The sequence below is a fragment of the Sphingopyxis sp. LC363 genome (assembly GCF_000756385.1).
GTDB lineage: Bacteria > Pseudomonadota > Alphaproteobacteria > Sphingomonadales > Sphingomonadaceae > Sphingopyxis.
This window is the reverse complement of the sequence record NZ_JNFC01000012.1, coordinates 1-57,671: the sequence shown is the minus strand read 5'-3', so window position 1 is coordinate 57,671 and position 57,671 is coordinate 1. Positions and strand designations below refer to the sequence as shown.

The 57,671-nt window shown below is 66.6% G+C and carries 49 protein-coding genes, 1 tRNA gene and 2 riboswitches (1 of these 52 running past the window's edge); of the genes, 8 read left to right on the top strand and 42 right to left on the bottom strand.

The features are described 5' to 3' along the window. Positions 1–4,086, bottom strand: partial view of an autotransporter domain-containing protein gene (locus tag FG95_RS05725; RefSeq protein ID WP_037554602.1) — the 5' portion only. 1,896 nt of this gene lie to the left of the window's left edge; the window shows 4,086 of its 5,982 coding nt (coding positions 1–4,086); the start codon lies at positions 4,084–4,086; the stop codon falls past the left edge of the window. A gap of 360 nt (positions 4,087–4,446) precedes the next feature. Between FG95_RS05725 and FG95_RS05720 the strand changes: the two genes are divergently transcribed. Beyond that, positions 4,447–6,702: a sensor histidine kinase gene (locus tag FG95_RS05720; protein WP_152567583.1), complete on the top strand. Its 2,256-nt coding sequence runs from the start codon at positions 4,447–4,449 to the stop codon at positions 6,700–6,702. Here FG95_RS05720 and FG95_RS05715 read toward each other — a convergent pair. From FG95_RS05715 to FG95_RS05705, 3 genes are all read right to left on the bottom strand, one after another. After that, the gene (locus FG95_RS05715) at positions 6,688–7,305 is read right to left on the bottom strand and encodes a response regulator transcription factor (RefSeq protein WP_037554600.1); all 618 of its coding nucleotides are present in this window, start codon (positions 7,303–7,305) and stop codon (positions 6,688–6,690) included. The genes FG95_RS05720 and FG95_RS05715 overlap by 15 nt on opposite strands. Before the next feature lie 174 nt (positions 7,306–7,479). After that, entirely contained in the window at positions 7,480–8,730 is a 1,251-nt protein-coding gene (locus FG95_RS05710) for a cation:proton antiporter (RefSeq protein ID WP_037554784.1), read from the bottom strand. 268 nt (positions 8,731–8,998) lie between these two features. Then, positions 8,999–9,074: transfer RNA gene (locus FG95_RS05705), tRNA-Trp, on the bottom strand. Positions 9,075–9,166: 92 nt separating this feature from the next. On the opposite strand from FG95_RS05705, the gene FG95_RS05700 reads away from it, so the two are divergent. Both FG95_RS05700 and FG95_RS05695 read left to right on the top strand, forming a co-directional pair. Beyond that, positions 9,167–10,111, top strand: a complete 945-nt coding sequence (locus FG95_RS05700) for a DMT family transporter (RefSeq protein WP_052182128.1) — start codon at positions 9,167–9,169, stop codon at positions 10,109–10,111. Continuing rightward, a complete protein-coding gene (locus FG95_RS05695) occupies positions 10,108–10,731 on the top strand; it encodes a glutathione S-transferase family protein (protein WP_037554599.1) in 624 nt (207 codons plus the stop codon). Before FG95_RS05700 ends, FG95_RS05695 begins: the two co-directional genes overlap by 4 nt. 252 nt (positions 10,732–10,983) lie before the next feature. Here the strand turns inward: FG95_RS05695 and FG95_RS05690 are convergent, their stop codons facing one another. The 31 genes from FG95_RS05690 to FG95_RS05540 form a co-directional block, all read right to left on the bottom strand. Further along, positions 10,984–11,226 carry a hypothetical protein gene (locus tag FG95_RS05690; RefSeq protein WP_052182127.1) on the bottom strand — a complete coding sequence of 81 codons (243 nt, stop codon included), beginning with the start codon at positions 11,224–11,226 and terminating at the stop codon, positions 10,984–10,986. 71 nt (positions 11,227–11,297) lie between these two features. Beyond that, the gene (locus FG95_RS05685) at positions 11,298–12,857 is read right to left on the bottom strand and encodes a fatty acid--CoA ligase (protein WP_037554598.1); all 1,560 of its coding nucleotides are present in this window, start codon (positions 12,855–12,857) and stop codon (positions 11,298–11,300) included. A gap of 103 nt (positions 12,858–12,960) precedes the next feature. After that, entirely contained in the window at positions 12,961–13,641 is a 681-nt protein-coding gene (locus FG95_RS05680) for a DUF938 domain-containing protein (protein WP_443027700.1), read from the bottom strand. After that, complete coding sequence (locus FG95_RS05675) at positions 13,593–14,039, bottom strand: ABA4-like family protein (protein ID WP_037554597.1); 447 nt, start codon at positions 14,037–14,039, stop codon at positions 13,593–13,595. Before FG95_RS05675 ends, FG95_RS05680 begins: the two co-directional genes overlap by 49 nt. A 142-nt stretch (positions 14,040–14,181) precedes the next feature. Further along, complete coding sequence (gene gcvPB / locus FG95_RS05670; RefSeq protein WP_037554596.1) at positions 14,182–15,729, bottom strand: aminomethyl-transferring glycine dehydrogenase subunit GcvPB; 1,548 nt, start codon at positions 15,727–15,729, stop codon at positions 14,182–14,184. Further along, on the bottom strand, positions 15,726–17,084 hold the full coding sequence (gene gcvPA / locus FG95_RS05665; RefSeq protein WP_037554595.1) for an aminomethyl-transferring glycine dehydrogenase subunit GcvPA: 1,359 nt from the start codon (positions 17,082–17,084) through the stop codon (positions 15,726–15,728). Before gcvPA ends, gcvPB begins: the two co-directional genes overlap by 4 nt. A 12-nt stretch (positions 17,085–17,096) precedes the next feature. Continuing rightward, positions 17,097–17,903: a glycosyltransferase family 2 protein gene (locus FG95_RS05660; RefSeq protein ID WP_037554594.1), complete on the bottom strand. Its 807-nt coding sequence runs from the start codon at positions 17,901–17,903 to the stop codon at positions 17,097–17,099. A gap of 39 nt (positions 17,904–17,942) precedes the next feature. Then, positions 17,943–18,314 (bottom strand): glycine cleavage system protein GcvH, encoded by a 372-nt coding sequence (gcvH, locus tag FG95_RS05655; protein ID WP_037554592.1) that lies wholly within the window; start codon positions 18,312–18,314, stop codon positions 17,943–17,945. 3 nt (positions 18,315–18,317) lie between these two features. Beyond that, positions 18,318–19,442, bottom strand: coding sequence for a glycine cleavage system aminomethyltransferase GcvT (gene gcvT / locus FG95_RS05650; RefSeq protein WP_081933032.1), 1,125 nt, complete (start codon positions 19,440–19,442; stop codon positions 18,318–18,320). A 52-nt stretch (positions 19,443–19,494) separates the two neighbouring features. After that, positions 19,495–19,603, bottom strand: a riboswitch (glycine riboswitch). Beyond that, a riboswitch (glycine riboswitch) is annotated at positions 19,604–19,694 on the bottom strand. A gap of 58 nt (positions 19,695–19,752) precedes the next feature. Then, a complete protein-coding gene (locus tag FG95_RS05645) occupies positions 19,753–20,406 on the bottom strand; it encodes an NAD-dependent dehydratase (protein ID WP_327195723.1) in 654 nt (217 codons plus the stop codon). Between the two features lie 126 nt (positions 20,407–20,532). Next, on the bottom strand, positions 20,533–21,708 hold the full coding sequence (locus FG95_RS05640; protein WP_037554591.1) for a deoxyguanosinetriphosphate triphosphohydrolase: 1,176 nt from the start codon (positions 21,706–21,708) through the stop codon (positions 20,533–20,535). Positions 21,709–21,862: 154 nt separating this feature from the next. Continuing rightward, positions 21,863–23,602, bottom strand: a complete 1,740-nt coding sequence (locus FG95_RS05635) for a tetratricopeptide repeat protein (protein ID WP_037554590.1) — start codon at positions 23,600–23,602, stop codon at positions 21,863–21,865. A 60-nt stretch (positions 23,603–23,662) separates the two neighbouring features. Next, complete coding sequence (gene ftsZ / locus FG95_RS05630; RefSeq protein ID WP_037554778.1) at positions 23,663–25,114, bottom strand: cell division protein FtsZ; 1,452 nt, start codon at positions 25,112–25,114, stop codon at positions 23,663–23,665. A 153-nt stretch (positions 25,115–25,267) separates the two neighbouring features. Next, a complete protein-coding gene (ftsA, locus tag FG95_RS05625; protein WP_037554589.1) occupies positions 25,268–26,524 on the bottom strand; it encodes a cell division protein FtsA in 1,257 nt (418 codons plus the stop codon). Positions 26,525–26,527: 3 nt separating this feature from the next. Next, entirely contained in the window at positions 26,528–27,466 is a 939-nt protein-coding gene (locus FG95_RS05620; RefSeq protein WP_037554588.1) for a cell division protein FtsQ/DivIB, read from the bottom strand. Continuing rightward, on the bottom strand, positions 27,463–28,389 hold the full coding sequence (locus FG95_RS05615) for a D-alanine--D-alanine ligase (RefSeq protein ID WP_037554587.1): 927 nt from the start codon (positions 28,387–28,389) through the stop codon (positions 27,463–27,465). Before FG95_RS05615 ends, FG95_RS05620 begins: the two co-directional genes overlap by 4 nt. Then, positions 28,386–29,285, bottom strand: coding sequence for a UDP-N-acetylmuramate dehydrogenase (gene murB, locus FG95_RS05610; protein WP_037554586.1), 900 nt, complete (start codon positions 29,283–29,285; stop codon positions 28,386–28,388). Before murB ends, FG95_RS05615 begins: the two co-directional genes overlap by 4 nt. Next, the gene (murC, locus tag FG95_RS05605; protein WP_037554585.1) at positions 29,282–30,712 is read right to left on the bottom strand and encodes a UDP-N-acetylmuramate--L-alanine ligase; all 1,431 of its coding nucleotides are present in this window, start codon (positions 30,710–30,712) and stop codon (positions 29,282–29,284) included. Before murC ends, murB begins: the two co-directional genes overlap by 4 nt. Then, positions 30,712–31,896, bottom strand: a complete 1,185-nt coding sequence (murG, locus tag FG95_RS05600; RefSeq protein ID WP_037554584.1) for an undecaprenyldiphospho-muramoylpentapeptide beta-N-acetylglucosaminyltransferase — start codon at positions 31,894–31,896, stop codon at positions 30,712–30,714. The genes murC and murG overlap by 1 nt, the downstream gene beginning before the upstream one ends. Before the next feature lie 10 nt (positions 31,897–31,906). After that, the gene (locus FG95_RS05595) at positions 31,907–33,139 is read right to left on the bottom strand and encodes an FtsW/RodA/SpoVE family cell cycle protein (RefSeq protein ID WP_200880155.1); all 1,233 of its coding nucleotides are present in this window, start codon (positions 33,137–33,139) and stop codon (positions 31,907–31,909) included. Further along, a complete protein-coding gene (murD, locus tag FG95_RS05590) occupies positions 33,136–34,452 on the bottom strand; it encodes a UDP-N-acetylmuramoyl-L-alanine--D-glutamate ligase (protein ID WP_037554582.1) in 1,317 nt (438 codons plus the stop codon). The genes FG95_RS05595 and murD overlap by 4 nt, the downstream gene beginning before the upstream one ends. Further along, complete coding sequence (mraY, locus tag FG95_RS05585) at positions 34,449–35,519, bottom strand: phospho-N-acetylmuramoyl-pentapeptide-transferase (protein WP_037554581.1); 1,071 nt, start codon at positions 35,517–35,519, stop codon at positions 34,449–34,451. Before mraY ends, murD begins: the two co-directional genes overlap by 4 nt. After that, a complete protein-coding gene (locus FG95_RS05580; protein ID WP_037554580.1) occupies positions 35,519–36,895 on the bottom strand; it encodes a UDP-N-acetylmuramoyl-tripeptide--D-alanyl-D-alanine ligase in 1,377 nt (458 codons plus the stop codon). Before FG95_RS05580 ends, mraY begins: the two co-directional genes overlap by 1 nt. Continuing rightward, positions 36,892–38,331 carry a UDP-N-acetylmuramoyl-L-alanyl-D-glutamate--2,6-diaminopimelate ligase gene (locus FG95_RS05575; protein ID WP_037554579.1) on the bottom strand — a complete coding sequence of 480 codons (1,440 nt, stop codon included), beginning with the start codon at positions 38,329–38,331 and terminating at the stop codon, positions 36,892–36,894. The genes FG95_RS05580 and FG95_RS05575 overlap by 4 nt, the downstream gene beginning before the upstream one ends. Beyond that, positions 38,331–40,019, bottom strand: a complete 1,689-nt coding sequence (locus FG95_RS05570; RefSeq protein ID WP_037554578.1) for a peptidoglycan D,D-transpeptidase FtsI family protein — start codon at positions 40,017–40,019, stop codon at positions 38,331–38,333. The genes FG95_RS05575 and FG95_RS05570 overlap by 1 nt, the downstream gene beginning before the upstream one ends. Then, the gene (locus FG95_RS05565) at positions 40,016–40,639 is read right to left on the bottom strand and encodes a hypothetical protein (RefSeq protein ID WP_037554577.1); all 624 of its coding nucleotides are present in this window, start codon (positions 40,637–40,639) and stop codon (positions 40,016–40,018) included. The genes FG95_RS05570 and FG95_RS05565 overlap by 4 nt, the downstream gene beginning before the upstream one ends. Next, complete coding sequence (gene rsmH, locus FG95_RS05560; RefSeq protein ID WP_037554576.1) at positions 40,633–41,637, bottom strand: 16S rRNA (cytosine(1402)-N(4))-methyltransferase RsmH; 1,005 nt, start codon at positions 41,635–41,637, stop codon at positions 40,633–40,635. The genes FG95_RS05565 and rsmH overlap by 7 nt, the downstream gene beginning before the upstream one ends. Then, positions 41,634–42,134 (bottom strand): division/cell wall cluster transcriptional repressor MraZ, encoded by a 501-nt coding sequence (locus FG95_RS05555; protein WP_037554575.1) that lies wholly within the window; start codon positions 42,132–42,134, stop codon positions 41,634–41,636. Before FG95_RS05555 ends, rsmH begins: the two co-directional genes overlap by 4 nt. Positions 42,135–42,411: 277 nt before the next feature. Beyond that, positions 42,412–43,575 carry a GldG family protein gene (locus FG95_RS05550; RefSeq protein WP_235211471.1) on the bottom strand — a complete coding sequence of 388 codons (1,164 nt, stop codon included), beginning with the start codon at positions 43,573–43,575 and terminating at the stop codon, positions 42,412–42,414. Then, positions 43,572–43,973: a hypothetical protein gene (locus FG95_RS05545; protein WP_037554574.1), complete on the bottom strand. Its 402-nt coding sequence runs from the start codon at positions 43,971–43,973 to the stop codon at positions 43,572–43,574. The genes FG95_RS05550 and FG95_RS05545 overlap by 4 nt, the downstream gene beginning before the upstream one ends. After that, positions 43,970–44,947, bottom strand: coding sequence for a cysteine synthase A (locus tag FG95_RS05540; protein ID WP_037554774.1), 978 nt, complete (start codon positions 44,945–44,947; stop codon positions 43,970–43,972). Before FG95_RS05540 ends, FG95_RS05545 begins: the two co-directional genes overlap by 4 nt. A 192-nt stretch (positions 44,948–45,139) precedes the next feature. Between FG95_RS05540 and FG95_RS05535 the strand changes: the two genes are divergently transcribed. Beyond that, entirely contained in the window at positions 45,140–47,269 is a 2,130-nt protein-coding gene (locus FG95_RS05535; RefSeq protein WP_037554573.1) for a TonB-dependent receptor, read from the top strand. A gap of 78 nt (positions 47,270–47,347) precedes the next feature. On the opposite strand, the gene FG95_RS05530 is transcribed toward FG95_RS05535, so the two are convergent. The 5 genes from FG95_RS05530 to FG95_RS05510 all read right to left on the bottom strand — a co-directional run bounded on the left by FG95_RS05530 (position 47,348) and on the right by FG95_RS05510 (position 50,976). Then, on the bottom strand, positions 47,348–47,887 hold the full coding sequence (locus FG95_RS05530) for a hypothetical protein (RefSeq protein ID WP_037554572.1): 540 nt from the start codon (positions 47,885–47,887) through the stop codon (positions 47,348–47,350). A gap of 32 nt (positions 47,888–47,919) precedes the next feature. After that, positions 47,920–48,660 (bottom strand): 3-oxoacyl-[acyl-carrier-protein] reductase, encoded by a 741-nt coding sequence (gene fabG, locus FG95_RS05525; RefSeq protein WP_037554571.1) that lies wholly within the window; start codon positions 48,658–48,660, stop codon positions 47,920–47,922. Positions 48,661–48,678: 18 nt separating this feature from the next. Next, positions 48,679–49,095, bottom strand: a complete 417-nt coding sequence (locus FG95_RS05520; protein WP_037554570.1) for a GxxExxY protein — start codon at positions 49,093–49,095, stop codon at positions 48,679–48,681. 70 nt (positions 49,096–49,165) lie between these two features. Further along, positions 49,166–50,104: an ACP S-malonyltransferase gene (fabD, locus tag FG95_RS05515; RefSeq protein ID WP_037554568.1), complete on the bottom strand. Its 939-nt coding sequence runs from the start codon at positions 50,102–50,104 to the stop codon at positions 49,166–49,168. 44 nt (positions 50,105–50,148) lie between these two features. After that, positions 50,149–50,976: an LD-carboxypeptidase gene (locus FG95_RS05510; RefSeq protein ID WP_037554567.1), complete on the bottom strand. Its 828-nt coding sequence runs from the start codon at positions 50,974–50,976 to the stop codon at positions 50,149–50,151. A 214-nt stretch (positions 50,977–51,190) separates the two neighbouring features. Here FG95_RS05510 and FG95_RS05505 point away from each other — a divergent pair, with 214 nt between their 5' ends. The 4 genes from FG95_RS05505 (at position 51,191) to rplI (ending at position 54,220) form a co-directional block, all read left to right on the top strand. Further along, on the top strand, positions 51,191–52,570 hold the full coding sequence (locus FG95_RS05505; RefSeq protein ID WP_037554565.1) for a Mur ligase family protein: 1,380 nt from the start codon (positions 51,191–51,193) through the stop codon (positions 52,568–52,570). Positions 52,571–52,971: 401 nt separating this feature from the next. After that, positions 52,972–53,337 (top strand): 30S ribosomal protein S6, encoded by a 366-nt coding sequence (rpsF, locus tag FG95_RS05500; RefSeq protein ID WP_037554563.1) that lies wholly within the window; start codon positions 52,972–52,974, stop codon positions 53,335–53,337. Positions 53,338–53,349: 12 nt separating this feature from the next. After that, positions 53,350–53,574, top strand: a complete 225-nt coding sequence (gene rpsR / locus FG95_RS05495; protein ID WP_037554562.1) for a 30S ribosomal protein S18 — start codon at positions 53,350–53,352, stop codon at positions 53,572–53,574. A 13-nt stretch (positions 53,575–53,587) separates the two neighbouring features. Continuing rightward, entirely contained in the window at positions 53,588–54,220 is a 633-nt protein-coding gene (gene rplI / locus FG95_RS05490) for a 50S ribosomal protein L9 (protein ID WP_037554560.1), read from the top strand. Positions 54,221–54,519: 299 nt separating this feature from the next. Here rplI and FG95_RS05485 read toward each other — a convergent pair whose 3' ends face one another. Both FG95_RS05485 and xrtA read right to left on the bottom strand, forming a co-directional pair. Next, complete coding sequence (locus FG95_RS05485; RefSeq protein WP_037554557.1) at positions 54,520–56,415, bottom strand: XrtA/PEP-CTERM system amidotransferase; 1,896 nt, start codon at positions 56,413–56,415, stop codon at positions 54,520–54,522. 11 nt (positions 56,416–56,426) lie between these two features. Beyond that, positions 56,427–57,671: exosortase A (gene xrtA / locus FG95_RS05480; protein WP_037554554.1), on the bottom strand; the 1,245-nt coding region annotated here is incomplete at its 5' end.

Genomic DNA, 57,671 nt, shown 5'->3' with positions numbered 1-57,671 from the left:
GAAGACGAAGCGGCCGTCGTTGACGATATTGCCCGCGAAGCTGCCCTCGGTCCCGCCAGCGCCAAGTTCGAAGAAGCCGTCGCCTTCGGTCCGGACGTCGCCCTGCAGCACGCCGGTCAGCACCAGCCCGCCGTTCGAGATGATCGTGCCGCCGGTGTGCGCGATATTCGCGGTATCGACGGTGAACACGGCGTCGCCGATCAGCTGCAGCTGCCCTGCCCCGTCGATCGTCAGATCGTCGAGCGCCGAGACGGTTTCATCCTCACCGAAGTTGAGCACGAGGAGGCCGTCGGTCCGCACCGCCGAGGTGAGGATCGGCGACGAGGTGCCTTCTTCGCCCAGATCGACTTCGTTGACCTGGAGCGACGCACCCGCGTCGACCGTCACATTGCCGAATTCGCCGACGAAGCCCGACGTCGACCAATAGCCCGCCGCGACGTCGAGCGCCTCGAAGCCGTTGGCGGCGGTGAGCTGCTGCGCTTCGGTCAGTTCGAGCACGTCGCCGTCGAGCGTCAGCGTGTCGATACCGTCGCCCGCATCGACGAGGCCCGAAATCGCGCTGCCGGTCTTCAGCGTCACCGTGTCGTCGAACGCGCTGAGCTGCGCCGCGACGCCGTTGCCGCCGGTGATCGTGCCGCTGTTGACCAGGTCCAGCTGGCCAAGCGAAGCCAGGGCGACGCCGGTTTCGCTGACGATCGAACCGCTGTTCGTCGCATCCGCGCTGTCGACGTCGATCTGGACGCCGCCATTGATCGTGCCGCTGTTGAGCAGCACGCCTTCCTTGCCCGCGCTGTTCTGGCGGCCGATGATGACGCCCGCGATGCCGCCCGAGATGGTGCCGGCATTGTCGACCGACGCGCCGCTGACCGCGAGCACGCCATAGCGTTCGCCCGTGATCGTGCCGCCGGCCTCGTTGACGACCGTGCCGAGCATCGTGCTGCCGCTCGTGTCCTGCCCGACGAAGGCCTGGATCGTGACGCCGTCGGCAAAATCGCTGCCCGTACCTTCGATCGTCCCGCTGTTGGTCACGCTGCCGCCGCCGAACAGCCGGATCGCATCGTTGCTCTCGCCGCGGATCGTCCCGCTGTTGGTGACGCTCGTGTTCGCCGCGCGCATCTCAAGCTGGGCGGTGTCATCATTATAATAGAGCTGGGTGACGATGCCCTGCCCGGCGCTCGAAATGATGCCGCTATTCTCGATCACGGCGTTCGCCGAGGTGATCGGCACCCCCGCTTCGGCCGGGCGGTCGGCACCTTCATAAGCACCCTCGCCGCGGATGGTGCCGGCGTTGACGAGCGTCAGCGACCCGGCGCCATCGGCCAGCACGCCATAAGCGCCGCCAGTGATTTCGCCATCGGCAGCGTTGGTGATCGTCACGTCGCCGAGCGTGCCGTGGAAGACGCCCGCGGCCGCGACACTGCTGATCGTGCCGCTGTTGTCGAGCGTCGCGGTCGAAAGGTCGCTGCCGAAGCCGACGCCATAGCCGTTGAGCCCGTCGGCGCGGGTGCCGCTGATCGTGCCGCTGTTGACCACGCTTGCGGTCAGGCCGCTGCGGTCCTCACCCGGATCGGTGTTGATCGCGGTGCCCTGAATGAACATGCCGCCGTCGCCGCCGGTGATGTCGCCGGCATTTTCGACCGCGCCGCCGCCCGACAGGATGATGCCGAAGCGCGTGCCTTCGATCTCGCCACCCTCGGCGTTGACGACCGAAGCGCTGAAATCCTCGTTCGCCTGATCGGTGAAGGCGTACATCGAGACGCCATCGGAGAAAGCCGTGCCTTCGCCGCGGATCGTTCCGCTGTTGGTGACGGTGCCGCCGCCGATCAGGCGCACGCCGTCATTCGTTTCGCCGAGGATGCTGCCGCTGTTGGTGATTTCGGTACCCACGGCGAGGCCGACGAGCGCATTGATTTCCTCGTCGAACAGCGACGCGGTGGTGATGCCCGCGCCGGCGCCCGAGATGATGCCGCTGTTGGTTACGCTCGAGCTCGCGGTGCCGATGGTGATGCCGGCGTCGGGCGGTGCAGCGAAGCCGTCATAGGCGCCATTGCCGCGGATCGTGCCGGCGTTGTCGACGGTCAGCGTGCCGCTGGCGCCGCTGTAGATGCCCGAGGTTGCGCCGGTGATCACGCCGCCTTCCTCGTTGGTGATCGTCAGATCGGCGAGCGAGCCGTGGCTGACGCCCTCGGCGAATTCGCTGCTGATCGTGCCGCTGTTGACCAACGTCGCGGTCGACATGTCGCTGCCGAAACCGACGCCATAGCCTTCGGTGCCGGTGCCGCCGAAATCGCCGAGCCCGGTGATCGTGCCGCGATTGACGACGTTCGCGGTCAGTCCGCTGCGTTCCTCGTTCGGGTCGGTGTTGAGCGCGGTGCCCTGAATATAGACGCCGCCCGAGGCGCCGATGATCTCGCCATCGTTCACGACCTCGCCGCCGCCCGACAGGATGACGCCGAAGCGAACGCCGATGATCCGCCCCTCGGTCTCATTCGTGACCAGCGCGCTATAATCCTCGTTCGCCTGGTCGGTGTAGGCGAACATCGACACGCCGTCGGCGAAGGCGTCGATCTGGCCGCCGATTTCACCGCTGTTGGTGACGCTGCCGCCGCCGATCAGGCGCACGCCATCGTCGTTATAACCATAGATGGTGCCGCTGTTGACCACGGTGGTGCCGGTCGCGAGACCCTGGAGCTGGCCGGTCGCGGCGTTGAAATAATTGGCGGTCGTGATGCCGAAGCGGTTGCCGGTGATGCTGCCGCTGTTGACGACCGAGCTGGGCCCGCCCGAAATGGTGACGCCCGCGTCGGGCGGTGCGTCGAAACCGGGGTTGATGCCGTCGCCGTGGATGGTGCCCGCATTGGTGAGTTCGAGCCCGCCAAGCTCGGCGTGGACGCCCGACGCCGCGCCGGTGATCGTGCCATCCTCCGCATTGTCGATCGTGGTGACGCCGTCCGCGTTCGTATAGATGCCGTCGCTCCCGCCACCGGCGATCGTACCGCTGTTGGTGATCGAGGCGCCCGGGGTGCCGACGCTGATCGCCGTGTTGGCGTTGCTGCGAACCAGCCCTTCATTGTCGAGCGTCAACGTGCCGCCCGCCGAATTGATCGCTATGAAGCCGTTCGATATGATCTCGCCGCCCGCTTCGTTGTTGACGACGAGGTCGCCCGACAGGTTGGCGAAGATCGCAGTGGTGACGGCGTTGATCGTGCCGCTGTTGTTGATGACCGCCGTATCGAGCGAGCCGCCCGCGAGCACGCCGAGGAAACCCGAAACCGTTCCGCTGTTATTGACGGTCGCGGTTCGGCCGACCTGATCGGGCGAGGCGGTCAGAATGATACCGAAGGGGCTGATCCCCGGCGTTGCCGGGTTGGGTGTTCCGGTGCTGCGGATGACACCCGCATTGTCGATCGTGCCGCCGCCTTGCAGCACCGCGCCGAATGTCGTTCCTTCGATCAGGCCGGTTTCGCTGTTGGCGATGGTCCCGACCCCGGTCACGCCTTCGGCAATGCGATCGGCGAATTCGGAGATCGCAACCCCGACGCCCTGCGCGCCGTTGCCGACGTTGCCGCTGAAGCCCTGGATCGTGCCGCTGTTGGTGACGCTGCCGCCGCCGGTCAGGCCGACGCCGGTGCCCGCGTCACCGCGGATCAGCCCCGTGTTAACGACGGTCGTGTCGGCCGCACGCGCTTCGGGCGGCAGTTCGTTGTCATTTTCGTCCTCGCTGAAGAAATAGGACGTGACGATGCCGTTGGAGCCGCCGGCGATCGTGCCGCTGTTGGTGACGCTCGACCCCGGCTGCGCGATGACGATGCCGCCGCTCGGCCGGCTGTCGATGCTGCCGAGGCTGGTGCCGTCGCCGCGAACGTCGCCGGCATTGTCGACGGTGACGGGGCCATTGTCTGCATAGATGCCGATGTCGAGGCCTTCGACATCCTCGTCCTCGGCGACGACGATCTCCAGCGTTTCGGGCTGGTCGTTGTGGATGCCGAAGGATTGCTGCGCCGCGGCGGGCGCCGCGATCTGACCTATCGACAGGCCGACGATCGCGCTGGTGGCAAGCAGGCGGGATTTCGAAATACGCGACATGACTGAGACTCCCCTCGACATTCAAGCATGGCGAGGGGTTCGCCGGAGGACGTCGCGTCCTCCGGCTGGTCCACCCCACCCCCCAAAAAATATGCGCCCCCAGCTGATGGGATGACTCGCATCGCTCAGCTTTGTGCGCGTTGACTAGGTCGAGGCTCCCCCGAGCGTCTACCCAATGTTTTTTTGGGTAAATTTGCGACGGACCGTTGACGTCATACTTGCACATCCGGCGGCGTAGTCGTTACGGTGACCTCGTCACCGGGGGGTGGGTCGCTGATATTCGGGGAAGCGCGCGGCTTCGCGCGCCTGCTCTCCCGTGAACATGATGGAACCGCCGGCCCCGTAATCGAACGGGTGCCCATGATGCGAAGCCTGCTTGCCGTCCTGTTTTTCACCCTGCTCGGGCTGGTGCAGCCGGCGTGGGGGGCGACGGACACATTGCCTGTGCTCGAACTGCACGCCCATGAGGATGCGCCGAATCTGGCGCCTTTCATACGCTTCGCCAAGCGCCCCGGCGACATCCGGGCGCCGCAATTGGACGCCATCCTGCGGGGCCCGCTTCAGCAGGTGGAGGGTTCGACCATCCACTTCGGGCCGCCGGGCACACGCACAGTCGTTCTACTACAGGTCCGCAACGCCAGCGACGAGCAAGGAAGCTGGATTCTGACCACAGGCCGCGGGTCGCTCAAACATTTCCGGCTCTATGAAGCAAATGGGGAGCGCCTCGCCTTGGTCGTCGATGGCACGGACCCGCAGGCCGCCCGGCAAAATCTCGGCACATATCAGGCCTTCAGCTCCGAACTGGTCCTCGGCCCGCGCCAGACCACGCTGGTGGCCATCGAGTTCATTTCGGAAAACTCGACCTATATGCCGCTCAAGATCAACAGCTACGGCACCTTCTTCAAGGAACGGCGGGCGAATATCTCGATGGTCTCGGGCGTCGTGGTCGGCGCGCTGACGCTGCTGCTGCTCAACTTCCTCTTCTTCTCGATCACGGGTTTCAGGGAATTTCTGTGGCTGGCGGTCGCCGAGGCCTTTTTCGCACTGAACACGGTCCATTCGGAAGGCTATATCACGATCTTCTTCCTCTACGACAAACCGCTGACCGGGCTGGCGGTAGAGGATTTCATCAAATGCGGCTTTGCCGCGTCGATGGCGCAATTCTGCCGGAGCTTCGTCGACACCCCTACCCATTTTCCGCGGCGCGACATGGTGCTGAAGGCGCTGATCTGGTTCGCGCTCGCGATCATGCTCTTTCAGCCGGGCCTCGCCTATTACCCGCCCGAGCTGCGCTTCCTGCTGCACATCGCGACCTGGCTGGTCGCGGTGGCGGTCGCATTGTTCCTGCCCTTCGTCGGCTATGCCGCAATGAAACAGCTCGGCGTCCAGCTCTGGCCGCTCTTTGTAGGCTGGGCGAGCCTCGCGCTCTTCATCGTCTATGCGGCGATCGCGTCGATGGGCATTTTCGCATGGCTGCCGATCAACTGGCACCTCGCCGGACCGGTCGGGCTGTTCGAATCGGTGATGGTGACGATCGCGCTGGGGCTCAACCTCAAGAAGATCCAGCGCGACAAGCTCGTCGCCGACTGGAAATATGCGCAGTCGCTGACGGAGCGGCTGGAGATCAGCGAGCGCGCCACGCGGCTTGCCGAGGAAAAGGCCTTCGCACTCGAAACGGTCAACAGCCAGAATGCGCTGCTCCACGCGTCGGGGCACGACAGCCGGCAGGTGATTCTGGCGCTCAACAGCGCGGTCGAGGTTCTCAAGCGCCAGAAGCGCGCCGATGCCGACGACGAGCTGGTCGAGATGCTCGAAAGTTCGGCCGACTATCTCAATGAAATCGTATCAACGACCATCTCGGGCGCCAATATCGCCGCAAGCGATACGGGTTTCCTCGCACTCAGCAGCTTTCGCGCCGAGGCGCTCGTCGAGCCACTGTCGATGATGTTCAAGACACCCTTCGCGGGCAAGAGGCTGACGCTCGAAGTCCGCATTCCCGACAAGGCCACGATCATTTCCGACCGCCCCTTGCTGATGCGCGCACTCGCGAACCTGCTGAGCAACAGTTACAAATATACCCACAGCGGAGGGGCGAGCCTCTCGCTCGAAATCGAGGAAGGCTGCGCCATCATCACGGTCCGCGACAGCGGGGGCGGAATGCCCGCCGAACTCGTCGCGGCGTTGAATGACGGCACCATGAACCGCATTCGCGCCGATGAAAGCGACGAAGGCAGCGGGTCGGGCTTCGGATCGGCGCAGCGCATCATCAGCACGCTGCGCGGATCGCTGAAAATTGTCGCATCGAGTGCCGCCGGAACCGAAATTCGGATCGCGCTGCCCGCAGCCTTTTCGTCGATCACTCCGGTGTCCGCCGAAGCCCTACAGGCGGAGCTCGACGGCTGGACGCTGCTCGATTTCGACGACCGCACGGCGTTCGAGGCGGGACTCGATGCCGCCGCGAGCGGCCCGACGATCGCGCTCACCTATGACGACACGACGGTGACGCGCGGGCGGCTCAGCCAGCTCGTCACGATGATGGCGGTCAAGCCCGCATGCCGCGAAATGGCGCTCCACCCGCTTTTGGGCGCTGTTTCAGCAAGATCAGAGCAGGTTTAGCTCGTTCGCCCGCTCGACGATCTTGCGGTTGTGCGAGACGTCAAGCTTGCGCCGCAGTTCGGCGATATGGAACGACACGGTCGGCGGCGCGATCGCCAGACGATAGGCGATTTCCTTGTTCGTCTCGCCTTGCGCCAGATAGTGAAGAATCGCCATTTGCCGCGACGACAGCGCGACGGGCGGCTGCTGGAACTTGCCGAGCGCCTCGCCGATATGCGGCGAGACATAGATTTCGCCGGCGAGCGCCGCGTCGCACGCGGCGACGATATGGTCGAGCGAGTCCGACTTGCTGACGATCGCGCGCGCGCCGAGCTTCAGCGCCGAATGAATCTCGTTCACATGCGTCTCGCCGGTCAGGATGATCACCGTCATGTCGCGCGAACCCACGATTTCGGCGAGCACATTGATCCCGCGCACGTCGGGCAGGTTGAGGTCGAGGATCACCAGGTCGACGGGCTGCGACTGGACGAAGGCGTTGACCGTCGCGCCGCGATCGAGCGCGCCCACGACCATATAGCGGTCGAGCGACCCGAACAGGAACCGCAACCCGCTCTGGGTGATGCGATGATCGTCGACGATCAATATATTGTGCTTCGACACCATGCCTGCGCCCCGCCTGCCCCCCAGCCTGCCCGATGCGGATTGATCAGCAGATTTTCCCGTCGCCGCAACCCGAATAATATTGGGGGACGCCGGTCGCGACGTCGAGCGGGATGTCACGGCCGCCACGTTTTGGCTGAGCGATCGGGCTGAAAAGCTTCGCTTTCGCCTGCGGCGTCACTGGGCGCGGCGTTTCGCGACCTGATCGACGATCGGCCCCGCCGTAAAGCCATGGACGATCGTCGACAGCAGGATGGTCAAAAGGATCGTAGCCCAAAGCTGTCCTTCGTTGACCAGTTCGAGATGGCTCCCCGCATAGGCGAGATAATAGATCGAGCCGACGCCCCGTATCCCGTAAAATGCCACGAAAAGGCGTTCGCGGGCCGCAAGTCCCGTGCGCGCCAGGCCGACCCAGCCTGCGATCGGCCGGACCAGGAATATCAGCCCCAGCGCAATGCCGGCATGCGCCCAGTCGAGTATGCCGAAAAGCCGTGGAAAGGTCGCACCGACCAGAAGAAGCAACAGCGCGGTGAGCGCCAGTTCGATCGCCTCGTTGAAACTGTGGAGACGACCATGGAATTCATGCTCGGCCTCAACCCGGCGGAGGACAATACCGGCGACGAAGCAGGCGATGAAGCCATAGCCTTCGGCGAGTTCGGTTGCGCCATAGCAAAAGAGGACGCCGGCAATCGAAAGCACCCCCGACGCCGTGTCGGCGAGGACGTTGCCGCGCGGAATCACGAAAAGGACGCGCGCGAGGAGCCAACCGACGGCGGCGCCCCCGAGCACACCCGCGGCAATCCGGTAGAAGACGTCGACAAGCAGCCATTCGCCGAGCATTGCCGCGGAGAATCCACTGCTCCCGAGGAGCAGGCCGAGATAGACGAAGGGGAAAGCCAATCCGTCGTTGAGCCCCGCCTCGGTCGTCAAGGTGAAGCGTACCGGCTGTTCGTCGCCCTCGGTCGGCGGGCCGACCTGTACTTCGCCCGCAAGCACGGGGTCGGTGGGCGCCAGCACAGCACCGAGCAGAATGGCTCCGGCGAGAGTCATGCCCGCGAAGGCCCATCCCATGAGTGCCACCGCGGCGATGGTCAGCGGCATCGCTGCCGCGAGCAGCCTGATCGTCGGTCGCCAGCGGCGGTAATGCGCCAGATCGTCGATGCGGATGCCGGTACCGAACAGCGCGACGATCACCGCCAGCTCGCTCGCGACCTCCCAAAGTTTCGGCGCTTCACGCGGATCGAGAGCACGCCAGACGTCCGGCATCGCCCAATGGATTGCGATACCGAAGAGGATCAGCAGTGCAGAAGCCGCAGGCTCGCGTCCCGAGAGAAAGCGCGGAAGCCAGAAAGCCACGATGACGCCCGCACCGACGAGCATCATGGCGAGATGATAGGCGCTCAATCCAAAGAAGGCCTGTTCGTTCATGCGCTCCATCTCCCCGAGCAATCGGTATCCGCATCGGCGTCGAGCAGATCGGCCGTTATAACGGGACACAGGTTCGGGGCTTCAACCTGAAGGACGCAGGCAATTATCGCATCAAGACGCCTGTTTCGCCAAGTGGGTTGGGGTCGTCGATACGGTGCTGTCGGGCGTCGTGACGCGTCCGATGCAATGCGCTCGAGCCCATTTCGCCGCAGAGCAAATGCCACCCGGTTAATCGGCGAGGCCGAAATCTTGCTCGAAGACGCCGGCCTGGCAGGGGCAGCAGGACTCGAACCCGCGACCCTCGGTTTTGGAGACCGATGCTCTACCAACTGAGCTATACCCCTAGGCCGGAGTGCGCCACTAGCCGGATTGGAGGGGCGGGGCAAGGGGGATGACGGGTTGCGCGCACGCGCCGGGCTGATATGCGCGATTTCATATGAGCGACGCCCCGTTTCCCGCCCGGCCCGACGGGCCTCCGCAGCATTATCTGGGCGGGATCGCGTTGCGGCTGCTCGCGATGGTCAGCCTGTCGCTGATGTTCGTGCTCGTCAAAAAGATCGACGCCGCGGGCATCCATGTCGTCGAGAGCCTCTTCTGGCGACAGGCGCTCGTGCTGCCCTTCCTGCTGGCATGGGTGATGGCGACCACCGGCCTGTCGTCGCTGAAGACGCGGAGGATCGGCGCGCATGCGCGGCGAATGCTGATGGGCCTCGCCGGCATGGCGTGCAATTTCGGCGCAATGATCCTGCTGCCGATGGCCGAAGCGACGACGATCAGCCTGTCGGTGCCCATCTTTGCCGTTCTCTTCGCTGCGCTTCTGCTCGGCGAGGCGACGGGGTGGCAGCGGTGGAGTGCAGTGATCGTCGGCTTCGTCGGCGTGCTCGTCGTGCTCGACCCGCTTTCAAGCTTCGCGGACGGTTTCGGCGGCATGCACGGCGTCGGCACATTGGTCGCCCTTACCGGCGCGATCATGACCGCGCTGATAACCATTGCGGTGCGCGATCTCGGCCGCACCGAAAATGCCGCGACGATCGTTTTCTGGTTCAGCCTCTTGTCGATGATCCCGCTCGGCATCGCCCTTCCCTTCGTCATCACGCCGCACGACGGCCACGAATGGCTGTTGCTGATCGGGCTCGGCTTCCTCGGCGCGGTCGTCCAGATGTCGCTGACCGGCGCGCTGCGCCTCGCGCCGGTGTCGGTCGTGATCCCGATGGATTATTCGAGCCTGCTCTGGGCGATCGCCGCCGGCTGGTGGTTTTTCGGTACCCTGCCCGCCGACACCACCTGGGTCGGCGCGCCGCTGATCATCGCGTCGGGCCTGTTCATCGCCTGGCGCGAACATCGCCGCCATATCGACCGGCCGAAGGAGGTTGCAGCATGACGCGCCCTATCCTGTATCACTGCCCCGACGCCCGCTCGTTGCGCTGCCTGTGGGCGGTCGAGGAGGCGGAGATCGACGTCGATCTCAAGCTGCTTAAATTCCCGCCGCGCGCGTTTGAGCCCGATTATCGCGCCGTGAACCCGCTGATGACGATTCCCGGCTGGGTCGAGGACGGGCGGCTGATGACCGAGTCCGCCGCGATCTGCGAACGGATCGCCGAAGGGACGCCGCTCGAAGTCCGGCGGAGCGAAGCCGATTATTGGGATTATCGCAACTGGCTGCACCGCAGCGACGCGACGCTGACCTTCCCGCTCGCGATCATGATCCGCTACACGCGCGTCGAACCCGAGGAGCGGCGGCTCGCGCAGGCGGTCGCGGACTATAAGGCGTTTTTCGGGGGCCGGGCCAGGAGCATCGAGGCGGCGCTGGCCGATGGGCGCGAATGGCTGGTCGCGAGGCGCTTCACCATCGCCGACATCGTGATCGGCTATGCGGCGTTCCTTGCGACGACCCTCGATGCCGACGATGTGCTGGGCGAGGCGACGAAGGCATGGCTCGGTCGCTGCATGGCGCGCGAAGGGTTCCAGCGCGCCCGCACACGTCAGAAGGCCGCAGCGTGACGAAAAAGGGCTCCACCATCCGGTGAAGCCCTCCGTGCCCCCGTGCATGGCAAAGCCAACGAGGAAAACGCATCGGCCCTTCGGGGTGTAGGTCGCGTGAAGGGCCGTATGTGGGCCCAATTTATGGGACGGCGGGAAGGTTGGCTTTCATATTTTCACGCAGGCCATTGCCCTGCCCCAAACTAGCGCTTGTCGGGATGCGCCCGACGCCATCGCAGTCCGACCATCAGGACAATGGCCAGAATATCGTGCTCAGCACATCGAAAGCGCTGTCGGGCATCCGCCATGCGCCACGCGATCGGCCGCTTCTTTCGCAACTGCCGCCGCCAGAACGAACAGAAACGGCGTCCACGTCGCGAGCGAACGCCGGGTTACGATGCGAGCGAGAAACAGGACGACCATGCCGCCATGCACATGCAGCAGACTGTCCGAGGCGCCCGTGCTCATGCCGAGCGCGGCACTCAGCGGACGGTAAAAGTCGATCACCCATTCCATCGTTGCGCGCTAAGCACTGAGGAAATGAACCTGCCGGACGTCCACCGGCACCACGACGAGCGGCTTGGCGCTCAGTTCACCATCCGCTCATAGCCTTCCCAATAGGGCGCGCGCAGGTCTTTTCGCAAAATCTTGCCGCTGGCGTTGCGCGGCAACGCATCGATCAGGTCGATGCTGCGCGGGCATTTGAAGGGGGCGATGCGCTCGCGCGCCCAGGCGATGATATCGGCTTCCTCGACGCTGGCACCGGGCTTGGCCACAACGACCGCCTTCACCGTCTCGCCCCATTTCGCGTCGGGGATGCCGATCACCGCAACTTCCTGCACCGCGGGATGGCCGAAAATCGCGCTTTCGACCTCGGCCGGATAGACATTCTCGCCGCCGGTGATGATCATGTCCTTCATCCGGTCGTGGATGAACAGATAGCCGTCGGCGTCGAGGTAACCCGCGTCGCCGGTGCGGATCCAGCCGTCGTCGGTCATCGTCTTCGCGGTCGCGTCGGGCAGGTTCCAGTATCCGAGCATATTGTTCGACGATCGTGTCACGACTTCGCCGACCTCGCCTGTCGAAACCGGCTGGCCGTCCGGTCCGAGGATGACAATCTCGACCCCGGGAAGCGCCTTGCCCGCCGAGCGCATCCGCGCATTGCCGGCCGGATCATGATCCTCGGGCGGCAGCATCGAGATGGTGCCCGTCGTCTCGGTCATCCCGTAAGCCTGAATGAATTGCGCGCCGAAAACCTGGATGCACTGGCGCAGCAGTTCGAGCGGGATCGGCGCGGCGCCATAGAGGATATATTTGAGGCGGCTGTAATCGACGCTGGCGCAGCGCGGGTGCATCAGCAGCATCTGAAGCGCCGCGGGCACCATGAAGAAGCGCGTGACGCCATGCTGTTCGACCGCGTCGAACACGCCGTCGGGATTGAATTCGGCGAGGATGACGCCGGGAAGCCCCGCCGCGAGCGCCATGATGCCGAGCCCGGTGCCGCCGATATGCGCGCATGGCATCGCGACCAGCACCGCCTCGTCATCCTCCCATTTGGTGTAGGGCATGTCGAGGGTGCTCGAATGTTTGCGCAGCGCGAAGAGGTTGCGGTTCGACAGCACCGCGCCCTTGGGATTGCCGGTGGTGCCCGAAGTATAGAGCTGGAGCACCGCATCGTTGGCGCCCGACGGTTCGAAGGGCGTGCGCGCCGCGCCCTCGATCATCACCCATGCGTCGGCGGCACTCATGATCGCCGGATCGTTCGCGAGCTTGCCCGCGAGTTGGTCGGCCAATCCCTCGAACCCCGGCCCGGCGAGGACGATCTTCGCCTGCGTGTCATTGACGATGAACGCCCATTCGGCCGGCGACAGGCGCCAGCCGATCGGCGCCATCACGATGCCCGCGCGCGCCGCGCCATAAAAAAGGGTGAAGTAAAGATCGCTGTTCTTGCCGATCCACGCGATGCGGTCGCCCTTTTTCAGCCCCGCCGCGATCAGCGCCGAGGCGGCGCGCGCCGTCAGGTCGTCGAGTTCGGCGTAGGAATAGACGCGGTCCTCTTCGCGCATCGCCACCCGCTCGGGACGCTCGGCGGCCCAATGGGTCAGGAATTCGTCGAACGTAAACAGCTCCGAAACGTCGCGGCCCATCGCCTCTCTCTCCTCGAATCGCGTCGTTTGCGCGCAATTGATGAGAAAGCTAACGGTTCTGCCGGCGAGGTAAAGCGCCGATCGGCCGACCCTGTCAGGTCCGTCAGGTGCGGCGGAAGAGCAGCATCAGATTGTTGGCGGGCATCGCGCGGCGCTCGATGAAGGCGAGCCCCGCGTCGCGGGCGGCCGCCTTGACCGCATCGATATCGCGCAGCCCCCATGCCGGATCGCGCGTGCGCAGATTGGCGTCGAAGTCGAGATTGCTCGCCGCGGTCGGCACATCCGCTTCGATGTAGGGACCGTAGAGGATCAGCGGCGCGCCGGGCGCGAGCAATCGCGCGGCTCCAGCGAGCAGGCCGAGCGTCGCTTCCCACGGGCTGATATGGACCATGTTGATGCAGAGGATCGCATCGGCACGGTCGACCGGCCAGCCCGATGCCGAAGCGTCGAGCGCCAGCGGCGGCGCGACATTGGAAAGCCCGGCCTCGGCGCGCCATGCCGCGATCGACACCAGACCGGCGGGGGCGGGATCGCTCGGCTGCCAATGCAGATGCGGGAAAGCCGCGGCGAAATGGATCACATGCTCGCCCGATCCGCTCGCGCCCTCGATCACACTCCCCGCCGGTGGCAACCAGTCGGCGAGCACCGCGGCGATGGCCTCGCGGTTACGGAGCGTCGCGGGGGCGTGGCGCTTGTCGGCTTCACCACCGTCGCCGGGCATCCAGGGCTGCGGCATCACCGTTTCGCCTGCGCCCGCGCGCGACGCTCGCGCACGATCAGCCATGCGAAGAGCCCGACCGGACCGGCCATCAGCGTCAGAAACAGGAAGGGGAATTGCACGACGCGGCTGAAGCCCTTCTGGTCGGCGTCGCGCGCAATCCACATGCCGGTGAACAGGTCGAACGCCAGATAATGGATCCACCCCATAGTCGCCCCGCCCGGGCTGTCGAATAATTTCATCACGCCCTTCAGCGTCGTGAAATCGCCGCCGCCCGGCCCACCCGCATCGATCCCGCCGGTAAGGAAGCCGACGATCAAGACGGTGTAGACCAGACAGAGCAGGAACACGCCGACATAGAGGATCGCCGCGAGAATCTTGGGCCCGCGCGGGAGGAAGGCCAGCGCGATCCAGCCGGCGAAAGCCCAATAATTTGCTAGCAGAAACAAGCTCTCCCAGCTCATATGCACCCTCTTCTCCGTCATCCCGGCGCAGGCCGGGATCTCGCCGTTGGGAACCAACTCCCTGATGAGATCCGGCCTACGCCGCGATGACGGTTAAAGCTAGATTAGCTCAATCCGCGCCGGCCGCTTGAATGGCCTCTATTCATCCTTCCCACGCCAGCATCGGCCTCCGCGCCGCGAGCGTCTCATCGAGCCGCGCGCGGGGCGCGAAATGCGGCGCCGATTTGAGCGCGGGATCGCCATTCTTCGCGCGCATCGCGATGCTGCGCAGCGCGCCGATGAACTGGTCGAGCACCGCCTTCGACTCGGTCTCGGTCGGTTCGACGAGCATCGCGCCATGGACGACGAGCGGGAAATAGACCGTCATCGGGTGATAGCCCTCGTCGATCAGCCCCTTGGCGATATCGAGCGTCGAGAAGCCCTCGGCGAGGCCCTTGTCGCTGAACAGCGCCTCATGCATGCACGGGCCCGAGCCAGCGAAGGGCGCGTCGAGGACGTCCTCGAGGCTGCGCAGCACATAGTTCGCGTTGAGCACCGCATCCTCGGCGACCTGTTTCAGCCCGTCGGCCCCGTGGCTGAGGATATAGGTCAGCGCGCGCGTGAACATGCCCATCTGGCCATGGAAGGCGGTCATGCGGCCGAAGGTATCGGGGTGCTCCTCGCCCGCGCTCTCCTCTTCGACCAGCTTGAACGAGCCGTCGGCGTAGCGCGCGGAATAGGGGATCGGGCCGTACGGCGACAGCGCCTCCGACAGCACGACCGGCCCCGAACCCGGACCGCCGCCGCCGTGCGGGGTCGAGAAGGTCTTGTGCAGGTTGATGTGCATCGCGTCGATGCCGAGGTCGCCCGGACGCACGCGGCCGACGATCGCGTTGAAGTTCGCGCCGTCGCAATAGACATAGCCGCCCGCCGCGTGCACCGCGTCCGAAATCGCCTTCATGTCGCGCTCGAACAGGCCGCAGGTATTGGGATTGGTGATCATCACCCCCGCGACGTCGGGGCCAAGGCGCGCCTTGAGCGCCGCGAGGTCGACGCGGCCCTCGGGAGTCGCGGGAATATCCTCGACCGTGAAGCCCGCGAACGCCGCGGTGGCGGGGTTGGTGCCGTGTGCGCTTTCGGGGACGAGCAGCACGCGCCGATCCTCGCCGCGCGCCTCGATCGCCGCCTTGATACAGAGGATGCCGCAAAGCTCGCCATGCGCGCCCGCCTTGGGCGACATGGCGACGCCATACATGCCGGTGAGCTTGATCAGCCACACGGCAAGTTCGTTGATCACGGCCAACGCGCCCTGCACCGTTTCCTGCGGCTGAAGCGGGTGGACGTCGGCAAAGCCCGGCATCCGCGCGACCTTTTCATTGAGGCGCGGGTTATGCTTCATCGTGCAGCTACCGAGCGGGAAGAGGCCGAGATCGATCGCGTAATTCTGCCGCGACAGGCGCGTATAGTGGCGCACCGTTTCGGACTCGCTCAGCCCCGGCAGGCCGATGGGAGCGCTGCGCATCAGCGAACCGAGGTCGGCGGCGGGCGCCGGCTCGTCGAAATCGACGCCGGTGGTATCGGTCGAGCCGATTTCGAAAATCAGCGGTTCCTCGAGCATCAAGGCACGGTTTCCGGTGAAGGTCACATTGTCGTCGGCGCCGCCCGCGGCGTTCATTTCGGGGCGCCAGCCGGCGCGGTTGAGCGCGGTCATGCGAGCACCTCCTTCAGCGCCGCGGCAAAGGCGGCGATATCATCCTCGGTCACGGTTTCGGTCACCGCGACCACCAGCCCGTTCGCGAGGCCATCATTTTCGGGATAAAGACGGCCGAGCGACACGCCGCCCAGCACGCCCTTTTCGGCGAGCTTGTGCACTGTCGCGCGCGCGTCGGCGGGCAGCCGCAACGTGAATTCGTTGAAGAAACTGTCGTTCATCACCGACACGCCCGGCACCTTCGCCAGCTCCGCGGCGGCCGCCTGCGCGCGGCCATGGTTGATCGCGGCAAGCTGGCGGAGGCCGGCTTCACCGAGCAGGGTCATGTGAATGCTGAAGGCCAGCGCGCAAAGCCCTGCGTTGGTGCAGATATTGCTCGTCGCTTTCTCGCGACGGATATGCTGCTCGCGGGTCGACAGGGTGAGCACGAAACCGCGCTTTCCATTCGCATCGACCGTCTCGCCGCAGAGGCGGCCGGGCATCTGGCGGACATATTTCGATTTGCAGGCGAACAGGCCGACATAAGGCCCACCGAATTGCAGCCCGACGCCGATCGCCTGCCCTTCGCCCACGACGATGTCGGCGCCCATTTCGCCCGGCGACTTGATAAGGCCCAGCGCGACGGGTTCGGTGACAACCGCGATCAGCAGCGCACCCGCCGCCTGGCAAGCTTCGGCGAGCTTCGTCATGTCGTCGATGCGGCCGAGGATGTCGGGATATTGGACGACGACGCAACTCACCTCCTTGTCGACGCTATCCGCGAGCGCGGCCCAGTCGGTTCCTGCTTCGAGGCTGGGGTCGCCGTCGACCAGCACATCGCCGGTATATTTCGCCATCGTGCGCGCGACGCTGCGGTAATGCGGGTGGAGGCCGTTCGAAAGCAGCGCCTTGCTGCGCTTCGTGATGCGGCGCGCCATGACGATCGCTTCCCAGCAGGCGGTCGAACCGTCGTACATCGACGCATTGGCAACATCGGTGCCGAGCAGCCGCGCGACCTGCGACTGGAATTCGAACAGCATCTGCAGCGTGCCCTGTGCGATTTCGGGCTGATAGGGCGTGTAGGCGGTGAGAAACTCGCCGCGCTGGATCAGATGATCGACGCTGGCGGGAACATGGTGGCGATAGGCGCCCGCGCCGAGAAAGAAAGGCCCGTCGCCCGCGGCGCGATTCTGTCGCGCGAGCGCCGCCATATGACGTTCGACCGCGAGTTCGCTCGCGTGCATCGGCAGGCCTTCGATCGGACCATCGAGCCGCGCCTCGGCGGGCACATCGGCGAATAGGTCGTCGATCGACGACGCGCCGACCGCCGCAAGCATCGCCGCGCGGTCATCGGGAGTGAGAGGGAGATAACGCATGAAATACTCCGGTCAGGTATCGGAAGAAGAAGCAAAAAGCGGCGCGAGATCGGCGAGCGATCCGCGAAAGGCGGCGGGGCCGCTGTGTGTCGTGCGCACCCAAGGGGCGAGCCAGATACGAAAGCCCGCATCGCGCGCGCGGTGGCAGAAGGCATAGTCTTCCGACAGCATCAGGCCGCTGCCGCCATCGATCTCTGGCAGGAAGAGCGCGTGGACGCTCTCACGCACCCCCGTCCCCTGCCGGTCCCGCGCATCGGTGCGGAAAGCGAGTTCAGGGTGCCGCGCGCAAAGCGTTTCGACGACATCGCGGCGGATCAGCATCAGCCCGGTGCCGAGCTGCGACAGCTCGACGAGGTCGGTCAGCGCGAAGCGCTGATCGGCTTGCAGGAAGCTCAATGCGAAATCACCGGCATATCGGGCAAGATCGGCCGCATTGTCCTTTCCCAATCCGCGCTCCGCAGCGCGCGCGACCTGCGGCCAGTTGACCGTGCGGCGCGGCACCGCGGCCCCGAGAATGGCGCAGTCGGGCCGTCCCGCCATCGCCTCGATCATCGAAAAAATATCGGCGGCGGCAAAGTCGATATCGGCATCGACGAACAGCAGATGACTGCAATCGCTCTGCACGAACAGGTCGGCGAGCAGGCTGCGCGCGCGGTGGATTTGCGCTTCGTGGAGGATGAATTCGAACCGCACCGGCACACCCTCTGCCTGCGCCGCCAACGCGAGACCCAGCGCCGCGCGGACATAGGTGCCCTGCGCGCCGTCATAGATCGGCGTCGCCACCATCAGGCGGCAATTGGCTGGCGCGGCGTCGGTCATCGCATCCCTCCCCCTCCCGCCCGCGGGAGGGGCGATCGGTTACAGGGCGTCGCAGAAGGCCTTATAGGCCTTCGCGTCCATCAGGCCATCGAGCTGGCCCTTGTCGGACAGCGTCATGCGAAAGAACCAGCCTTCGCCTTCGGGGTCCGAATTGACGAGCGCGGGGTCTTCCTCGAGCTGGCCATTGCCTTCGGTCACGGTGCCGTCGACGGGAGCATAGACGTCGCTGGCGGCCTTCACCGATTCGACCACCGCGGCGTCGCCGCCCGCGGTCAGTTCGGCGCCGGTGTCGGGAACCTCGACGAAGACGATGTCGCCGAGCTGGCCCTGCGCAAAGTCGGTGATGCCGACCGTCGCGACGTCGCCGTCGACGTCGATCCATTCATGTTCTTCGGTGTAATAACGCGGCATCGATCAGGCTCCCTGTTTGCGCACATAGCGGTGCGGAATGAATGGCATGGCGGTGACGGTGCAATGGACCAGCTTGCCGCGCACTTCGGCGGCGATCGCGGCGCCCGGCTCGGACAGGCCCGTCGGAACAAAGCCCATCGCGATCGGCGCGCCGACGCTGGGCGCAAAACCGCCCGAGGTCACGACGCCGATTTCATCCTCGCCGTCGAACAGCTTGGCGCCCTCACGCACCGGCAGCTTTCCATCGACGGTCAGGCCGACGCGCTTGCGGGGCGGGCCGTCCTCGAGATGGCCGAGGATGCGCGCGGCGCCGGGGAAATTCTCCTCCTCGCGGCGGCGCTTGCTGACCGCGAAGCCGAGATCGGCTTCGGCGGGGTCGATCTCCGGGCTTAGGTCATGCCCGTAAAGCGGCAGGCCCGCTTCGAGCCGCAGCGAATCGCGTGCGCCGAGGCCGATCGGCTTGACCTCTTCCATCGCGCAGAGCGCGTCGGCAAAGGCTTCAAGTGCCTCGTTGGGCAACGAAATCTCGAAGCCATCCTCGCCGGTGTAGCCCGAGCGGCTGAGGCCGATCGCATGGCCCTGCCAGGTCGCGCGGGTCGCCTGCATGAAAACGAGATTGGCCGCTTCGGGCATCAGCCGTACGAGCGCATCGACCGCTTTGGGTCCCTGCAGCGCGAGCAGGCCATAATCCTCATTGTGATTGAGAGTGATATGATCGGGCAGATTTTCGCGGAGATGGCCGATATCCTCCCATTTCACCGCGCCGTTGACGACGATGCCATATTGATCGCCCTCGTTGGTGATCATCAGGTCGTCGAGAATGCCGCCGTCTTCATCGAGCAGCAGCGAGTAGCGCATCCGGCCGGGTTTCAGCGCCGAAATATCGCCGGGGACGAGCGTTTCGAGCGCTTCGGCGACGCCGTCGCCCGAGAGTGAGAGCTGCCCCATGTGGCTGACGTCGAACAGGCCGGCATTTTCGCGCGTCCAGAGATGTTCGGCCATGATGCCTTCATACTGGATCGGCATCCAGTATCCGGCGAATTCGACCATGCGGCCGCCCTTCGCGCGGTGCCAGGCGTCGAGCGGCAGGGTGGCCGTTTCGATCGGAATTTCTTCATCTTCGCGCATATCGCACTCCCGTCGTTGACACGGCAAGGCGCGGCCGGGTGCCGCCCTGTGCCATGCCCCCTCTGTCACGGGAACCTGAGAGTTTTCCTCCATGATTTCATGGAGTTACCCCTTCGGTGGTTCCGGCAGAATCGGCCGGAACGCTTTCCAGAGTGTCCGTTCCAGCCCGCGCGGTCCGCTTGACCTGAGAGTTTCCGGGGCGGTTGCTCCTTCGGTGGCGGGGTTGCCCCCGCGCTCTCCCGCGCGGCCGGTCGAATCCCTTGTCAGGACCGACAGACGCCGCGAGCCTTGGCGCTGCGCCCCGGCGGAGTCAATCGGCGAGCGCGCGGATCGCGTCGTTTTCGTGGATATACACGCCCGAACCCTTTTGTCCGGCCAGCGCGACGATCGCGGCGGCGACGCTGTCGCCCGAAATCGAGCGGTAGCGGCGAAAGCCGCCGTGGAGCAGCGCATCGGTCAGCGGCGCGGCGATCGTCGCGAGCCCTTCGGCGAGGCGCTGGGGTCCCGGCCGGTCGCCGCGGAGCAGGCCGGGGCGGATGAGGTCTAGGCGGTCGAAGCCGAGCGCGCTGAGGTCGTCCTCGGTCTCGCCCTTGGTGCGAAGGTAGAAATTGCCGCTCTTCGCCGCGGCGCCGACCGAGCTGACCGCGATCATATGCGGCGTGCCGCCCGTCCTCGCCCCGCGCGCAGCGGCAAGCACGAGGTCGTGATCGACCGCGCGGAACGCCGCCTGCGACCCCGCTTGGCGGATCGTGGTGCCGAGGCAGGAGATGAGCAGGGCGGGCCGTTCGGCGGCGATGATGTCGCCCCAGCGTTCGGATGGCGCGACCAGCGCCTTGTGATGCGGTGCGAGCCCCTCGACCGCGCGGCGCGCGAGGACGGTTACGGGTGCGGGTCCGAAATGGGCGATCACCGCGCGGCCGACCATGCCGGTCGCGCCGACGAGGAGGATTGACGACATATTCATGAAACCTGATCCGTATCCCCGAGCGAAGACGAGGGGCTATGCCGAGCGAAGTCGAGGCAGCGCGGGTGCGCAGTTCTCGCTCCGTTCGAACGGGCCCCTCGTCTTCGCTCGGGGAAACGAGGAGTTTCAGGCATGCGCCAGCGCCGGGGGCACGGCGTCGCGGCCGAAGATGTCGGCGTAGCGGTCGATGGCGAAACGGTCGGTCATGCCCGCGATATAATCACCGATATGCCGGTTTGTCGCGCAGGTTTCGCCGGGGAGCCGCGCCGCCCAGTCGGCGCCCATCAGCGCGGGATCGGCGGCATAGGCGGCGAAGAGGTCGGCGACGACCCGGTTTGCGGCCTCGGCGGCGGCGAGCTGTTCGGGGTGGTGATAGAGGTTCGCGTACATGAAGCGTTTAAGCTCGCGTTCCGCGGCGGCGAGTTCGGGCGAGAAGCCGCCGAGCGTGCGCCCCGCAGCGCGGACCTCATCGGCGCTCGCGACGCCGGCATCGGACACGTTGGCGGCGGTTGCGGCGATCACGTCGTTGACCATCACGCCGATCTGATCGCGGACGAGTTCGCGCAGCAGCCGGTCGCGCGGCGCGCCGGGGAAACGCCCCTCGACCGCATGGTAATTGGCGGCAACGAAGGGCTGCGCCATCAGCTGGTCGAGGTCGAGCAGCCCGGCGCGCAGGCCATCGTCGATGTCGTGATTGTCATAGGCGATATCGTCGGCGATCGCCGCGACCTGCGCCTCGAGGCTGGCATGGCTGGCGAGATCGAGCCCGAACTCGCCGTCGATTTCGGCGAGCGCCCAGCCGGGATTCGCGACGGGGCCATTATGCTTGGCGAGCCCTTCCAATGTTTCCCACGTCAGGTTGATGCCGTCGAACAGCGGATAGGGACATTCGAGGCGCGCGAGCGTGCGCAGCGTATGGCCGTTGTGGTCGAAGCCGCCGTGCGCCGCCATCGCGGCCTTGAGCGCATCCTCGCCCGCGTGACCGAAGGGCGGATGACCGATGTCGTGCGCCAGACACAGGGCTTCGGTCAAATCCTCGTTGAGCCCGAGCGCGCGCGCGATACCACGGCCGATCTGCGCGACCTCGATGCTGTGGGTCAGGCGGACGCGGTAATGATCGCCGTCGGGCGCGACGAACACCTGCGTCTTGTGGCGCAGGCGGCGGAAGGCGATCGAGTGGATGATGCGGTCGCGGTCGCGCTGAAAATCGTCGCGTGGGCCGCGCACGACGCGGCCGGATTCGGGGTGGAGGCGGCCGCGGCTGCGCGCGGGGTCGCTGGCGCAATGGGAAATCAAGCAAATCCTCCCTGTGCCGCAGGCATGGGGAGGTGGCGGCGCGAAGCGCTGACGGAGGGGCCATGGCGCCGCGTCGTCGCCCCTCCACCACCGCCTGCGGCGGCGGTCCCCCTCCCCATGCCTTCGGCACAGGGAGGATTTATGTTCGTTTCAGCCCCGCTCACTTGAGCGGCTCTACGATTTCGCCGATTTCGCTGTCGAAGAGGAAGCCGTCGCCTTCGGCCTTTTTATAGTCGCCGAGCCAGTCCTGCGCCGCCTTGCGGTTGGAGAAGGGCCCCACGAGCAGGCGCCGCGTCTGGCCCCATTCGGCGGTCGACCCAGATTTGCCCTTGAACAGCGCCGCGTTGCGCTTGGCGAAGCGGTTGTAGTCGAAGGCGAGCGCCTTGAGGTTCGCGCCCGTCGCGATCTGGACCCAGAGGCGCGCGGGGTTCGCCTTTTTCTTCGCGGCTTCTTCCTTCGCCTTGGCATCCGCTTCGGCCTTCGCCTTGGCGGCCGCCTCTTCCTTTTCGCGCTTCGCCGCTTCGGCCGCTTCGGCCTTGCGCTTGTCTTCGAGCAGCATGGCGAGCGTGTCGGCGCCGATCGCATTGTCCGGCCGACTCAGCTCTTCGGCCGGGATTTCGATCGATCCGACGATCTCGGCAAGCGACGCGAGCGGGGCCGACGCGGCGGCGGAACTCGTCGCGACCGGAGAAGCAGCCGGCGCGGACGGCGATGCGGCCGGGGTCGAACGGCCCATATCGGCGATCGAGAATCCGGGACCGATCGGTCCTTTTCCGGCGTCGACCGCCGCACCGACCGGTTCGGGCGCCGCCGCGGGGCGCGCGGGCGCCGGAGCGGGGCGGCTGGCCTCCACCCGCGCCGAAGCGGGCGGCTCGGCGACCGGCCGGGCGGCCGGCGGCGTGGGCGTGGGCGTGGGTGAACGCACGGCCGGTGCCGGCTCAGGTTTGCGCGCGGTAGGCACCGGCGCGGGCGTCGGCGTCACCGCCGCAGCGGGCCGCCGCCGGTCGTTGGCCGCCGGTTTGCCCGTCGCCCCGGCCGGCGGCGTCGCGGCCGCGACCTGCACGGGCCCACGTTTCGGGCCGGGTTGACCGCTGGGGAAGCGGCCGAAGTGCGCCGCCGCGGCCTGCTGCGCGGGATTGAGCCGGTCCATCTGGAGCAGATAGGGGGTGATATTTTGCGCCATCGCGGGCGGCATCGTCGCATTGACGATTTCGGTCGCTTCCTTGTCGCGGCCGTTCATCGCGAGGATCATCGCGCGGAGCCGCCAAGCCCCGCGATCCTGCGCGCGCAGTTGCGGGGTCAGCATGGCGATTCCGCGATCGGCGTCGCCGCTGATCCCGAGCGACAGCGCATAGCGCCGCGTCAGTTCGTCGTTGGGCGCGATCGACAGGGCGAGCTGATAGTCGCGCTGCGCCGCATCCTGTTGCCCCAGAAGGTCGCGCGCGAGGCCGCGGTCGGCGAGGAACAGGCGTTCGGGCGCACCCATCAGCTGCGCCTCGCCGAAATAGTCGAGCGCGCGCGTCGGATTTTCCATATGGACCATCGCCGATCCCAGCGCCGCCTTGATCGTGCCGTCGCGCGGGCGCGCCTGTTCGGCACGGACGAGGAAACCGAGCGCGGCGCGATAATCCTCGAGATCGATCGACGCGCGCCCCGCATCGAGCAGCGCTGCCGTGTCGCTGCTGTTCGCCGCGATGCGGGCGAGCGACGACGACAGCAAGCTACGCGCGGCCGTGCGCTTTTCCATCGCCGCCTTCGTCGCGGGGTCCGGCGGCGTCACCTGAGCCAGTGCGGGCGCCTGCACCAGGCCGAGCGTCGCGGTTCCAAGCAACAGCGCGCCGAGAGCGCGAACAAGGTAGCGCGCGCGCGCCGGCTTCGCCGTCCATTTCACCTGCCGCATGGGCAACTCATCCCGATTTCCGGCCTGCCGTGCCCGGCGGGCGGCCGCTCGATAGCCCCGTTACTGGTTGTTCTGCCGTCCCAGAAAACGCGGAATATCGACCCCGTCGTCCTTGCCGCCCTCTTCGGCGTCGGGGGTCGATGCCCCGCGCGAGAGCCGCGACATGCGCTCGAACAGGGTGCCGCCGCCGACCGAGCGCGCCGGCGCTTCGGCAGGAGCTTCCGCTGCGGGCGCCGAACGATAATCGCTCGCCGGAGCTTCGGGCGCGTCGAGCACCAGTTCGTCGGCGGTATCGTCATAGGTCGCGGCGACCTGCGACAATTCCATCGGCTCTTCCTCCGCTGCGGCCGGAGCCTCGGGTTCGGGGGCATCGCCGAGCGAGAAGCCCGGTGCCGGGTCGTTGTCCTGCTGGACCGGCGCTTCGGCGACGGGTTCTTCCTGCACCGCGGGTTCGACCACCTCTTCGGCCACCGGTGCCGGCGCCGCGGTGCGCGCGGGAGCGAAGGAGAAGCTGCGCGTCGCGGGCGCGGCCTGCGCCGCTTCGCCCGTGCCGTCGATGCCCGTCGCGACGACCGAAACGCGAATCTTGCCGTCGAGGCTGTCGTTGAACGCGCTGCCCCAGATGATGTTGGCGTCGGGATCGACCAGCTCGCGAATATGATTCGCGGCCTCGTCGACTTCCATCAGGCGCATGTCCTCGCCGCCGGTGATCGAGATGATGACGCCCTTCGCGCCCGCCATCGACACGCCGTCGAGCAGCGGGTTGGCAATGGCTTTCTGGGCGGCTTCGAGCGCGCGGCCGTCGCCTTCGGCTTCGCCGGTGCCCATCATCGCCTTGCCCATCTCGCGCATCACGCTGCGCACGTCGGCGAAGTCGAGGTTGATGAGGCCGGGCATGACCATCAGGTCGGTGATGCCGCGCACGCCCTGCTGAAGCACCTCGTCGGCCATGGTGAACGCTTCCTTGAAGGTCGTGTTCGGGTTGGCGACGAGGAAGAGATTCTGGTTCGGAATGACGATGAGCGTATCGACATGCTCTTGCAGCTCGGCGATGCCGGCGTCGGCCGAGCGCATCCGCCGCGAGCCTTCGAACATGAAGGGCTTGGTCACGACGCCGACGGTCAGGATGCCGCGGTCGCGCGCCGCTTTCGCGATGACCGGCGCCGCGCCGGTGCCCGTGCCGCCGCCCATGCCCGCCGCGACGAAGCACATATGCGCGCCGTTGAGCGCCTCTTCGACCTGCGTGATGCTTTCCTCGGCCGCCGCGCGGCCGACCTCGGGCCGCGAACCCGCGCCCAGTCCCTGGGTGATCTGCGTCCCCAGCTGGATGCGCCGTTCGGCCGGCGAGGCGTTAAGCGCCTGCGCGTCAGTGTTCGCGACGACGAAATCGACGCCCTCGACGCGCGCCGCGATCATGTTTGCGATGGCATTGCCGCCCGCGCCGCCGACGCCGATCACCGCGATGCGCGGCTTCAGCTCGTCGACCTGCGGCGGGCCAATATTGATGCTCATCAAATAATCTCCCTGCAGCGGCGAACCGATGCCGCTTCCCTGCACCTTGCGACCCGTCGGGCGGTGGTCCTGCCGCCCGGATAACTGTTACCGCATTGCACTATTGTGACGCCGGAATCACCCAAAAAATTAACCTTTTCGCCTTTGCAGCACCTAAAAACTGCTTTTCAATGCGGCCATCAGCCGGTGGAGGATCGAGGTCCCCGTCGGCTTGTAAACATCCTGCGCCATCATCGGCAGGTCGCGAAGGTCGACGGGGTCCGACGCGGCATAGAGAACCAGACCCGCGAGCGTCGCGAAAGCGGGACCGCCATGCGCATCGGGCAGGCCGTGCAAGCCGCGCGGTCGCCCGACGCGCGCGGCGCGGCCGAGCGCGGCCTGCGTATAGTCGGCGATGCCCTTGAGGTCGGCGCCGCCGCCGACGAGCACGACCTGGCGCCCGATCGGGCCGACGAAATGGAGGTCCTTCAAGGTCCGGCCGATCTCGCCCATCATCGCGTCGAGCCGCTGGCGGATCACCGCGACGAGCTGCGCGCGCGTGATGCGCGGGGAATCGCCGCCCGAAGGCGCGCCGGGTTCGAGTTCGATAATCTCGTTATTGTCGCGCGGACTGGCCGAGGCCGAACCGTAGAAGCTTTGCAAGCGCTGCGCCTGGCTCCGCCTTATGCCGAAGGCCGAGGCGATGTCGTCGGTGATGTCGCTCGCGCCGAAGGGCAGCGACGCCATTTCGACGAGCATGCCCCCGGCGTAGAGCGAAACGGTCGTGACTGCGGCGCCGAGCTCGACGAGCGCGACGCCGAGGTCGCGCTCCTCCTCCGACAGGCAGGCGAGCCCCGCGGCGATCGGCGAAGCGACGACCGCGTTGACGTCGAGATGCGCCTGACGCACCGCCGCCTCGAGGTTCCGTACCGGCGCGCCGTCGGCCATGATGATGTGGATATCGACGCCGAGGCGGTCGGCGTGAAGGCCGATCGGGTTCTTGACCCCGTTGAGCCCGTCGAGCGTGTAGAGCGCGGGCTGGGCGTGGAGGATCATGCGGCCCTCGGGATCGATGCCCGCGCGGCCCGCGGCGAGCAGATCGTCGACGTCCTCCTGCTCGATCCGGTGGCCGCCGAGTTCGCTTTCGATCGGCGCGACGTCGCTCAAGAGACTGCCCGCCGAGAAGCTGACCCAGACATCGTCGATGTTGAGGCCCGCGATGCGCTCGGCCTGTTCGATCGCCTCGCGCACGACATGCTCGGTCTGTTCCATGTCGGCGACATAGCCGCGCTGGACGCCGCGGCTCTCGCGCTGGCCGGTGCCGAGGACGTGGAGCTTGCCGTCGGCGGTCTGCCCCGCGATCAACGCGCAGACCTTCCACGACCCGACATCGAGCGCGGTGATGATCTTTTCGATGCGCGGCGGCGCCATGGCTCAGCCCTTCTCCGCCGCCGCGTCGGCGACGGCATCGACCGCGGCGCGCATGTCGTCGAGCTTCGCCGGCGCCACCTGCCCCTCGTGCGGCAGGCGGAGCACGAAGCGCGCGGGGTCGCGCATGTCGAAGCGGAGGATGCCGCGGCCGAGCAGGCGGTTGGCGCCGTCCATATGCGCGAATTTGACGAGCGCGGCTTTCGCTTCGGCCTCGCCTTCCGGCAGCGACAGCGTCTCGCCGCTGCGGAAGCGGAGGTCCCAGCGGCGGTTGCCGACCCAGGTCGCGCCGGCGAGCAATTCCTTGAGGCTGCTCGCCTCGGCGAGCAGGCGCGCGAGATCCTGCGACCGCTGGTTGGCGCGCGGGCCGATGACGAGCGGCAGGTCGGGCATCGTCGCGACGGTGACGGGCTCGAGCACGACGCCCTTGTCGTCGATCAGCGACAGACGGCCCGAGTGCTGCCAGATCGCCGCCGGGGTGCGTTCGACGATGTCGACGACGAGCGTGTCGGGCAGGCGTCGCGACACGCGCGCATCCTTGATCCAGCCATATTTCATGAGGTCCGCGCGGACATCCTCGAGATCGACCGCGGCCATCGAGCGGTCCTTCTGCGCGAGCGCGATGTCATAGAGTTTGAGCCGGTCGATGCGGTCGGCGCCGACGACCTCGACCTTTTTGACCTGAAAGCCCGCGCGGCCGACCGCCTGCGCATATTCCTCGTGGACTTTCGCGGTGACGCCGGTCGCGTGCGCGGCGATCGCCACGACGGCGCAGAGGCTGAGCCCGATCGTCCAGTTGGCGACCTGCTGCAGACGCTGCGGGCTGACCGGCAGCGCGTTGATGATCGCGTTGAGGCGCGACTGCTGGATCTTGCGCCGCTTTTTCGGCGCGCGCGCGGGCCGCCTTGGCGGTGCTTTCCCGCGCTTGATCTGTGTCTTGCTCATATGAGCGCTTCCCCCACGATGCGTTCGACGAGTTCGGCATAATCCATGCCGACGGCGCGCCCCTGTTCGGGCACGAGGCTGAGCGGCGTCATGCCGGGCTGGGTGTTGACCTCGAGCAGGAAGATGCCCGCGAGGCCATGCTCGTCATCCCAGCGGAAATCCGAGCGCGACGCGCCCTTGCAGCCGAGCAGGCGATGCGACTGCAGCGCCAGATCCTTCATCCGCTGCGCGACGTCGGCGGGAACGTCGGCGGGGCAGATGTGTTCGGTGAGGCCCGGAGTATATTTGGCGTCATAGTCGTAGAAGCCCGACTTCACGCGCAATTCGGTGACCGCGAGCGGCGTGTCGGCAAGTACGGCAACAGTCAGCTCGCGCCCCTTGATGAAGGGTTCGGCGAGCAGGCGGTCGAACTTCTGCCAGGGGCCCACCGCATCGCGCGCGATCGGGTTGCCGTAATTGCTGTCGTCCTTGACGATTGCAATCCCGACCGACGAGCCTTCGTTGACGGGTTTCAGCACATAGGGGCGCGGCAGGGGGTCGATGGAAAAGAGGCTTTCGCTGTCGACCATCGTCCCCGTCGGCATGGGAATACCATGCGGCACGAGCGCCTGTTTCGTCAATTCCTTGTCGATCGCGATCACCGAAGTGACCAGCCCGCTATGGGTATATTTGAGGCCCATCAAGTCGAGCATGCCCTGCACCGTTCCGTCCTCGCCCGGCACGCCGTGGAGCGCGTTGAACACGACATCGGGCTTCGCTTCGGCGAGCCGCAGCGCGACGTCGCGGTCCATGTCGATGCGTGTGACCTTGTGGCCGCGGCTTTCGAGGGCGTCGGCGACGCCGTTGCCGCTCATCAGCGACACTTCGCGCTCGGCCGACCAGCCGCCCATCAGGACGGCGACATGCCACGGACCCCGGCTCACTTGGCCTTCCCCACGCGCTGAATCTCCCATTGCAATTCGATGCCGCTCTTGGCCTTGACCCGGCGGCGGACTTCCTCGCCGAGCGCTTCGATGTCGGCGCTCGTCGCCTCACCGGTGTTGATGAGGAAATTGGTGTGCTTTTCGCTGACCTGCGCGCCGCCGACGGTGAAGCCGCGGCAGCCGGCCTCGTCGACGAGTCGCCATGCCTTGTTGCCGTCGGGGTTCTTGAAGGTCGAGCCGCCGGTCTTCGAACGCAGCGGCTGCGACGCCTCGCGGCTCGCCGAAATGCGGTCCATTTCGGCCTGGATCGCAGCGGGTTCGCCGGGACGGCCGCGGAAGGTCGCGCCGATCACCACCGCACCTTCGGGCAATTCGCTGTGGCGATAGGTGTAGCCCAAATCGGCGAGCGGCAGCGACCGGCGCTCGCCCGAGCGCAGCACGACGTCGGCGTCGATCAATATGTCCTTGACCTCGCCGCCATAGGCGCCGCCGTTCATCCGCACGAAGCCGCCAACCGTGCCGGGGATCGAGCGCAGAAATTCCATGCCGGCGATCCCCGCATCGCGCGCGGTCGACGAGACGAGTATCCCCGACGCGCCGCCACCGCAGCGCAAGCTCGTCGCGTCGATGGCTTCGACCTTCGCGAACGCCTTGCCGAGCCGGACGACGACGCCGGGAAAGCCGCCGTCGCGGACGATCAGGTTCGAGCCGAGCCCGAGCGCCATAACCGGCACGGCGGGATCGAGGTCGCGGAGGAAATCGGCGAGATCATCGGCGTCCTTCGGTTCGAAGAGCCAGTCGGCGGGGCCGCCCGACTTGAACCAGACCAGCGGCGCCAGCGGCGCTTTTGCCGTCAGCTTGCCACGCACCGCAGGGAGGGTTTCGGCGGCGCTCATGCTGCCTCGACCGCAGCGGCTAAACCCGCCGCCATCTTGGTAATGTCGCCCGCGCCGAGACAGATGATCTTGTCGCCTGCGCCGAGATCGCCTGCGGCGATGCTGGCGGCGATAGCGGAAGCCAACGCCCCCGCGTCAGCGACGACATTGGCTTGACGATGACCGCGATCGCGGAGGCCCTCGACCAGCGCATCCGACGATACACCGTCAATCGGCGCCTCCCCGGCAGCGTAAACGGGCAGCGCGAGCACGATATCGGCGTCGTTGAATGCCTGCTGGAAATCGTCCATGTGATCGCGAAGGCGCGTGAAACGGTGCGGCTGGACGACGCCGACGACGCGCCCCGCACCGACGCCTTCGCGCGCAGCCGACAGCACCGCGCGGATCTCGACGGGATGATGCGCATAATCGTCGATGACGGTGACGACGCCCTCGCCCGCGGCAATCTCGCCGACCTTGGTGAAGCGCCGCTTGACCCCGGCAAAGCCGTTGAAGCCCGATACAATCTTGTCGTCCGAAACGCCCATGTGCAGGGCGACGGCAATGGCCGCGAGCGAATTCTGCACATTATGGCGCCCCGACATCGGCAGGTGGATGCCTTCGATCGTGCGGCTGTTCCCGTCGCGGTCGCGCACGACGACGTCGAAGCGGTTGCCGTCGGGGCCCGGCGTCACATTGGTGCCGCGCACATCGGCTTGGGCGGAGAAGCCATAGGTAATGATGCGGCGGTCGCGGATGCGCGGGATGATCGCCTGCACCTCGGGATGGTCGAGGCACAGCATCGCGGCGCCGTAAAAGGGCACATTCTCGATAAACTCGACGAACGCATCCTTGATCGCGTCGAAGCTGCCATAATGGTCGAGATGTTCGGGATCGATGTTGGTGACGACCGCGATCGTCCCGTCGAGGCGCAGGAAGCTACCGTCGCTCTCGTCGGCCTCGACCACCATCCAGTCCGACGCGCCGAGACGCGCGTTCGAGCCATAATTATTGATGATGCCGCCGTTGATCACGGTGGGGTCGATCCCGCCCGCGTCGAGCAAGGCCGCAACGAGGCTGGTCGTCGTCGTCTTGCCATGCGTGCCCGCGATGGCGACGGTCGACTTGAGCCGCATCAGCTCGGCGAGCATCTCGGCGCGGCGGACGATGGGGATGCGGCTCGCGAGCGCGGCTTCGACCTCGGGGTTGCCGCGCTTGACCGCGGTCGAGGTGACGACCACCGCGACCCCATCGACGTTCGAGGCCTCATGGCCGATCGCGACCTTGATGCCGCGTTTGCGCAGGCCCTCGACGACATAGGATTCGGCGATGTCGCTGCCCTGCACCCGATAGCCGAGATTGTGCATCACCTCGGCGATGCCCGACATGCCGATGCCGCCGATGCCGATGAAATGGATCGTGCCGATATCGGTCGCGACGCCGCGCATCATTTGTCTCCCGCGCGGGTAGCGGCGACGCCGCCAGCTACCGCCGCGCTGCGCGACGGCGCGCCGACGCGGATCACGTCCATCATCGGCGGCGCGACGAGCGATTCGACAAGATCGGCGAGGTCGCGCGTCGCGTTCGGCAGGCCGCAGCTTGCCGCGCGCTCGGCGGCTTCCTCGATCGCGCCGGGTTCGAGCGCCATGCGCTGGATATGCTTCGCGACCTCGGCGGGAGTGAAGGCCGGCTGCTGAAAGGCGATCGCCCCGCCCGCTTCGACCAGGTCGACGACATTATAAGTCTGATGATCGTCCATCGCACTCGGATAGGGGACGAAGATAGCGGGGCGCCCGGCGCAGGCGAGTTCGGCGACGGTCGACGCCCCGGCGCGCGCGATGACCATATGCGCCCAGCGCAGCCGATCGGGAAAATCCTTGATGTAGGACGCGCATTCGGCGGCGACGCCGAGTTCGGCATATTTGGCGCGCACCGCTTCCAGATCATCCTCGCGGCATTGCTGCACGACCTGCAACCGGTCGAGCAGCGCGCGCGGCAGCATCGCGATCGCGGCGGGCACGACCTCGCTGAGCACCGTCGCGCCGAGGCTGCCCCCGACGACGAGCAGGCGGAAGATGCCGTCCTCGGGCAAAGGCGGGAAACCGTCGTCGCGGATCGCGACGATCTCGTCGCGCACCGGATTGCCGGTGATATGTTTCTTGAGCTCGTGCCCCGCGGGATAGCGCTGGATATTATGATAGGCGACCGCCACCGCGTCGACGCGCGGCGCCATCATGCGATTGACGCGGCCGAGCACGGCATTCTGCTCGTGCAGCACGCGCGGCCGCTTCGTCGAACCCGCCGCGAGCAGACTGGGAAGCGAGGGATAGCCGCCGAAGCCGACGACGACCGCAGGGTCGAACTCGCGGATCAGGTCGATCGCCAAGCGGCGCCCCTTGCGGATCGCGAGCGCCGCCTTGAGCCAGCCGACGGGGCCGCCGTGGACGCGGCCGGCGGGAAGCACATGCGTTTCCATCTCGGCGGGCGCGCCGGGGATCTTCAGCCCGCGGTCGTCGCTGACCAGCGCGACGCGGTGGCCGCGCGCGATCAGTTCGCCGGCGAGGGCGTAGGCGGGCAGCATATGGCCTCCCGTCCCGCCGGCGGCGAGAAGGAAGTGGCGCGTCGCGGTCATTTTTGGGCGCTCATTTCTTGTTCCAGTTTCGGGTCATCGACACCCGTGCCGCATAGGGGTTTCGCCGGGTCAGCGACAAGAGCAAACCCATGCCGATCGACAAAGCGATGAAAGACGAGCCGCCGTAGGAGATGAAAGGCAGCGTCATCCCCTTTGACGGGAATATCTGCGTGTTCACCCCCATGTTGATCACTGCCTGTCCGCCGAACTGCGCGATCAGCCCCGCGACCGCGAGGATCAGGAAGCTGTCCTCCTCGTCGAGCAGGCGAACGAGCACGCGGACGATGATCGCGAGATAAAGCGCGGCGATCGCGATGCAGGCGATCATCCCGAACTCCTCGCCGATCACCGAGAAGATGTAGTCGGTGTGCGCTTCGGGCAGCTGGAACTTGGCGAGCCCGGCGCCGGGGCCGGTACCGATGAGGCCGCCGGCGGTCAGCGTCGCATGCGCCTTGTCGACCTGAAAGCTGTCGCCCTTGTCGAACAGCCAGATGTTGATGCGCTGCTGCGCCACGGGATAGAAGAAATAGGCAAGGATGAGGCCGGCGACGCCGGTGCCCGCGAGCATCCCCATGATCCGCATCGAAAGGCCGGCGACGAGCACGAGCACGAACCAGGTCGCGGCGAAGATCACCGTCTGCCCAAGGTCGGGCTGCCCCATCAGCAGTAGCGCGATGACCCCGGTGAGCGCCGCGGCGAGCGGGACGACGGGCAGGCTCTGGTCGTGGAGGCGCAGCGACAGCACCCACGCGAGCGACACCGCGAAAAAGGGCTTCAGAAATTCGGACGGCTGGAGCCGGAACATCCCGCTTCCGAGCCAGCGCTGCGCACCGTTGACCGAGGTGCCGACGAGCGGCACGAGAAAGAGCAGGAAGAGAAAGGCGACGGTGCCGTAAATGGCGAAGCGCCGCGCCTGCGGCTTGGGCAGCATCGAGACCATGAGCATCACGGGCACGCCGACGATTACCCACATCAGCTGGCGATAGAAATAGTAGAGCGGGTCGAGCGCCGCGGTCGAAGTCGAGAGTTTCTGCGCCGCGACAGGCGATGCCGCCGCGACCGCGACGAGCCCGACCGCGACGAGGATCGAGACGAGCAGCAGCAGCACGCGGTCGATTTCCCAGAACCAGAGGCCGAGCGGCGTGCGGTCGGCGCGGCTGAGGCGCGGGCCCCGGCGTTTGGTCGTGCGCGTCGTGGCGATCACCGGGCGTTCGGTCGCATCCATATTGTCCCCCCCGCTCATGCCCCGAGCGCCCGTACGGCGGCGCGGAACGCATCGCCGCGCTGTTCATAATCCCTGAACTGGTCGAACGAGGCGCAGGCGGGCGACAGCAGGACGATGTCGCCGGGCTCTGCCGCCGCCGCCGCCTGCTTGACCGCCGTCGCCAGGTCGCCCGACCGCTCGACCGGAACCGCGCCGCCGATCTCGGCGGCGAACGGCTCCATCGCCTCGCCGATCAGATAGGCGCGTTTGACGTGCCCGAACCACGGACGGCACGCGGCGAGCCCGTCGCCCTTTGCCTGTCCGCCGGCGATCCAGTGCAAACGCTGGTCCGGCGCCGGCGGGAATGCCGCCAGCGCCGGTGCAGCGGAAGCCGCGTTGGTGGCCTTGCTGTCGTTGAACCAGCGGACACCATCGGCTTCGCCGACCAATTCCATGCGATGCGGCAGCGACGTGTAGGTCGCGAGGCCGCGTTCGATCTGCTCGTCGTTCAGCCCCAGCACGCGGCATACCGCGATCGCGCAGACGGCGTTCTGGGCGTTGTGCGGGCCCTGCAATGCGGGCCAGCGCGCCTGGTCGGCGGGGTCGATATCCCTGCCCGAGACGCGGTGGAGACGATGGTTGATGCGCCCCGCGATCATCTTCGACGGATCGTCGTCGACCGCGACGATCGCGACCTGATCGCGGTGCTGGAGCGAAAAGAGCCGCGCCTTCGATGCCGTATAGCCCGCGAAACCGTCGTAGCGGTCGAGGTGATCGGGGCTGAGATTGGTCAGCACCGCGACATCGCACGCGAGGCTGTGCGCAAGGTCGATCTGGTAGCTCGACAGTTCGAGAACGTAAACGCCGACGCCGTTTTCATTGGGGGCGAGCGGCTCGCGGCTGAGGATCGGCAGACCGATATTGCCGCCCATCAGCGTCGGGATCCCTGCGCTTTCGAGCATGTGGGCGACGAGCGCGGTGACGGTCGACTTGCCGTTGGTGCCGGTGATGCCGACGAGCTTGTGCGGCGGGAGGTCGCCCTGCGCCTCTGCGAAGAGTTCGATATCGCCGATGACGGGTACATGGGCTTCCTTGGCGTGCGCGGCGATGGGGTGGCGGTTCAATGGCACGCCGGGCGACACGACGACGCCCGCGAAGCCGACGAGGTCGATCTCTAGCGGGTCGCCGATGTCGGCGCCGAGCGCCATCGCGTCGTCGCGCGCGTCCTCGCGCTCGTCCCACGCGGTGACGCCCGCGCCGCTGGCGACGAGCGCCTCGACCGTCGCGAGCCCCGAGCGCGCCAGTCCCAGCACCGCGTAGCGGCGGCCGGCGAAGGCGCGCGAGGTGATCACCGGAGTTTCAAGGTCGCGAGCCCTGCCAGAGCGAGGACGATCGAGACGATCCAGAAGCGGATGACGACGGTCGATTCGGGCCAGCCCAATTGCTCGAAATGATGGTGGATCGGCGCCATGCGAAAGACGCGCTTGCCGGTACGCTTGTACCAGAAGACCTGGATGATCACCGATAGCGCCTCGACCACGAACAGCCCGCCGACGAGGACGAGCACCAGTTCGTGCTGCGCGGTCACCGCGATCGTCGCGAGCGCGCCGCCCAATGCAAGGCTGCCCGTGTCGCCCATGAAGACGGCGGCGGGGGGCGCGTTGAACCACAGGAATGCGAGGCAGGCGCCGATGATCGCGGCGGCGAACACCGCGAGCTCGCCCGCGCCGGGGACGTGCGGGATGCCGAGATAGCCCGCGAACTTCGCGTTGCCCGAGAGATAGACGATGACGAGGAAGGTCAGGCTGGCGATGATCACCGGGAAGGTCGCGAGTCCGTCAAGCCCGTCGGTCAGGTTCACCGCGTTGCCGAAGCCGACGATCAGCACCATCGCGAAGACATAGTAGAGCGGGCCGAGCGGGACATAGACGTCGTTGAAAAAAGGCAGGTAGAGGTCGGTGCCGGTGCGCGAGACGATCAGCAGCACCGCAACCCCCGCGATGAGGAATTCGATGAGCAGGCGCACGCGGCCGGGAATGCCGCGGTGGCTGGCCTTGGTCACCTTGTCGAAATCGTCGAGAAAACCGACGACCGCGAAACCCGCGGTTACGAACAGGCACGCCCAGACGAAACGGTTGGAGAGGTCCATCCAGAGGAGCGCCGAGATCATCAGCGAAATGAGGATCATCAGCCCGCCCATCGTCGGCGTGCCCTTTTTGGCGAGGTGGCTCTGCGGGCCGTCGTCGCGGATCGGCTGCCCCTTCCCCTGCCGCATCCGCAACATCAGGATGAAGCGCGGCCCGATCCACAGCCCGAGGATCATCGCGGTCGCGACCGCGGCGCCCGAGCGGAAGCTCAGGTAGCGGATGAGGTTGAGAGCCCCCGGAAAGCCAAGCCATTCCGCCAGCCAATATAACATCAATAATCCCCGTTGGTCAGCGCCGTCACGACATGCGACAGGCCGACGCTGTTCGACCCCTTGACCAGCACGGCGTCGCCGGCGCGGATCAGGTCACCGAGCCGCCCTACCGCGGCCGAGTGGGCGGGCACATGCTCGAAATCGATGCGGCCCTCAAGTGCTTTGGCGAGCGGCGCCATCTCTTCGCCGACAAGCAGGGCGAATTGCACTCCGGCCGCGACGAGCGGAGCCGCGAGCGCGGCGTGATAGGCCTCGCCGTCCGGCCCGAGCTCCTTCATCGCGCCGAGAATCGCGACCTTGCGCGCTGCGGATTCGGTCCCGAGCTGGCCGATCGTCGCGGCCATCGAGGCCGGGTTGGCGTTATAGCTTTCGTCGATGACGAGGATGTCGCCGCCAGGCACCTCGACCCGGTGACGCGCACCGCGCCCTGTGAGGCCTCCCATTTCGGCGAAGGCGAGACCCGCCGCGGGCAAGTCGCCGCCGACCGCTTTCACCGCGGCGAGCACCGCGAGCGAGTTGGCGACCCAGTGCGCCCCGGCCTGCGCGATGGTGAAGCAGAGCAGCGAGTCCTGCACCTCGGCGGTGACGAGCGAGCCGCCCTGCCCGTCGGGCAGCCAGTCGACCGCGCGGACGTCGGCGCCCTCGTTCAGCCCGAAGCTGACGATTTGCCCGGCGTGTTGTTCGGCCTTGGCACGGAGGCGCGCATAATGCGGGCTGTCGAACGGGACGATCGCGGTGCCCCCGGGTTCGAGCCCCTCGAAAATCTCGCCCTTCGCATCGGCGATCGCTTCCTCGCTGCCGAAATACTCCATGTGGGCGGGGGCGATAGTGGTGACGATGGCGACGTGCGGGCGCACCATCCGCGTCAGCGCGGCAAGCTCGCCCGCATGGTTCATGCCCATTTCGAAGATGCCGTAATCGGCCGAGCTCGGCATACGCGCGAGGCTGAGCGGCACGCCGACATGATTGTTGTAGCTTTTGACCGAGCGATGCGCCCTGCCCGGACGGAAGCGGTCGAGCGCGGCGAACAGCGCCTCCTTCGTCCCCGTCTTGCCCGCCGATCCGGTGACGCCGATGATGCGGCCATGACTGCGCGCACGCGACGCGATGCCGAGCGCGTTCAGCGCGGCGGCGGTGTCGGCGACGCGGACATGCGGATGGTCGATCGCACTTTCGCAGATTATGCCTGCCGCGCCCGCCGCGATCGCCTTGTCGATGAAAGCATGCCCGTCGGCGCTCTCGCCCTTCATCGCGATGAAGAGATCGCCCTTCGTCACCTCGCGCGAGTCGAAGGCGACGCCCTGGACGGTGAAGTCGGCGCTGGCGGTGCCGCCTGTTGCCGATGCGATAGCGCGCGCGGTCCAGAGCGGGTTCATGCCGCCTCCTCGCGCGCGACGGTCACATCGTCGAAGGGGATGACGCGCATCGCGTCGCCGCGCCCGACGATCTGGCCCTGTTCGTGTCCCTTGCCCGCGATGCAGATGATGTCGTCGGCCTGCGCTTCAGCGATCGCGGCGGCGATCGCGGCGCGGCGGTCGCCGATCACCTGCGCCGTCGGTGCGGCGGCAGCGATCGCGTCGCGAATGACCGCGGGCTCCTCGCCGCGCGGATTGTCGTCGGTGATGATAAGCGCGTCAGCCTTGGCCGCAGCGACCTTGCCCATTTCGGGGCGCTTCGCCTGGTCGCGGTCGCCGCCCGCGCCGAAGACGAGTATCAGCCGGCCGCTCGCATGCGGGCGCAGCGCGTCGAGCGCCGCTTCGATCGCGTCGGGGGTGTGCGCATAGTCGACATAGACCGGCGCGCCCGCGCGGGTGATGGCGGCGCGTTCGAGCCGCCCGCGCACCGGCTGGAGCCGCGCGAGGTTGGTGAGCGTCTGGCCGATGTCGCCGCCGGTGGCAATGACGAGTCCTGCCGATACCAACGCATTCGCGACCTGATAGGCGCCGATCAGCGGCAGATCGACCTTGTGCGTAGCGTCGCCCGCCGCGATCATCAGCGACTGGCCGAGCTGGGTCGGCGCGCGCGAGACGAGGCGGAGCGCCTCGCCCTTCGTGCCGACAGTCAGCAGGCGGGCGCCGCGCGCCTGCACGGCGTCGATCACGGCGCGTGAATAGTCATCGTCGGCCCAGACCACCGCCGCGCCGCCCGGCTCGACCACTTCGGTGAAGAGGCGGAGCTTGGCCTGAAGATAGGCCTCCATCGTGCCATGATAATCGAGATGGTCGTGGCTCAAATTGGTGAAGGCGGCCGCCTTCACCGGCAGGCCTTCGGTGCGATACTGGTCGAGGCCGTGGCTCGACGCCTCAAACGCCGCATGCGTCACACCCTCGGCGGCGAGGCCCGACATGTTCGAGAGGAAAGTGACGATGTCGGGCGTCGTGAGCCCGGTCGAGGCGCTGTCCATCGACGTCGTGATACCGAGCGTACCGATCGACGCGGCGTTGAACCCCGCCATCCGCCAAAGCTGGCGCGTCATCTCGACAGTCGAGGTCTTGCCGTTCGTCCCCGTCACCGCGACCGAGGTCGCCGGAAAGCGGTGGAAGAAGCGCGCGGCGATATGCGCGAAGGCGCGGCGCGGATTGGCGTCGGCGACGTGCACCGCGCCCTCGACCCGCGCTTCGGGCCGCGCGACGATCGCGACCGCGCCCGCGTCGACCGCGGCGGGAATGAAATCCTCGCCGTTGAATTTTTCGCCGACGAAAGCGCCGAAGATCGTGCCCGGCGCGACCTTGCGATGATCGATCGCGAGCCCCGTCACGACGGGATCGCTTCCCTCCAGCGCCTGATCGTCGAGCAGCGCGGCGAGACGCATCAGTGCGTTTCCTCCTCTCTCCGTAGCAGCGGGGTGAGTTCGGAGACGTCGACATCGCGGCTTTCGTCGGGGAAGACGCCGAGCATCGGCCCCGCGCGCGTCACGACCTTGCGCACGACCGGCGCCGCGGTCCAGCCCGCGGTGCGCTGGCCCGAGCTATAGGCATTGCCTTTGGGCTCGTCGATCATCACGAGCACGATATAGCGCGGATTGTCCATCGGGAAGGCTGCGGCGAAGGTCGAGACGAGCGAATGGCGGCGATACCCGCCCGCGCCCGGCTTTTCGGCCGACCCGGTCTTCCCGCCGACGCGGAAGCCGGGCGCGTCGGCCTGTTTGCCGGTACCGTCCGAAACGATCAGCCGCAACAGCTGGCGCATCCGCGCGCTGGTCGACGCCTTGAACACGCGGCGCCCCTGCGGCGGCGGCTTGTCGCCGAGCTTGAGCATCGTCGCCGGGCGATAGAGGCCGCCGTTGACGAGCGCGGCATAGGCGCTCGCGAGATGCAGCGGCGTCACCGCGATGCCGTGACCATAGCTGGTCGTCATCGTCGTCACCCGGCCCCAGTTTTTGGGCCAGAGCGGAAAGGCGCGTTCCTTGAGTTCGATTTCGGGGCGCTTGTCGAAATCGACGCTGCGGAACAACGCTTCCAGCTTTTCGCGCCCCAGCTCGTCGGCGATACGCGCGGTCGCGATGTTGGAGCTTTCAATCAGCGTCTCGGGCACATTGTACCAGCGGCCGGGATGGCTGTCGCGGATACGGAAGCCCGCGATCGGGAGCGGCGCCGTCGCATCATAGCGGCGCGCCATGCTGGTCACCGTGCCCGCATCGATCGCGGCGCCGATCGACAGCGGCTTGAAGGTCGAACCAAGCTCGTAGAGATTATAGGTGACGGCGTTGCGCCGCGTCGTCGGATCGCTGCCCGTCAGCTTGTTCGGATTATAGGTCGGCAGCGAGGTCATCGCGGCGACTTCGCCGGTGTGGACGTCGAGGATGATGCCCGCGCCGCCGATCGCCTCGAGGTTGGTGACCGCCGAACTCAGCTCGCTTTCGAGCACACCCTGCACGCGCGCGTCGATCGACAGCGCGAGCGGCTGGCCGCGCGTCGCCTCGTCGATCAGCCGCTGGTCGAACGCCCCCTCGACTCCCGTCACGCCATGGCCGTCGGCGTTGATGAAGCCGAGCACATGCGCCGCGAGCGTGAGCTGCGGATAGAGGCGTTCCTTTTCGCGCGGGAAGTCGAAACCGACATCGCCGATCGCATTCACAGCCGCGACCTGATCGGGCAGCGCGCGGCGGCGAATATAGGTCGGGCGCGGCCCGGTCAGCTTTGCCAGCAAGTCCTGGCGCGACATGTCGGGGAAGATCTTGTGAAGCTCGGCCGCCAGATAGTGCCGGTCGTTGAGCAGTTTCGACGGCACGACGCGGATCGAATAGCCGTCGATCGTGCGCGCGAGCGGCACGCCGTTGCGGTCGACGATGTCGGCGCGTGCCGGGACGAACGCCGCCGCCGACGACCGGCCCGACGAGGTGTCGAACAGCGCGAAATAGAGAAGGCGCACCGACACGACGAAAAATGCCGCCATGAACAGCAGCATCAGGATCATCAAACGCTGTTGCGCGGTCAGCAATATCTGCTGCCGCACCCCGGCGGTTCGGACCCGCGTCGGACGGACGACGAGCGTGTTCATCGGCCGGGCTTGCCTCCCGCCGCTTCGATGGCGGCCGCGCGCTTCAAATCGGCGAGCGTCGATTCGGCGAGCAACTGGTCCTCGATCATCTTGAGCTGCTCGCGCCGGCGCGTCGGCGCCATGCGCGGCGCCACGTCGCTGCGCACGCCGGTATCGGCCTGCGCCAGCATGACGGGCTTCGCGGCGACGGGCTTGGGCGCCGCAGGCTTTGCCGCCGCGGGCTTGTTTGCAACCGGGCTTTCCGTCGGCGCGGCCGCCACCGCGACCGGCGAGACCATCGCCATCAGCACCGGCGCCACCTCGCCCGCGCCGCGCGCGCGCGGAAGGCGGTCGAGCGAGGCAAGCTGGCGCTCGTTTTCCAGATATTGCGTCGCGTCGGGCGCCGAATAGCCGAAAGCATCGGCGTTCCACTGTTCGAGCTGGCGCATCGAGGCGCGCACCGCGAGTTCGGATTCGAGGTAGCGGATATTGTCGCGCGTCCGGATAATGTCGCGCTCGATGCGCGTCAGTTCGCTGCGCGTCGCCGCGACCTTGAGCGACACGGGATAGAGCATCATCGCGAAGATGAGCACGAGCAGGACCAGGCCGATTCCCTGGAGCTTGCGGGCCGCCATCAGCATGACATCGCCTCCTTCATCGAACTATCCGGCCCTGAATTTCCTGGCCAGGCGGGCGCCGCGGTGCGGACTGCGCTGCGCAGCGTCGCCGAGCGCGCGCGCGGATTGCGCGCTTCCTCTGCCTTGCCCGGGCGCACCTTGCGCGCCGGGGTCTCGAAAGTTGCGGCCCGCGCCAGAGGGATCGGCGCGGGCCGGTGACGCGAACCCGCGGCATCGCCACCGCTGCGTTCGCGCAGGAAATTCTTCACGATCCGGTCCTCGGTGCTGTGAAAGCTGACGACGGCGAGCCGGCCGCCGGGACGCAGCAGCCGCTCGGCGGCGGAAAGACCCGCGACCAGTTCGTCGAGTTCGCTGTTGATGTGGATGCGGATCGCCTGAAAGCTTTTGGTCGAGGGATCCTTGGGCGCGCCGGGCGGATGGCGCAGCGCCTTGCGGATCACGCTCGCAAGCTCGGCGGTGCGCGTCAGCGGGCGCGCGGCGACGATCGCGCGCGCGACGCGGCGCGACTGGCGCTCGTCGCCATAGTGAAAGAGCACGTCGGCGATCTCGGCCTCGTCGGCGCGATTGAGCCAGTCGGCGGCGCTTTCGCCCTCCTGCGCCATGCGCATGTCGAGCGGGCCGTCCTTTTGAAAGGAAAAGCCGCGTTCGTCACGGTCGAGCTGCATCGAGGAGACGCCGATGTCGAAGGTGATGCCGTCGACCGCGTCGATTCCGCGCTCGGCGAGCAGCCGGTCGATCTCGCCGAAGCGGCCGTGGACCAGCGTCAGCTTGCCGCCGGCTTCGGCGACGAGCGCCTGCCCTTCGGCGATCGCGTCGGGGTCGCGGTCGCAGGCGACGACCTCGGCGCCCGCGGCGAGCATCGCACGCGTGTAGCCGCCGGCGCCGAAGGTCGCATCGACATGGCGCTCACCCGGGGCGATGGCGAGCGCGGCGATGACTTCGTCGCGGAGGACCGGATCGTGGCGGGGATCCCTTGGGAGTCTGGGGGGGAGGTCAGTCACTTGCGCCCCTTCCCTTTCGCCTGATCCCACGAGGCGGCAAGGCGCTGGAGCACGGGATCGGCATCGACGCATTCGGCCAAGGTCGGCAGCCACCAGATTTCGAGGCGGCGGCCCGAGCCCACAAAAGCCGTCGCGCCGGCATCGCCGACGCGGTCGCGGTGGATGAAGCTGGGAAGGAAACGACCGCTGTCGTCGAGCGTGTAGGGCTCGGTATAGCTGAAGCGCTTCTTGAACTCGCTATCCTCATCGAAATCGAGGTTGCGGAGCCGCGCGGTTTCGCGGTCGCGCTCGATCTCGCCGTTCAGCCGGTCGTACTGATCCTGACCATAGGCGACAAGGCAGGGCAGTTTTTCGTGGAAACCGACCCAGAGCACGCGCTGGCCGTCCGCATTGAGGGGCACATTGTTGCGGAACTGAGAGGGGACGGCGATGCGCCCCTTGCCATCGATCGCGGCGAAATTGGTGCCCGCATATTGGCCGGGCGTCACAATCGCCATCGCTCTGCCCCCCGTATCCGCGCCACCGGGCAAAACTTTCCCGGCCCCGGAATCGCGTGATTCCAGCTGGTTCGGCCCGGGCGGAGAATGCCCCTCTCCACTTGCTTGAGTATCAACTATAGATCGGGGTGAAAAGGGGTATTTTAGGGTGAAATAGGGAATCTAGCCCCTATTTACCGCAAAAAGCACTCGAAATTGGGTAAATGGCGGTCGCGCGGCGCAGCGGAGGCACCGTCGGGGAGCTTCGATCGGGGTGAATTGGGGCGAAAACGCCGACTCAGCCGGCGTGGGCGCGAATCCAGAGCGGGCGGAGCACGCTACTGCCCGCGCCGGGCCAGAGGCGCGCCGAAAGCCATTCCATCGTGTCGGCCTGCCGCAGATGGTCGGCGCCGGGCACGAGCGGCCGCCAGAGCGGCGCGAAGAGGAGGTCGGCGTCGCCGACGAGCCAGGCCTCGCCCTCGCCTATCGGGCAGCGGGCAACGCGCCGGTCGGCGAAAGCCTGACATTGCGAAGGAAGGCGATCGAAGCGGCCGGCGCTGAACAGCCGCAGCCGCGCGCCATCGACATCGGCCGGAAGTGCCGCACCCTCGGCGGCGGATGCGGCGGCGAGCACCACGCCCCAATGATCGAGCAGCGGGGTGAGCAGGCTCGTCACCGTCGGGTTGCGCGGATCGCCGAGCGGGTGGCGCGGAGGCCAGCCCGACAGCGCGTCGGCGAGAACGACCGCGCGGCCGCCCCCGCGCACGAAGGCGTCGATCGCGACCAGCTCCTGCGGCGCGACCGCGCGCGGATGCGCGAGCAGCAGCGCCCCGCCGGGCGGCGGGACATGGTCGGCGAGGCTGTCGACGAGCGACACCGGGCCGGCCGCCGCCAGCCGCGCGAGTGCGGGATCGTCATTCGCCCCCTCGGCGATCATCGCCGCGATGTCGCCGCCGCCCGACCAGCGCAGCGGCAGGCCGGTGAGCATCGTGGCGGCGGGCGCACCCGGCCCTGCGGGGGCGGGGCGATAGAGGACGGCAAGCAGCGCATGCCCCGTCGCGAACCAGCCGACGGCGAGCGCGAGCGCGCCGAGCCATGGCAGGACGGCCAAGCGCGGGCGCCACTGAACGACAAGATCGGCAAGCGCCGCGGCAACGCCCGCCGCGACGACGACCAGCGGCAGTTGCGGCCAGCCGGCCGAGCCCGCGAGCACCAGCCCGAGCAACGCCTGCGCCGTGACCAGAAACGCCAGCGTCACGAGCCAAGTGCGCCGCCGCGCCGCGGTGGGTGCGCGGCGCTGCCACCAGGCGAGAAGCAGCATCGAGGGCACAAGCAAGGGGACGGCGAGCGCGGGATCGATGCGCCCGAGCAGCGCCTGCCCGCCCGCGACCCACGCCAGAGCAACAGTTGCAATGGAGATGATGAAAGCGCGCAGCAGCGGTCCGCGCGATACCACGATCACTGTTTCGACTGGCGCGCGCGCTGGAGTTCAGGGTCGGGTTCGAGATCGGGAACGGTCGCCGCCGGCGCCACCGCCTGCGGGATCTTGACCGAGGTCGCCGCATTTTCATCCTTCGACGACGAGGGCGAGACCGGCTGGACGCCAAGTTCTTCGAGGGGCGCGCCGACCGCAGGTTCTTCGCCGGGCATCTTCACCTCGGCGGTTGTCGGAGCCTCGGCTTCCGCCCGTTCGCGCGCGCGCCCGCCGATCAGCCCCGCCATGCCGACGAGCAGCAGCACCGTGAGCACCCCGGCGATGCCGATCTGCAGCCGCCGCATCGTGTCGTTGACGGGCGCCGTCGGCGCTGGCGGCGCGGCTTGCGACTTGGGTGCCGAGGGGGTGTCGATCCGAACGCTCATGCTGCCGCCTCCAGTCCCTTGCTCGCCAGCCATTCGGGGTTGTAGAGCGTCGAGAGATAGCGAAACCCGCTGTCGCAGAGGATGGTTGCGATGCGTTTGCCGGGGCCCAGTTGCCGCGCGAGCGCCATAGCGCCGGCGACATTGATCCCCGACGAGAGGCCGAGGCACAGCCCCTCTTCGCCCAGCAGGCGGCGGACCACCGCGAGCCCTTCGGCGTCCGAGATCCGGAACTGCGTATCGATCGGCGCGCCTTCGAGGTTGGCGGTGATGCGGTTCTGCCCGATACCTTCGGCGACGCTCGACCCCTCGGGCTTCAGTTCGCCGCATTGGTAATAATTATAGAGTCCCGCGCCGTGCGGATCGGTGAGCGCGATGACGATGTCCGAATTATGCGCCTTGAGCCCGAGCCCGGTCCCCGCGATCGTGCCGCCGGTGCCCGCGGCGCAGGTGAAGCCGTCGATGCGGCCGTCCATCTGTTCCCAGATTTCCTCGGCCGTGCCGAAAATATGCGCCTTGCGGTTCGCGATATTGTCGAACTGGTTGGCCCAGATCGCATTGTCGGTTTCCTCGGCGATGCGGCGCGAAGTGTGGACGAAATGGCCGGGGTTGGCAAAGGGCGCGGGGGGAACGAGCACCAGCTCGGCGCCCAATGCGCGGATCGTCGCCATTTTCTCGGCGCTCTGATTGTCGGGCATGACGATGATCGTCTTGTACCCCAAGGCATTGGCGACGAGGGCAAGCCCGATGCCCGTGTTGCCCGCCGTCCCCTCGACGATCGTGCCGCCAGGGCGCAGGCTGCCGTTCGCCTCGGCATCGCGGACGATATAAAGCGCGGCGCGGTCCTTCACCGAGCCGCCGGGGTTCGCATATTCGCACTTGCCCCAGATTTCGCAGCCGGTCGCTTCGCTCGGCCCCTTGAGCAGCACCAGCGGAGTGTTGCCGATCAGGTCGAGGCTGTTTGCAGCAATAGTCATGCCCATGATCTAGGGCGGCGCCCGCGGCCCCGCAAGACAGCTTCGCTTGCCCCGCCGATGATCGGCCTTGTCGACCAACGGGCGCCGAGGCCCGACGAACGACAGGGTTTGCGCGCGTCGGGGGTTGTCATTGTGACAGTATATCATTACTGACGCGCCATCTGATCGCCAAAATTACAGGACTCTCCCCTCATGCGTTTGCTTTGTTCCGCCGGTTTTACCTTTGCCCTTTTCCTCGCCGCCCCCGCCTTTGCGCAGGACCGCGCCAATGCCGGCAGCGATGACGATGTGCATACCGGCGAGCCGATCGTGGTCACCGCGCCCTATGTCCGCAGCCTCGATATCCTCGGCAATGTGTCGGTGCTCGAGGGCGACGAGCTGGCACGCGACATTCGCGGCCAGATCGGCGACACGCTGACGCGGCAACCGGGCGTGTCGGCGACGAGCTTTTCGCCAGGCGCGTCGCGCCCCGTCCTGCGCGGCTTTTCGGGCGAGCGCGTCAAGGTCCTGACCGACGGCATCGGATCGATCGACGCGTCGAACACGTCGGCCGACCACGCGGTGACGATCGACCCGCTGACCGTTGAGCGCGTCGAAATCCTGCGCGGCCCAGCGGTGCTGCTGTTCGGCAGCCAGGCGATCGGCGGCGCGGTCAACCTGTTCGACCGCCGGATTCCGAGGAAAGTCCCCGCCGACCATGTCCATATCGACGCGATCGGCGGCTATGCTACCGCAGCGAACGACCGGAACATCGGCAGCTCGATCGACGTGGCGCTAAGTCCCCAGATCGTTGCACATCTTGACGGCAGCTGGCGCAAGACAGGCGACGTGCGCTCGGGCGGCTATGTCTTTGCCCCCGGCATTCGCGACGACCTGCTCCACCTTGCCGAGCATGAAGTCGAAGAAGGCCATCTCGACGAAGCGGCCGAACTGACCGAGCAGGCGGGCAAGCGCGGCAAGATCGACAACACCCAGAGCGAGACCTGGACCGCGGGCGGCGGCATCTCGCTGATCAACGACGGCGGTCAGCTCGGCATTTCGGTCGGCTATTTCGACACCAATTATGGCGTCCCCGCGCGTCCCGGAACCGAGCATCATGACGAGGACGGCGAAGAGGAAGAAGGCGGCCATGACCATGGCGAAGGCCCCGTCACGATCGGCATGAAGCAATGGCGCGCCGACCTGCGCGGCGAGGTCGAGCTCGGCGACGGCTTTTTCGACAAGCTGCGCGTCCGCGCGGGCTTTGCCGATTACAAGCACACCGAGTTCGAAGGCGACGAGGTCGGCACGATCTTCACCAACCAGGGCGTCGAAGGCCGGATCGAGCTGGCGCAGAACGACCGCGGCGGCTGGCGCGGCGCGAGCGGCGTCCAGTACAGCCACCGCGATTTCAACGCGATCGGCGCCGAAGCCTTCGTGCCGCGCAACCTGACCGACCAGTTCGCGCTCTTCACGCTGCAGGAACTGACGATGGGTCCGCTCGGCCTCGAAGCCGCGGCGCGCTATGAAAAGACCAATGTGCGTGCGCAGACGCTCGGCTTCGAGCGCAATTTCGACAGCTTCTCGGGCGCGCTCGGTGCGACCTACGATATCTTCGAAGGCGGCAAGTTCGGCGTTTCGGTCTCGCGCGCGGTGCGGGCGCCGTCGGCCGAGGAACTGCTGTCGAACGGTCCGCACATCGCGACGCAGAGCTTCGAGGTCGGCGACCCGAACCTGCGTCTCGAGAAAAACTGGGGCGCCGAAGCCTCGTTCAAATTCAAGTCCGACGGCTTCAACCTCAGCCTTACCGGCTATTCGAACTGGTTCGACAATTTCATCTATTCGGCCGCCACCGGTGCCGAAGAGGATGAGCTGCCCGTCTTCCAATATTTCCAGCGCGACGCACGCGTCTATGGCTTCGAGGCCGAGGCGAGCGCGCGGCTGGCGCAGATCGGCGGTTTCAACATCGTCGGCGATGTGACCGCCGACATGACGCGCGCGAAGATCAAGAATGCCGGGCTCGACCGCAACGTCCCACGCATCCCGCCGCTGCGCGTGCTGGGAGGGCTTGAAGCGCAGGGAGAACGCGTCGATGCGCGCGTCGAGGTCGAATGGACCGACGATCAGACGCGCGTCGCGCAGTTCGAGACGCCGACCGACGGCTTCACTTTGGTCAACGCCTCGCTGAGCTGGCGTCCGCTGCCCGACACGAAGAATCTGACGCTCAGCCTGTCGGCGAACAATATCTTCGACGTCGAGGCACGCCGCCACGCGAGCTTTACCAAGGATTATGTGCCGCTGGCGGGCCGCGATTTCCGTCTGACGGCGCGAGCGAGCTTTTAGCTTCCAGCCGAATTTATTTGGATCGTCATCCCGGCGCAGGCCGGGATGACGAACAGATAGAAATCGGACTCGAAGCGATCAGGGCACGAGCAGCTTGCGCTTGTTCCAGTAGATCGAGGTCGCCGCGGCATAGGCGCCGACCTTTTCCCAGACCGCGCCGTCGACCTTGTCGATATCGACCCCGGCTTCGACATAGGCCTGAACGATCTTCATGATCTGCTCTTCGGTCATGTCGGTCGAAAGGTCGGGGTTTGCGCCGGCGGGTCCGAAATCGAGCGCCTTGTCGACGATCGCCGGCGACAGATCGAGTTTGGCGATGTCGTTCGCCAGCCATTCTCGCGAAATGCGCGCGAGGCTATAATCGAAATAAGGACCCTTTTGCTCCGCCGCGATGCCGTGCCGCGTGACGCAAGCGTCGGTAACGCTCGCCAACTGCTTGAACAGGGCTTCGCGCGACGCGTCGTCACCGCCGCCGGCCATCGCATCGCCGATCGAGATCTTTGTGTCGCCGGGCACCGAAGTAACGACGCAATCGAGCTTCTCGCCATCCTGCGCCGCGGCAACGTCCGGCAGCACCGCGAGCATCAACGCCGTGCCCGCCATCAAAACCTTCATCATCGACTCGTCTTTCGATCCGGAGGGTCCGTTCTTCAGGACAGCATGGCCATGCCGCCGTTCACATGCAACGTCTGGCCGGTGACATAGCCCGCTTCCTTCGACGCGAGATAAACGACCGCAGCGGCGATGTCGCTGCCCTCGCCCATCCGGCCTGCGGGAATGCGCTGGTTGAGCGCCTCCTTCTGTGCGTCGGGCAGGTCATCGGTCATCGCGGTCGCGATGAAGCCCGGCGCGACGCAGTTGACCGTGATGCCGCGGCTCGCGAGTTCCTGCGCCAGCGCCTTGCTCATGCCGGTGACACCCGCCTTCGACGCGGCATAATTAGCCTGCCCCGGGTTGCCCGTCGCACCGACGACACTGGTGATCGAGATGATACGCCCGAAGCGCGCCTTCATCATCGGCTTCGCAGCCGCGCGCGCGAGGCGGAAATTGGCCTCGAGGTTGATGCGGATGACGTCGGACCATTCGTCGTCCTTCATCCGCAGGATGAGGTTGTCGCGCGTGACGCCGGCGTTGTTGACGAGGATGTCGAGCTGGCCGAGCGCCTCAACCGTCGACGGCACCAGCGCATCGACGGCGGCGGCATCGCCGAGATTGCACGGCAACGCGACATGGTCGCCGCCGAGCGTGTCGCGGAAGGCGGCGAGCTTGTCGGCGTTGGAGCCCGACACCGCGAGACGCGCGCCCCGCGCCGCGAGCGCCTGCGCGATAGCCGAACCGATACCGCCCGAGGCGCCGGTGACGAGGGCGGTCATGCCGGTGAGATCGAACATAGCTTATTCTCCTGATGATTACCGGTTCACGCGGAGACGCGGAGACGCGGAGGGTTTATGATCGTTGACGATGCGGCGGACGCCTTCCTTGAGCGTCGCGCCACCGAAATTGATAAGCAGTCCGACGGATTGGCCGGTCAGGCGAAGATAGGTCAACAGCTGTTTGCCATGTGCCGGGTTCAGCCGTTCGACCGATTTGATCTCCACCAGCAGACGGTTATCGACGAGCAAATCGATACGAAAGGCCGCGTCGAAGCGAGACCCTTCGAAATATATATCGATCGGCATTTGCCGATCGACCCGATATCCGAGCGCAACCAGTTTTCCGGCAAGCACGGTCTCGTATACGCTTTCCAGTAAGCCCGGTCCCAAATCGCGGTGCAAGCGGAGGGACAAATCAAGCACATCGCCGCTTACGACATCTATGTCCCGCACAATCCCTCCGCGTCTCCGCGTCTCCGCGTGAACTTCTTCGTCGCTGCCCCTGCGCCCCTGCGTGTATTCTTTAGAGGGTTTTCAGCAGCGCTTCGATGTCGTCCATCGAGATGACGCTCACCGTCTCGACCTCGCCCGATGCGCTGCGCTTGACCATCGGCGAGAGGACCTTGCCGCCGAATTCGACGAACTGGGCAACGCCGATATCCTCCATCGACGCGACGCTTTCGCGCCAGCGGACGCGGCCGGTCACCTGCTGGACAAGGAGGTCGCGAATACTGTCGGCGTCGCTCACCGGACTGGCGGTGACGTTGGCGACGACGGGTACCAGCGGCGCAGCGGGCGGGTTCGCGCCGAGCGCTTCGGCCATCGCGTCGGCGGCTCCCTGCATCAGCGGGCAGTGGAAGGGCGCCGACACCGGGAGCAGCACGCCGCGCTTGATGCCATAATCCTTGACCAACGCGACGGCGCGCTCGACCGCGCCCTTGTGGCCCGAGATCACGACCTGCGAGGGGTCGTTGTCGTTGGCGACGGTGCAAACCTCGCCCTCGGCAGCGGCGTCGGCGAGCTTTTGCGCTGTGTCGATATCGGCGCCGAGCAGCGCGGCCATCGCGCCGACGCCGACGGGCACGGCCGCCTGCATCGCCTGCCCGCGCGTCTTCAAAAGCCGCGCGGTGGTCGCGAGGTCGAAGGCGCCCGCAGCGCAGAGCGCGCTATATTCGCCGAGGCTGTGGCCCGCGACATAATCGGCCTTGGCGGCGAGCGTCACGCCGCCTTCCTTTTCGAGCACGCGCAGCGTCGCGATCGCGTTCGCCATGATCGCGGGCTGGGCGTTTTCGGTGAGGGTGAGCTGATCCTCGGGGCCTTCGCTCATCAGCTGGAACAGTTTCTGGCCGAGCGCGTCGTCGACTTCCTGAAACACCTCGCGCGCGTGGCTCGATGCTTCGGCGAGCGCCTTGCCCATGCCGACCGACTGGCTGCCCTGACCCGGAAAGATGAATGCGCGCATGATGCGTCCCCTGCGTGTTCTTGAATGGGCCCGCGCCTATTCGCTCACCCGGCGCGATGCAAGCCGAAGGGCACGACCTTGTTCGCCGCGTCGTGGCCGATGTCGGCGCGGCCGAGATAGGCGATGCCGGTGCGCGCGCACCAGTCCTGCGCGATTTCCACGGCCTCGATGCCGAAGGGACGGTCGTTCTCGGGCACGTCGCTCACCCGCCCCAGCCGTAGCCCGGCGAGCCCGCGCGGTGCGAGATAGGTCGCGACATGGAAAAAGGCGCGGTCGAAGGCGTAAAGATATTCGCTGACCTCCTCGACGAGCAGGACATGCCCCGAAAGGTCGGGCTCGAGCGGGGTCCCGAGCAGCATCGACAGCGTCATCAGGTTGAAGGCGGCGTGCTGCGCGCCATGCTGAAGGCCAGACTCGCAGGCTGCCGGATCGCGCGCGACGAGCCAGTCGAGCGCACGGAGCACCGCCGCGTCGCCCCCCTCGCGGCGGATGTCGGCGACCATCGGGCCGTGCGCGACATGGTCGAAACCGTCGCGATAGAGCGCGCCGAGCAGATTACCCTGATCCGAATAGCCGAGGAACGCCTTGCCCCGCGCGACGTGGGTCATCGCCGCGACCGCATCTTCGGCGATCCGGCACGCACCGTAACCTCCGCGCGCGAACCATATGGCGTCGATGTCGGGGCGGTTCGCCATCTCGACGAGCGCGGCGAAGCGGTGGCCGTCCTCGCCGGCGAAATGGCCGTGTATCGCGAAGCATTGCGGGTCGAATTCGAGTTCGATGTCGGGATAGCCGAGGCTGGCGAGCGCGCGCACGGCTTCGGCATCGTCGGGCAATATGGGAGTGGAGGGGGCAACGATCCCGATACGCATTACATCCTTCTCCCCTTGGGAGAAGGATACGCAGCCTTGCCGGCTCGCCGGCTAGGCGAAGTTGGATGAGGATGTCGGCCGTATCGTTTCACCAGCACCCTCACATCCCCTCATCCAGCTTCGACTGGGCACTTCGCACCAAGTCTGCGCAACCCTCTCCCGATGGGAGAGGGAAGCAATTGCAAATGACTGATGGAAGCCATATCGCGCCGCGATGGCCGAAAACAAATCCTATTTCTTCTGCGGCATCGGTGGATCGGGCATGCTGCCGCTCGCGATGATCGTCGCGGCGCGCGGCGCGGCGGTTTCGGGCTCGGACCGCAGCCGCGACCAGGGCCGGACGCCCGAGAAATTCGCCTGGCTCGAAGGACAAGGCATCGTCTTTTATCCGCAAGACGGCAGCGGGCCGAAGGCGGGGCAGATTCTCGTCGCATCGGCAGCGATCGAGGACAGCGTTCCCGACATCGCCGCCGCCAACGCGCTTGGCCTGCCCCGGATGACGCGCGCCGACCTGAATGCCGCGCTGTTCAACGCGGCCGACGGGGCGGTCGGCGTTGGCGGCACGAGCGGCAAGTCGACCGTTACCGGCATGATCGGCTGGATCCTCGAAAGCGCAGGCAAAAGACCGACGGTGATGAACGGCGCGGTGATGCGCAATTTCACGGGAGACGGCAGGCCCTTTGCTAGCGCGCTGGTGGGCGACGATGCTTTTTATGTCAGCGAAGTCGATGAGAGCGACGGGTCGATCGCGCTCTATGCGCCCGATGTCGCGGTCGTCACCAATATCAGCCTTGATCATAAGAGCCTCGCCGAATTGCACCAGCTGTTCGGCGATTTCGCCACGAAGGCGCGCGTCGCTGTAGTGAATGCGGACGATACGGAATCGGCGCCGCTGCTGTCGGGGCAGAATGTTGTGACATTCGGTTTCCACGACAGCGCAACAGTGCGCGGCAGTGATTTCGAGGCGCTGCCCGATGGGTGCCGCTTCGCCGTCCATGCGGGCGGCACCGCCTATCAGGTGAAGCTGCGCATGCCCGGCCGCCACAATGCCGCCAATGCGCTCGCGGCGATCGCGGCGGCGCGTGCGGCGGGCGCGACCGTGGCGCAGGCGGTCGAGGCGCTCGCCGATTTCGCGGGACTCGCGCGGCGCTATGAGGTGCTGGGACAGGCGAACGGCATCACGGTCATCGACGATTTCGCGCATAATCCCGACAAGGTCGCCGCGACGCTGGCGGCCGTGGCCGAACTGCCGGGCCGCGCCCTGCTCTTCTTCCAGCCGCACGGCTATGGCCCGCTCCGCCAGATGGGCAAGGAACTCGCCGCCAGCTTTGCCGCCGGTATGCGCGACGGCGACAAACTCTATGTCTGCGACCCCGTCTATTTTGGCGGCACCGTCGATCGCAGCATCGGCAGCGAGGCGCTGGTCGCCGATGTCGTTGCGGGCGGCGCCGACGCCGTCCACCTGACGACGCGCGCCAATTGCGGCGCCGCGATCCTCGACGAAGCGCGGCCCGGCGACCGCATCCTGATCCTCGGCGCGCGCGACGACACGCTCACCGAGTTTGGGAGGAAATTGCTGGCAAAGCTTGGCTGAGACTATTGCGCGCAGAGGCGCAGAGGACGCAGAGATTTTTTGTTCACGCGGAGACGCGGAGGCGCGGAGATGATCGGGCCGAAAGGCCCCTTCTTATTGCACCGTCAATTTGCGAGGCGAGGCCGAAGGGAAAGACCGCTTCGCGGCAAACACTTTCTCTCCGCGCCTCCGCGTGAATCCGATATCTTCCCCTCCGCGATCTCTGCGTCCTCTGCGCGAATCCCAATTCTCTCCAGCTCTTGCTTCTTTCACCGAAATCTATATAGGCGCCCGCATTCGGGGCGAGGCCTTGTGCCTGTCGCCCCGTTTGTCTTGCACGAATACGCAAGGCCGGACGACAGCCGGAGGGGTTTCGCGATTGGCGCGAAATCAGCGATCGGCCAAATCGAAGGACGCAAACCATGCCGTTTTACGAGCATGTCTTTATCGCGCGTCAGGACCTGAGCCAGGCTCAGGTCGATGCGCTGGCGGAAACCGTCACCAACGTCATCGGCGAGTTCAAGGGCACGGTCCACAAGACCGAGACCTGGGGCCTCAAGCAGCTCGCCTACAAGATCCAGAAGAACCGCAAGGGTCATTATGTGATGCTGTCGGCCGAAGTGTCGGGCGAAGCGATCGCAGAGATCGAGCGTCAGGCTGCGATCAACGAAGATATCATCCGCTGGCTCACCATCAAGGTCGACGAACTCGAAAAGGGTCCGTCGGTGATGATGCGCAAGCAGGAACGCCGCGGCGGCCGTGGCCGTGACCGCGACGGCGAAGAATAAGGAACAGCACCCATGGCACGACCCTTTTTCCGCCGCCGCAAGACCTGCCCCTTCAGCGCGAAGGACGCACCGGTCATCGATTACAAGGACGTCCGTCTGCTCCAGGGTTACCTGTCGGAGCGCGGCAAGATCGTCCCGTCGCGGATCACCGCGGTGTCCACCAAGAAGCAGCGTGAGCTGGCGAAGGCGATCAAGCGTTCGCGCCATATCGGCCTGCTCCCCTACATTGTGAAGTAAGGAGGGCGGACCGATGGAAATCATCCTGCTCGAACGTATCGAGAAACTGGGCGGTATCGGCGACGTCGTCACCGTCAAGAACGGCTTTGCCCGTAACTATCTGCTGCCGAACAACAAGGCGCTCCGTGCGAACGACGCCAACAAGAAGCTGTTCGAAGCCAATCGTTCGAAGATCGAGGCCGACAACGCCGAGCGTCGCACCGACGCCGAAGGCCGCGCCAAGGACATCGACGGCAAGCAGATCGTCCTGATCCGCCAGGCGTCGAACACCGGCCAGCTCTATGGCTCGGTTGCCGTCCGCGACATCGTCGAGGCACTGACCGAAGACGGCGTCCAGGGCGTCACCAAGGCGATGGTCGAGCTCGAGCGCCCGATCAAGTCGCTCGGCCTCGTCGACGTCAAGGTCAAGCTGCACCCCGAGGTCGTCGTGACCGTCGGCGTCAACGTCGCGCGCTCGCCCGACGAAGCCGAGATGCAGAAGCAGGGCATCGACGTCATCGCCGCGATGTTCGAAGAAGAACAGGCCGAAGCCGCCGCTGCCGCGCTCGAGCCCGACAGCGAGGACGAGTTCGAAGACGCGACCCCGCCTTCGGAACTCGCCGCCGAGGAAGCTCCGGCTGCCGACGAGGCCGAAGAAGAAGCTTAAGCTTTTTCAGGCTGAAGCCTTTCGAAAGGGCCGCGTTTCCCGATGGAGGCGCGGCCCTTTTCTTATGCGATTTTCGAATGGTGGGCGGCTGGAGGCCGGTTGCGGCCGTAGAAAGATCCTCCCCTTCGCGAAGCGATGGGGAGGGGGACCGCGCCCGTAGGGCGTGGTGGAGGGGTCTGGCCTTGCACCGACGCCTGACGGCGTCGACCCCTCCGTCAGCGCTTCGCGCTGCCACCTCCCCATTGCTCCGCAAAGGGGAGGATCTGGACGTCCGATCTCCACCCCCAAAAACCGCCCGTTCAAATCCCGAACAGCTTCGCCAGCGATTTTTCGAGCATGAAATATTGCCAGATCAGCCGGCCGTGGTCGCGGCGGCCCGACTGGTGCGCGGCGACGATGCGCTCGATCTCGGCCATGTCGAACCAGCCCGAGCGCGCGAGCGTCGAGGAGGTCGCGAGCCCCTTCGCCTGCTGCGCGAGCGCGCCGCGGAACCACGCCGACACGGGGGTCACGAACCCCATTTTCGGCCGGTAAAGAATATCGTGCGGCAGATAGCGTTCCATCGCCTGCTTCATGATCGCCTTGCCCGTACCGCGCCTGACGCGCATCGACGCGGGCAGGCTCGCAGCGAATTCGACGAGGCGATAGTCGAGCAAGGGTTCGCGCGCCTCAAGGCTGACCGCCATGCTCATCCGGTCGGTCTTGGTCAAAATATCGCCGGGCAGCCAGATCATCAGGTCGGCATATTGCGCGCGGTCGAGCGCCTCGCGCGCCGGCGCGTCCGTCATCGCTTTCCAATAGCGCGCTTCGGCGACATGATCGCCGAGCGCATGGTGTGCGGCATCGTTGAAGAGCCGCGCGCGCTGCGCCGGCCCCGTCACGCCGACCGCCTCGGCATAGCCTTCCGCCCCGCTTTTCGAGAGGCTGGCGAGCGTCGCGCGGGCGCGCAGGGGGCGCGGCGCCCAGTCCATCTGCGGCCAGACATGCGACAGCGGGCCGAGCAGGCCGCGGCGGAGGAAACCGGGGATCAGCCCGCGCAGCCTTTCCTCCTGATGCTGAAAGACGAGGCGGCGATAACCCGCGAACGCCTCGTCGGCGCCGTCGCCCGACAGCGCGACCGTCACCTCCTCGCGCGCGAGTTCGCAGACGCGGTAGGTCGGCAGCGCGCTGGCATCGGCAAAGGGTTCGTCGAACATGTCGGCGATCCGGTCGACGAGCGTGAAATCGCCGGGTGAAACGATACGGGTGCGGTGATCGGTCGCGAAACGCTCGGCGATCGCTCGCGCATGGGCCGTTTCGTCGAGTGCCGCCTGATCGAAGCCGATCGTGCAGGTCTTGACCGCCTTCGCGCTCGCTTCGGCCATCAGCGCGACGACCGCGCTCGAATCGACCCCACCCGACAGGAAAGCGCCGAGCGGCACGTCGGCGACCATGCGGTCGGTCACCGCGGCGCGCATCAGGTGAACGAGATGTTCGGCCGCCTCGCCTTCGCTAGCCCTGATGCGTTTCGAAAAATCGGGCGCCCACCAGCGCGTCGGCGCCGGGACCGGCTTGCCACGTTCGAGCATCAGACAATGGCCCGCGGGCAGTTTCTCCACGCCCGCGACGATGCAATTGTCGTCGGGGACGTAGCCGAAGGCGAGGAAATCCTCGATCGCGGTGAGGTTCGCTTCCTGTCGCAGCAAGGGATTGCGCAGCAACCCCTTGAGCTCCGACGCGAACGCCACCGAGCCATCGGACAGGCGGGCATAATGAAGCGGCTTCACCCCCAGCCGGTCGCGCGCGAGGAACAGGCCGCCGCGCGCATGATCGTGGATCGCGAAGGCGAACATGCCGTTGAGCCGCGGCAGACAGTCGGGGCCCCATTGGCGCCACGCGGCGATGATGACCTCGGTATCGCCGCTGGTGCGGAAGCGGTGGCCGCGATCCTCGAGTTCGGCGCGCAGCTCGCGGAAGTTGTAGATTTCGCCGTTATAGGTGAGCGTAACGGATTCGTCGTCGCTCGCCATCGGCTGCGGGCTGCCCTCGATGTCGATGATCGACAGGCGGAGATGCCCAAGGCCGACGCCGGGCGCGGTCCATTCGCCCGACCCGTCGGGGCCGCGATGCTGCATCGGCTGGAGCATCGCGCGCAAGCGGGCCGGGTCGACCGGCTTCGCGGTTTCGAGATGATAGATGCCCGCGATGCCGCACATATGGTGCGCTCCTATCGCAGTTTCAGCGCGCGGTCAGCCATTGCTTTGACACCACCCGACGCGGAAAGGAAATCGGTGATCGCATCAAGCCCCCCCTGCCGCTCCTCGCTCGATATGATCAAGGAGAGTGCGCGCGGGTCGCCGCCGAGCAGCCGCGCGCGAAGCCCCGCGAGCTTGGCGCGGCGCGGATCGCCCGTCACACGGCCGTCGACAACGTACCAGGTTGCAGCATCGCGCAGCACCGGGCCGGGGTGGAGCAGGCGCTCGGTCTTCGCACCTTCGACGGGGGGAAGCGCGGCGCTCCATGCCCATTTGCTTTGGGGATCGACGGCGCCCTGCCCGAACGCGACGACCTCGCGTCCCTCGGCCTGGCGCTCATAGCCGCCGATCGCGACCGTCACATACCGCCCAGCGCCATCGACGAAATGCACGATCCGGATCTGGTCGGAGCCATCGAAGCGCGGCGACCATATCGGGCGTTCGAGGATGACCTCGCTCCAGCCCGGCGGCGCGATGATTGCCATTGTCGCGGGCAGCGGCGCGCTGCGACCGCCGATCAGCATCCCCCATCCGGCAAAGACCATCGGAAGTGCGAGCGCGGCAGGCAGCACCGATTTTGCCGGCCCTGCAAAGCGCGGCACGCCGCCCAGAGCGCGCACATCGACCGCGGGGTCGTTCGCCGGCCGGTCGAACCAGCGCAGCGCGACGAGCATCACGAGCAGGATGACGAGCCCGAAGAAAATCCAGCCGTAAAAGACATGGTCAATACCGCCCGCCGCCTCGATCCCCCAGATTTCGGCGGCGACCATCGTACCATAGGCGCGCAGCGCGTTGGCGAGGATCGTCGTCGCGAGCGCCGCGACGACGAAGACGATCCGCCGCGTCCAGCTTTTGAAACAGAGATGCGCCGCGAACACCGAATAGGCGAGCATCGCGATCAGAAAATTGACCCCCGAACATTCCTCGGCAACCTCGAAGAAGCCGGCCTTCGTCGTGATGAACACGCCCTGCATCTCGGCGGCGATGCCCGAGAGATGGAGCAGGACGACGCTGATGTGCGCGGTGAAGGTCTGGAGCAGCGGCACCAGTTCCTCGCCGAACGGCACAAGCAGCAGCGCATAGCCGAGCGGGAACAGCAGTCCGCGAACGAGTTTTTCGCCGAGTGCCGTGCCGACCGCCCCCTGCAGCATCAGCACGAGCCCGAGCTGCCGGAACAGCCCGACCCCCGCCGCCTCGCCGACCAGCGCCAGCAGCCC

Excerpts from the sequence above, each read along its gene's own strand:
- FG95_RS05720 (WP_152567583.1), top strand. The coding sequence starts at position 4,447 with ATGATGCGAAGCCTGCTTGCCGTCCTGTTTTTCACCCTGCTCGGGCTG.
- FG95_RS05715 (WP_037554600.1), bottom strand. The coding sequence starts at position 7,305 with ATGGTGTCGAAGCACAATATATTGATCGTCGACGATCATCGCATCACC.
- FG95_RS05710 (WP_037554784.1), bottom strand. The coding sequence starts at position 8,730 with ATGAACGAACAGGCCTTCTTTGGATTGAGCGCCTATCATCTCGCCATG.
- FG95_RS05700 (WP_052182128.1), top strand. The coding sequence starts at position 9,167 with ATGAGCGACGCCCCGTTTCCCGCCCGGCCCGACGGGCCTCCGCAGCAT.
- FG95_RS05695 (WP_037554599.1), top strand. The coding sequence starts at position 10,108 with ATGACGCGCCCTATCCTGTATCACTGCCCCGACGCCCGCTCGTTGCGC.
- FG95_RS05690 (WP_052182127.1), bottom strand. The coding sequence starts at position 11,226 with ATGGAATGGGTGATCGACTTTTACCGTCCGCTGAGTGCCGCGCTCGGC.
- FG95_RS05685 (WP_037554598.1), bottom strand. The coding sequence starts at position 12,857 with ATGGGCCGCGACGTTTCGGAGCTGTTTACGTTCGACGAATTCCTGACC.
- FG95_RS05680 (WP_443027700.1), bottom strand. The coding sequence starts at position 13,641 with ATGGCTGATCGTGCGCGAGCGTCGCGCGCGGGCGCAGGCGAAACGGTG.
- FG95_RS05675 (WP_037554597.1), bottom strand. The coding sequence starts at position 14,039 with ATGAGCTGGGAGAGCTTGTTTCTGCTAGCAAATTATTGGGCTTTCGCC.
- gcvPB (WP_037554596.1), bottom strand. The coding sequence starts at position 15,729 with ATGACCGCGCTCAACCGCGCCGGCTGGCGCCCCGAAATGAACGCCGCG.
- gcvPA (WP_037554595.1), bottom strand. The coding sequence starts at position 17,084 with ATGCGTTATCTCCCTCTCACTCCCGATGACCGCGCGGCGATGCTTGCG.
- FG95_RS05660 (WP_037554594.1), bottom strand. The coding sequence starts at position 17,903 with ATGACCGACGCCGCGCCAGCCAATTGCCGCCTGATGGTGGCGACGCCG.
- gcvH (WP_037554592.1), bottom strand. The coding sequence starts at position 18,314 with ATGCCGCGTTATTACACCGAAGAACATGAATGGATCGACGTCGACGGC.
- gcvT (WP_081933032.1), bottom strand. The coding sequence starts at position 19,442 with ATGCGCGAAGATGAAGAAATTCCGATCGAAACGGCCACCCTGCCGCTC.
- FG95_RS05645 (WP_327195723.1), bottom strand. The coding sequence starts at position 20,406 with ATGAATATGTCGTCAATCCTCCTCGTCGGCGCGACCGGCATGGTCGGC.
- FG95_RS05635 (WP_037554590.1), bottom strand. The coding sequence starts at position 23,602 with ATGCGGCAGGTGAAATGGACGGCGAAGCCGGCGCGCGCGCGCTACCTT.
- ftsZ (WP_037554778.1), bottom strand. The coding sequence starts at position 25,114 with ATGAGCATCAATATTGGCCCGCCGCAGGTCGACGAGCTGAAGCCGCGC.
- ftsA (WP_037554589.1), bottom strand. The coding sequence starts at position 26,524 with ATGGCGCCGCCGCGCATCGAAAAGATCATCACCGCGCTCGATGTCGGG.
- FG95_RS05620 (WP_037554588.1), bottom strand. The coding sequence starts at position 27,466 with ATGAGCAAGACACAGATCAAGCGCGGGAAAGCACCGCCAAGGCGGCCC.
- murB (WP_037554586.1), bottom strand. The coding sequence starts at position 29,285 with ATGAGCGCCGCCGAAACCCTCCCTGCGGTGCGTGGCAAGCTGACGGCA.
- murC (WP_037554585.1), bottom strand. The coding sequence starts at position 30,712 with ATGCGCGGCGTCGCGACCGATATCGGCACGATCCATTTCATCGGCATC.
- murG (WP_037554584.1), bottom strand. The coding sequence starts at position 31,896 with ATGACCGCGACGCGCCACTTCCTTCTCGCCGCCGGCGGGACGGGAGGC.
- FG95_RS05595 (WP_200880155.1), bottom strand. The coding sequence starts at position 33,139 with ATGAGCGGGGGGGACAATATGGATGCGACCGAACGCCCGGTGATCGCC.
- mraY (WP_037554581.1), bottom strand. The coding sequence starts at position 35,519 with ATGTTATATTGGCTGGCGGAATGGCTTGGCTTTCCGGGGGCTCTCAAC.
- FG95_RS05580 (WP_037554580.1), bottom strand. The coding sequence starts at position 36,895 with ATGAACCCGCTCTGGACCGCGCGCGCTATCGCATCGGCAACAGGCGGC.
- FG95_RS05575 (WP_037554579.1), bottom strand. The coding sequence starts at position 38,331 with ATGCGTCTCGCCGCGCTGCTCGACGATCAGGCGCTGGAGGGAAGCGAT.
- FG95_RS05570 (WP_037554578.1), bottom strand. The coding sequence starts at position 40,019 with ATGAACACGCTCGTCGTCCGTCCGACGCGGGTCCGAACCGCCGGGGTG.
- FG95_RS05565 (WP_037554577.1), bottom strand. The coding sequence starts at position 40,639 with ATGCTGATGGCGGCCCGCAAGCTCCAGGGAATCGGCCTGGTCCTGCTC.
- FG95_RS05555 (WP_037554575.1), bottom strand. The coding sequence starts at position 42,134 with ATGGCGATTGTGACGCCCGGCCAATATGCGGGCACCAATTTCGCCGCG.
- FG95_RS05545 (WP_037554574.1), bottom strand. The coding sequence starts at position 43,973 with ATGAGCGTTCGGATCGACACCCCCTCGGCACCCAAGTCGCAAGCCGCG.
- FG95_RS05540 (WP_037554774.1), bottom strand. The coding sequence starts at position 44,947 with ATGACTATTGCTGCAAACAGCCTCGACCTGATCGGCAACACTCCGCTG.
- FG95_RS05535 (WP_037554573.1), top strand. The coding sequence starts at position 45,140 with ATGCGTTTGCTTTGTTCCGCCGGTTTTACCTTTGCCCTTTTCCTCGCC.
- FG95_RS05530 (WP_037554572.1), bottom strand. The coding sequence starts at position 47,887 with ATGATGAAGGTTTTGATGGCGGGCACGGCGTTGATGCTCGCGGTGCTG.
- fabG (WP_037554571.1), bottom strand. The coding sequence starts at position 48,660 with ATGTTCGATCTCACCGGCATGACCGCCCTCGTCACCGGCGCCTCGGGC.
- fabD (WP_037554568.1), bottom strand. The coding sequence starts at position 50,104 with ATGCGCGCATTCATCTTTCCGGGTCAGGGCAGCCAGTCGGTCGGCATG.
- FG95_RS05510 (WP_037554567.1), bottom strand. The coding sequence starts at position 50,976 with ATGCGTATCGGGATCGTTGCCCCCTCCACTCCCATATTGCCCGACGAT.
- FG95_RS05505 (WP_037554565.1), top strand. The coding sequence starts at position 51,191 with ATGGCCGAAAACAAATCCTATTTCTTCTGCGGCATCGGTGGATCGGGC.
- rpsF (WP_037554563.1), top strand. The coding sequence starts at position 52,972 with ATGCCGTTTTACGAGCATGTCTTTATCGCGCGTCAGGACCTGAGCCAG.
- rpsR (WP_037554562.1), top strand. The coding sequence starts at position 53,350 with ATGGCACGACCCTTTTTCCGCCGCCGCAAGACCTGCCCCTTCAGCGCG.
- rplI (WP_037554560.1), top strand. The coding sequence starts at position 53,588 with ATGGAAATCATCCTGCTCGAACGTATCGAGAAACTGGGCGGTATCGGC.
- FG95_RS05485 (WP_037554557.1), bottom strand. The coding sequence starts at position 56,415 with ATGTGCGGCATCGCGGGCATCTATCATCTCGAAACCGCGAAGCCGGTC.